At 67.6% G+C, this 57,671-nt stretch carries 46 protein-coding genes and 3 tRNA genes (2 of these 49 cut by a window edge); 28 read left to right on the top strand and 21 right to left on the bottom strand.

All coding sequences use genetic code 11. From position 1 onward, the window contains the following. A protein-coding gene (locus ON23_RS00750) for an esterase-like activity of phytase family protein (RefSeq protein WP_039775229.1) crosses the window boundary here: on the bottom strand, nucleotides 1-1,158 show its 5' portion. Its footprint begins 402 nt before the window's first position; only the first 1,158 of its 1,560 coding nucleotides appear in the window; it begins with the start codon at nucleotides 1,156-1,158; its stop codon lies beyond the left edge, outside the window. Between the two features lie 113 nt (nucleotides 1,159-1,271). On the opposite strand from ON23_RS00750, the gene ON23_RS00745 reads away from it, so the two are divergent. After that, entirely contained in the window at nucleotides 1,272-2,048 is a 777-nt protein-coding gene (locus tag ON23_RS00745; RefSeq protein ID WP_039775228.1) for a maleylpyruvate isomerase family mycothiol-dependent enzyme, read from the top strand. Nucleotides 2,049-2,058: 10 nt separating this feature from the next. Here ON23_RS00745 and ON23_RS00740 read toward each other — a convergent pair whose 3' ends face one another. The 5 genes from ON23_RS00740 to ON23_RS36620 form a co-directional block, all read right to left on the bottom strand. Then, nucleotides 2,059-2,892, bottom strand: a complete 834-nt coding sequence (locus ON23_RS00740) for a dienelactone hydrolase family protein (RefSeq protein ID WP_039775226.1) — start codon at nucleotides 2,890-2,892, stop codon at nucleotides 2,059-2,061. A gap of 25 nt (nucleotides 2,893-2,917) precedes the next feature. Beyond that, nucleotides 2,918-3,769, bottom strand: coding sequence for a helix-turn-helix domain-containing protein (locus tag ON23_RS00735; protein WP_245555886.1), 852 nt, complete (start codon nucleotides 3,767-3,769; stop codon nucleotides 2,918-2,920). A 74-nt stretch (nucleotides 3,770-3,843) separates the two neighbouring features. Further along, nucleotides 3,844-3,916: transfer RNA gene (locus tag ON23_RS00730), tRNA-Arg, on the bottom strand. 36 nt (nucleotides 3,917-3,952) lie between these two features. Then, a tRNA-Ser gene (locus ON23_RS00725) sits at nucleotides 3,953-4,042 on the bottom strand. A gap of 86 nt (nucleotides 4,043-4,128) precedes the next feature. After that, complete coding sequence (locus ON23_RS36620; RefSeq protein WP_039775304.1) at nucleotides 4,129-4,986, bottom strand: dienelactone hydrolase family protein; 858 nt, start codon at nucleotides 4,984-4,986, stop codon at nucleotides 4,129-4,131. A gap of 174 nt (nucleotides 4,987-5,160) precedes the next feature. Here ON23_RS36620 and hisC point away from each other — a divergent pair, with 174 nt between their 5' ends. After that, nucleotides 5,161-6,240 carry a histidinol-phosphate transaminase gene (gene hisC / locus ON23_RS00715; protein ID WP_039775302.1) on the top strand — a complete coding sequence of 360 codons (1,080 nt, stop codon included), beginning with the start codon at nucleotides 5,161-5,163 and terminating at the stop codon, nucleotides 6,238-6,240. 13 nt (nucleotides 6,241-6,253) lie between these two features. Here the strand turns inward: hisC and ON23_RS00710 are convergent, their stop codons facing one another. Continuing rightward, nucleotides 6,254-7,315, bottom strand: coding sequence for an alpha/beta hydrolase (locus ON23_RS00710; protein ID WP_039775224.1), 1,062 nt, complete (start codon nucleotides 7,313-7,315; stop codon nucleotides 6,254-6,256). Between the two features lie 138 nt (nucleotides 7,316-7,453). Here ON23_RS00710 and ON23_RS00705 point away from each other — a divergent pair. Then, nucleotides 7,454-7,538, top strand: a tRNA-Ser gene (locus ON23_RS00705). A 15-nt stretch (nucleotides 7,539-7,553) separates the two neighbouring features. On the opposite strand, the gene ON23_RS00700 is transcribed toward ON23_RS00705, so the two are convergent. Next, the gene (locus ON23_RS00700; RefSeq protein WP_039775222.1) at nucleotides 7,554-8,279 is read right to left on the bottom strand and encodes an SDR family oxidoreductase; all 726 of its coding nucleotides are present in this window, start codon (nucleotides 8,277-8,279) and stop codon (nucleotides 7,554-7,556) included. 105 nt (nucleotides 8,280-8,384) lie between these two features. On the opposite strand from ON23_RS00700, the gene ON23_RS00695 reads away from it, so the two are divergent. Both ON23_RS00695 and ON23_RS00690 read left to right on the top strand, forming a co-directional pair. Beyond that, complete coding sequence (locus ON23_RS00695) at nucleotides 8,385-9,224, top strand: LysR family transcriptional regulator (RefSeq protein WP_039775300.1); 840 nt, start codon at nucleotides 8,385-8,387, stop codon at nucleotides 9,222-9,224. A gap of 34 nt (nucleotides 9,225-9,258) precedes the next feature. After that, a complete protein-coding gene (locus tag ON23_RS00690) occupies nucleotides 9,259-9,564 on the top strand; it encodes a hypothetical protein (RefSeq protein WP_157170127.1) in 306 nt (101 codons plus the stop codon). 78 nt (nucleotides 9,565-9,642) lie between these two features. Here ON23_RS00690 and ON23_RS00685 read toward each other — a convergent pair whose 3' ends face one another. Further along, nucleotides 9,643-10,131, bottom strand: coding sequence for a MarR family winged helix-turn-helix transcriptional regulator (locus ON23_RS00685; protein ID WP_039775219.1), 489 nt, complete (start codon nucleotides 10,129-10,131; stop codon nucleotides 9,643-9,645). A 123-nt stretch (nucleotides 10,132-10,254) separates the two neighbouring features. Between ON23_RS00685 and ON23_RS00680 the strand changes: the two genes are divergently transcribed. Beyond that, nucleotides 10,255-11,244: an NAD(P)H-quinone oxidoreductase gene (locus ON23_RS00680; RefSeq protein ID WP_039775217.1), complete on the top strand. Its 990-nt coding sequence runs from the start codon at nucleotides 10,255-10,257 to the stop codon at nucleotides 11,242-11,244. A gap of 19 nt (nucleotides 11,245-11,263) precedes the next feature. Here the strand turns inward: ON23_RS00680 and ON23_RS00675 are convergent, their stop codons facing one another. After that, nucleotides 11,264-12,469 (bottom strand): cysteine desulfurase-like protein, encoded by a 1,206-nt coding sequence (locus ON23_RS00675; protein WP_036497057.1) that lies wholly within the window; start codon nucleotides 12,467-12,469, stop codon nucleotides 11,264-11,266. 235 nt (nucleotides 12,470-12,704) lie between these two features. On the opposite strand from ON23_RS00675, the gene ON23_RS00670 reads away from it, so the two are divergent. From ON23_RS00670 to ON23_RS00640, 7 genes are all read left to right on the top strand, one after another. Continuing rightward, the gene (locus ON23_RS00670) at nucleotides 12,705-13,301 is read left to right on the top strand and encodes a bacterial proteasome activator family protein (protein WP_039775299.1); all 597 of its coding nucleotides are present in this window, start codon (nucleotides 12,705-12,707) and stop codon (nucleotides 13,299-13,301) included. A gap of 136 nt (nucleotides 13,302-13,437) precedes the next feature. Next, entirely contained in the window at nucleotides 13,438-14,262 is an 825-nt protein-coding gene (wzm, locus tag ON23_RS00665) for a galactan export ABC transporter permease subunit Wzm/RfbD (protein WP_051041761.1), read from the top strand. A gap of 8 nt (nucleotides 14,263-14,270) precedes the next feature. Then, complete coding sequence (gene wzt, locus ON23_RS00660) at nucleotides 14,271-15,077, top strand: galactan export ABC transporter ATP-binding subunit Wzt/RfbE (RefSeq protein ID WP_039775216.1); 807 nt, start codon at nucleotides 14,271-14,273, stop codon at nucleotides 15,075-15,077. A 104-nt stretch (nucleotides 15,078-15,181) separates the two neighbouring features. Further along, nucleotides 15,182-16,105, top strand: coding sequence for a galactofuranosyltransferase GlfT1 (glfT1, locus tag ON23_RS00655; protein ID WP_051041752.1), 924 nt, complete (start codon nucleotides 15,182-15,184; stop codon nucleotides 16,103-16,105). Between the two features lie 31 nt (nucleotides 16,106-16,136). Next, complete coding sequence (locus ON23_RS39045; protein WP_223273306.1) at nucleotides 16,137-16,946, top strand: hypothetical protein; 810 nt, start codon at nucleotides 16,137-16,139, stop codon at nucleotides 16,944-16,946. 274 nt (nucleotides 16,947-17,220) lie between these two features. After that, a complete protein-coding gene (rsgA, locus tag ON23_RS00645) occupies nucleotides 17,221-18,297 on the top strand; it encodes a ribosome small subunit-dependent GTPase A (RefSeq protein ID WP_051041751.1) in 1,077 nt (358 codons plus the stop codon). A 126-nt stretch (nucleotides 18,298-18,423) separates the two neighbouring features. Next, the gene (locus ON23_RS00640; protein ID WP_039775211.1) at nucleotides 18,424-19,272 is read left to right on the top strand and encodes an SDR family oxidoreductase; all 849 of its coding nucleotides are present in this window, start codon (nucleotides 18,424-18,426) and stop codon (nucleotides 19,270-19,272) included. A 159-nt stretch (nucleotides 19,273-19,431) separates the two neighbouring features. On the opposite strand, the gene ON23_RS00635 is transcribed toward ON23_RS00640, so the two are convergent. Both ON23_RS00635 and ON23_RS00630 read right to left on the bottom strand, forming a co-directional pair. Next, nucleotides 19,432-21,327 carry a glycosyltransferase gene (locus ON23_RS00635; protein WP_083903596.1) on the bottom strand — a complete coding sequence of 632 codons (1,896 nt, stop codon included), beginning with the start codon at nucleotides 21,325-21,327 and terminating at the stop codon, nucleotides 19,432-19,434. A 96-nt stretch (nucleotides 21,328-21,423) separates the two neighbouring features. Continuing rightward, on the bottom strand, nucleotides 21,424-21,933 hold the full coding sequence (locus ON23_RS00630) for a GtrA family protein (RefSeq protein ID WP_051041760.1): 510 nt from the start codon (nucleotides 21,931-21,933) through the stop codon (nucleotides 21,424-21,426). Between the two features lie 228 nt (nucleotides 21,934-22,161). Between ON23_RS00630 and ON23_RS00625 the strand changes: the two genes are divergently transcribed. Next, complete coding sequence (locus tag ON23_RS00625) at nucleotides 22,162-23,130, top strand: glycosyltransferase (RefSeq protein ID WP_039775209.1); 969 nt, start codon at nucleotides 22,162-22,164, stop codon at nucleotides 23,128-23,130. Further along, on the top strand, nucleotides 23,127-24,731 hold the full coding sequence (locus ON23_RS00620) for a DUF2142 domain-containing protein (protein WP_083903595.1): 1,605 nt from the start codon (nucleotides 23,127-23,129) through the stop codon (nucleotides 24,729-24,731). Before ON23_RS00625 ends, ON23_RS00620 begins: the two co-directional genes overlap by 4 nt. On the opposite strand, the gene rfbB is transcribed toward ON23_RS00620, so the two are convergent. Continuing rightward, nucleotides 24,728-25,729: a dTDP-glucose 4,6-dehydratase gene (rfbB, locus tag ON23_RS00615; RefSeq protein ID WP_039775207.1), complete on the bottom strand. Its 1,002-nt coding sequence runs from the start codon at nucleotides 25,727-25,729 to the stop codon at nucleotides 24,728-24,730. The two genes, ON23_RS00620 and rfbB, sit on opposite strands and share 4 nt — an antisense overlap. Nucleotides 25,730-26,025: 296 nt before the next feature. Between rfbB and ON23_RS00610 the strand changes: the two genes are divergently transcribed. After that, nucleotides 26,026-26,736, top strand: a complete 711-nt coding sequence (locus tag ON23_RS00610; protein WP_036497045.1) for a DUF8020 domain-containing protein — start codon at nucleotides 26,026-26,028, stop codon at nucleotides 26,734-26,736. Nucleotides 26,737-26,852: 116 nt separating this feature from the next. Here the strand turns inward: ON23_RS00610 and ON23_RS00605 are convergent, their stop codons facing one another. Next, on the bottom strand, nucleotides 26,853-27,884 hold the full coding sequence (locus ON23_RS00605; RefSeq protein WP_083903594.1) for an alpha/beta hydrolase: 1,032 nt from the start codon (nucleotides 27,882-27,884) through the stop codon (nucleotides 26,853-26,855). Between the two features lie 228 nt (nucleotides 27,885-28,112). On the opposite strand from ON23_RS00605, the gene rfbA reads away from it, so the two are divergent. Together rfbA and ON23_RS00595 are read left to right on the top strand one after the other, a co-directional pair. Beyond that, nucleotides 28,113-29,003: a glucose-1-phosphate thymidylyltransferase RfbA gene (gene rfbA / locus ON23_RS00600; protein WP_036497044.1), complete on the top strand. Its 891-nt coding sequence runs from the start codon at nucleotides 28,113-28,115 to the stop codon at nucleotides 29,001-29,003. Between the two features lies 1 nt (nucleotide 29,004). Further along, entirely contained in the window at nucleotides 29,005-29,562 is a 558-nt protein-coding gene (locus ON23_RS00595) for a dTDP-4-dehydrorhamnose 3,5-epimerase family protein (protein ID WP_039775206.1), read from the top strand. 92 nt (nucleotides 29,563-29,654) lie between these two features. On the opposite strand, the gene ON23_RS00590 is transcribed toward ON23_RS00595, so the two are convergent. Then, on the bottom strand, nucleotides 29,655-31,121 hold the full coding sequence (locus tag ON23_RS00590) for an MFS transporter (RefSeq protein ID WP_039775285.1): 1,467 nt from the start codon (nucleotides 31,119-31,121) through the stop codon (nucleotides 29,655-29,657). Nucleotides 31,122-31,324: 203 nt separating this feature from the next. Here ON23_RS00590 and ON23_RS00585 point away from each other — a divergent pair, with 203 nt between their 5' ends. Then, nucleotides 31,325-31,711: a MarR family winged helix-turn-helix transcriptional regulator gene (locus ON23_RS00585; RefSeq protein WP_039775205.1), complete on the top strand. Its 387-nt coding sequence runs from the start codon at nucleotides 31,325-31,327 to the stop codon at nucleotides 31,709-31,711. Between the two features lie 29 nt (nucleotides 31,712-31,740). On the opposite strand, the gene ON23_RS00580 is transcribed toward ON23_RS00585, so the two are convergent. Both ON23_RS00580 and ON23_RS00575 read right to left on the bottom strand, forming a co-directional pair. Next, entirely contained in the window at nucleotides 31,741-32,613 is an 873-nt protein-coding gene (locus ON23_RS00580) for a helix-turn-helix domain-containing protein (protein WP_039775202.1), read from the bottom strand. A 123-nt stretch (nucleotides 32,614-32,736) separates the two neighbouring features. Beyond that, nucleotides 32,737-33,423 carry a DUF4282 domain-containing protein gene (locus ON23_RS00575; protein ID WP_039775200.1) on the bottom strand — a complete coding sequence of 229 codons (687 nt, stop codon included), beginning with the start codon at nucleotides 33,421-33,423 and terminating at the stop codon, nucleotides 32,737-32,739. 367 nt (nucleotides 33,424-33,790) lie between these two features. Between ON23_RS00575 and ON23_RS00570 the strand changes: the two genes are divergently transcribed. From ON23_RS00570 to ON23_RS00560, 3 genes are all read left to right on the top strand, one after another. After that, complete coding sequence (locus tag ON23_RS00570) at nucleotides 33,791-34,273, top strand: hypothetical protein (protein WP_036497109.1); 483 nt, start codon at nucleotides 33,791-33,793, stop codon at nucleotides 34,271-34,273. Nucleotides 34,274-34,383: 110 nt separating this feature from the next. Then, nucleotides 34,384-36,597 carry a molybdopterin-dependent oxidoreductase gene (locus ON23_RS00565; RefSeq protein ID WP_039775199.1) on the top strand — a complete coding sequence of 738 codons (2,214 nt, stop codon included), beginning with the start codon at nucleotides 34,384-34,386 and terminating at the stop codon, nucleotides 36,595-36,597. 163 nt (nucleotides 36,598-36,760) lie between these two features. Then, nucleotides 36,761-37,378 carry a pyridoxamine 5'-phosphate oxidase family protein gene (locus ON23_RS00560; protein WP_039775197.1) on the top strand — a complete coding sequence of 206 codons (618 nt, stop codon included), beginning with the start codon at nucleotides 36,761-36,763 and terminating at the stop codon, nucleotides 37,376-37,378. Here the strand turns inward: ON23_RS00560 and ON23_RS00555 are convergent. Further along, complete coding sequence (locus ON23_RS00555; protein WP_083903592.1) at nucleotides 37,365-37,847, bottom strand: GtrA family protein; 483 nt, start codon at nucleotides 37,845-37,847, stop codon at nucleotides 37,365-37,367. The genes ON23_RS00560 and ON23_RS00555 overlap by 14 nt on opposite strands. 167 nt (nucleotides 37,848-38,014) lie before the next feature. Between ON23_RS00555 and dprE1 the strand changes: the two genes are divergently transcribed. The 6 genes from dprE1 (at nucleotide 38,015) to ON23_RS00525 (ending at nucleotide 51,185) form a co-directional block, all read left to right on the top strand. Further along, entirely contained in the window at nucleotides 38,015-39,505 is a 1,491-nt protein-coding gene (gene dprE1, locus ON23_RS00550) for a decaprenylphosphoryl-beta-D-ribose oxidase (protein WP_167331833.1), read from the top strand. Continuing rightward, the gene (gene dprE2, locus ON23_RS00545) at nucleotides 39,502-40,263 is read left to right on the top strand and encodes a decaprenylphospho-beta-D-erythro-pentofuranosid-2-ulose 2-reductase (protein ID WP_039775195.1); all 762 of its coding nucleotides are present in this window, start codon (nucleotides 39,502-39,504) and stop codon (nucleotides 40,261-40,263) included. Before dprE1 ends, dprE2 begins: the two co-directional genes overlap by 4 nt. Nucleotides 40,264-40,438: 175 nt before the next feature. Then, a complete protein-coding gene (locus ON23_RS00540; protein WP_051041750.1) occupies nucleotides 40,439-42,403 on the top strand; it encodes a galactan 5-O-arabinofuranosyltransferase in 1,965 nt (654 codons plus the stop codon). A gap of 170 nt (nucleotides 42,404-42,573) precedes the next feature. Next, nucleotides 42,574-44,424, top strand: a complete 1,851-nt coding sequence (locus ON23_RS00535) for a DUF6541 family protein (protein WP_086006812.1) — start codon at nucleotides 42,574-42,576, stop codon at nucleotides 44,422-44,424. Between the two features lie 82 nt (nucleotides 44,425-44,506). Next, nucleotides 44,507-47,758: an arabinosyltransferase domain-containing protein gene (locus ON23_RS00530; RefSeq protein WP_039775194.1), complete on the top strand. Its 3,252-nt coding sequence runs from the start codon at nucleotides 44,507-44,509 to the stop codon at nucleotides 47,756-47,758. A gap of 55 nt (nucleotides 47,759-47,813) precedes the next feature. After that, the gene (locus ON23_RS00525) at nucleotides 47,814-51,185 is read left to right on the top strand and encodes an arabinosyltransferase domain-containing protein (RefSeq protein ID WP_039775191.1); all 3,372 of its coding nucleotides are present in this window, start codon (nucleotides 47,814-47,816) and stop codon (nucleotides 51,183-51,185) included. A gap of 86 nt (nucleotides 51,186-51,271) precedes the next feature. Here the strand turns inward: ON23_RS00525 and ON23_RS00520 are convergent, their stop codons facing one another. The 3 genes from ON23_RS00520 to pks13 form a co-directional block, all read right to left on the bottom strand. Beyond that, nucleotides 51,272-51,472, bottom strand: coding sequence for a DUF5988 family protein (locus ON23_RS00520; protein WP_036497026.1), 201 nt, complete (start codon nucleotides 51,470-51,472; stop codon nucleotides 51,272-51,274). A gap of 202 nt (nucleotides 51,473-51,674) precedes the next feature. Beyond that, a complete protein-coding gene (locus ON23_RS00515; protein ID WP_039775188.1) occupies nucleotides 51,675-53,219 on the bottom strand; it encodes an acyl-CoA carboxylase subunit beta in 1,545 nt (514 codons plus the stop codon). Further along, nucleotides 53,216-57,671, bottom strand: partial view of a polyketide synthase Pks13 gene (pks13, locus tag ON23_RS00510; RefSeq protein ID WP_083903588.1) — the 3' portion only. It continues 938 nt past the right edge of the window; the window shows 4,456 of its 5,394 coding nt (coding positions 939-5,394); the start codon falls outside the window, past its right edge; the stop codon is at nucleotides 53,216-53,218. Before pks13 ends, ON23_RS00515 begins: the two co-directional genes overlap by 4 nt.

Below are 57,671 nucleotides of genomic sequence, written 5' to 3'. Positions count from 1 at the left end.
CGGGTCGTATCGAGTGCCGGGCACATTCGCTCGGGGTCCGATATCGGTGGCGCCGTTCAGATCGATCGTCCACAGTTTCTTGTTCGCCTTCGGCGCGAGTTCACCGTCACGTTCGTCCACGAGAAAGGTGTGGTCGTCGAGCCCGGTGATTTCGGAGACGGCGAGTTTCCGTTTCGGATCCTCGAGCGGATAGACGAATTCGGCGACGGCGCGGGTCTGCAGATCCACGGTGACGATCCGGGTCATCGGCACTTCCCGTGCGGATTCCGAACCCGGTGTCTGCAAACCACTTTGAATCACACCGACCAATCGCCGGCCGTCCGGTGTGACGGTCAGGCCTTCCATTCCCTGATTCGGCGTTCGCATCGTCAGTTCCCCGGGCAGGCCGGAACCCGGTGCGAGACGCTCGATTTCGGTGCCGGACGCGTCGAAGTGCACGAGGAACGGACCGTATTCGTCCGAGACCCAGAAGGTGCCGTCGGGGAGGGCGACCAGACCCTCCGGATCCAGGCCGTGGTCGATGGGCGGCAAGGTGTGACCGTCCAGATCACGCATGGTCTCCCCGGTCGACGCGGCGGTGTCGACCAGTCCGTTGAAGCCGACGCCCGCACGGTTCTTCAGGTCGATGGTGGATTCCAGTACCGCGCGCGTTCCGGTCAGCCGGAATTTGCCGATCTTCGGCACGAAATTCGGTATGGGAACGAGCTTTTCGTTCTTGCCGGGCCCGTCGACGTTCGGGCCGCGGTCGGTGAGCCCGTAGAACTCGCCGGCCGAACCCGGCACCGGTGTCCACGCGGACCCGAATCCGCTGCCCTGCACCGTCGTGCCGCCGAAGTCGCCGAGCGGCGCGATATCGGTGGTGTAGAGGTGCACCGCATCGGAGGTGGTCACCGTGAAGGTGTCGTCGCCCTGGTATCCGGGCTCCGGCGTGTAGCGCACGGAACCGTCGGCGGTGCGGTCGAGGCGGCCGTGCGCCGGTGTGCCGAAGGCGACGGCCGCGCCGCCGCCCGTGCGGGCGGACAGGTCGTCGAGCGATACGACGAGCGGCCGGTCCCGGTCGGTGTGCCATTGCGGTTCGCCACCGCCGGACGAACAGGCGGCGGCCGCGCAGAGCACGGCGCCGGCGAGGGCGAATCGGAGCAGATGACTGGTTCCCACCGGTGATACCTATCCTGCCGAGTCGACGATCAGCTGTCGGGAACCTGAACAGTTATCCGACGGCAATCGAGTTCGCCCAGCGGGCGTTCCCAGCGCTGGGTAGGGTCACCCGGGTGACCAGCGAAGCGCCGGAATCATCCGTTCCCGTCGACCTGCTCGAAGCCGTGCACGCGGCGACCGAGTCCCTGGTCGGCGCGGTGGAAGCGTTGCACGACAGCGATATCGCCGAACCGTCACTGCTGCCGGGCTGGACTCGTGGCCATCTGCTGGCCCACCTGGCCCGCAATGCCGACGGACTGGTGAATCTGCTGCTGTGGGCCCGCACCGGCATCGAAACCCCGCAGTACGCAAGCCAATTGCTGCGCGACTCCGATATCGAGGCCGGTGCGCCGCGCCCGCTCGCCGAGCAGCTGAGCGACCTGCGCGCGTCCGCGGATCGCTTTCTCGGCCTGGCCCGGGCCATGCCGCCGGAACGCTGGCAGTACCGGGTGCGGGCGCGCACGGGTAAGGAACTGGCCGCCGCGGTGGTGCCGTGGTTGCGCCTGCGCGAGATCGAGATTCACCGCGTCGACCTGAACATCGGCTACCGGCCCGCGGACTGGCCGGCCGCCTTCGTGGCCCGGATGCTGCCGGAGGTGTCCGCCGGATTCGACCACGCGGTCTCCGCCCACCGCCCCGCCGACGCCAAGCCGATGACCTCCGACCCGGATCGGCCACCGCCGCCGAGCTTCACCCTCGTCGCCACCGACACCGATTTCTCCGCCAAGGTGGGCCCCGACCCTTCCGACACCATTTCCGGGCCCGCAGCGGAGTTGCTGGCATGGTTGATCGGCCGCAGCGACGGCGTAGGGCTCACCGGATATCTGCCGAATCTGCCCGCGTGGTTGTGAGGCACCGGATTCACCGGTTCACGCGCCCTGGAACCTCGAGCCGCTCGGCGAGGAAATCCAGCACGCGGTGCAACGCGGCCTGAGTCGGTTCGCCCGGTTCGTCGATGAGATGTTCGGTGAGCACCGAATGCGCGCTCAGCACACCGTCCGGGTTGGCCGCGGCGTCGTCGAGTTCGATGGCGATGAACGCGTCGCCGAGCTGCGCGCGCAGGAAGTCGAAACGCTCGGCCGGGGAACGACGGTCACCGCGGAAGCGCAGGCCCATCACGGAAAGCCCTGCGGCACACCGCTGTTTGACGCGGTCGAGATCGTCGGGCGAGACATCGATCGAGCTCTTCTGCCGCGCGGTGAAACCCAGCGGCAGACCCGGCTGCGAGAGCACCGGTGCGACCAGCCGATCGTCCACAGCCATCCCCAGCGCGAATCCCCCGGTGAAGCACATCCCGACGGCGCCGACTCCGGGACCGCCGCACCGCCGATGCTCGGCCTCGGCCAGCGCCCGCAACCACTGCACCACCGGTGAGGTGCGCCCCGTCGCCAGCACCACGAACTCCCGGCTGACACAGATCGGCCCGAACTGACCGGCGATATTCGCCACCGCGGCGAGCGTGCCGTGCGCGGCGGGATCCGGGTCGCGCCCCGGGTTCCCGTACAGATGCGGCACCACCGCGGTGCAACCGATGCGCGCCACCCGCCGGGCGAAGTCGAAGACATCCGGCGAGATGCCGGGAAATTCCGCCATGACGATCACGGCGGGCCCGTTGCCCTGCCGAAAGATCGTGCGGGACTTGCCCTCATGGGTGAAGGTCGCGTGTTCGAAGTCGTGAAGATCGTCGTCCGCCATGGCCGGCCCTTTCTCGTTCGGGCCCTCACTCTCGGCCGGCCACCCCCGCCGGGTCTTGAAAAAATGTTCCCCAGGCTCGGTAGCGGTGCTGCCCGATCGGGGTGTGCGTCTCGCGTGCCAACGCGCCCGGCGTGCGACCGGCGAAACTCGCGATCTCCCGGGACATGTGCGCCTGATCGCTGTACCCGCAGGACACCGCGACATCGGCGGCCCGCCGGCCCGCCACCAGCCCCTCGACCGCATGCCGGAACCGCACCAGCATCGCGGCCCGCTTGGGAGTGAGCCCGATCTGCGATTCGAACCTCGTCCACAACCGTTTGCGACTCCAGCCGCACGATTCGGCCACATCGGCGATCCTGACATGACCGCGGCTCGTCACGATGTGATTCCACCCGGCCACCACTTCCGGATCCGGCGTGCGATCGGGCCGGAACCGTTGCGCCAGAAACGCTCTCATGAGCACAAAGCGCTCCTCCCACTCCACCGCCTCCGCCAGCCGTCCCCGCAACCGCTCCGCCGCCGCCCCCCACACCTCGTCCAACCCCACAGCAGCCCCCAACTCCCCCGGCCCCACCCCCAGCACCGAATACGCCCGCAGCGGCGACATCCGCACCTCCACACACGCCGCCCGCTCAGCCCGAATCCCCGTCAGCCCCCCGGCAAACCCCGCCACCATCCCCCCACTCGCCCGACTGGCCTCGGTCGTCTCCACAACCAGCCCACCCCCACCGAAATCAACCGCCACGGTCACCGCCGGAATCACCGCCACCCGAAGCTCCAACCCAGCATCGGCCCGATCGCGATACCCGAGCATCGAAAGCCCGTCCGCGAGCCGGCGCGGGCGCACGATCTCCCACCCGGCCGCCCGATCCTCCACCCGGCCAGGTTAACCGGCTCCCCCGATGGAACACGAAGAAGGCCCCGCCGCAATGCGACGGGGCCTTCTTTCTGCGCGCCCGGAGAGACTCGAACTCCCAACCTTCTGATCCGTAGTCAGATGCTCTATCCGTTGAGCTACGGGCGCAGGTCCTGTTCAGTTGTGTGCCCGGTTTCCCGGGCGTGGCGGAGGCGAGAGGATTTGAACCTCCGGTCCCCGTGAAGGGACAACTCATTAGCAGTGAGTCCCATTCGGCCGCTCTGGCACGCCTCCTGGAGCCTTCTTTCGAGGGCGCCGGTCCTTTCGAACCGCCGAGAGGCAAGAGTACAGAGCAACCGGTCAGGACGCAAAACGGCTGGTCAACGTAGGTGACTGTCGAACCAATCGAAGATTCTGGTCTGTGCGTCGATCAGCAGGCGCTTCTCGTCCTCGGGCAGTTGCTCGAAGTCGGCCATGTCGAATCCGGGATGGTCCGGGCGGTGATGCAGGCCGGGATAGCTCACGACGAGCGTGGCCACCGAAGCCCGGGCCGCCGCATCACGCAGGCGCTCCACATGGGCGGCCGGATTGACCGGATCGTCGTTGCCGTAGAGGCCGAGCCAGGGGGCCTGCAGCTGCGGTGCTGCGTCGACCAGCGCAGGCGCCTCCGCGGTCAGCGGCTCCACGATGCCGGGTGCCGCGACGCTCACCGCCGCACCGATGGGCCGGTCGGTGGCGACCAGCAGTGCGGCGGTGCCGGCGTTGTCGAAGCCCAGCACGCCCACGGTGTCGGGGAAGACTCCCCGGCCGACCAGCCAGTCGAAGCAGGCGTCGAAGTCGGCGAACAGATCCGCGCCGAACACCTGCTCGACCTCGCCGCCGCCCGCTACCGCCGTGGCGACCGCACCCGGCCCGTCGGAAACCCGCGCGCCGACGGCGGCGAGATCGCGATCATTGACCGACCCGGCGCCTTCACCGCGCCCCTCCGGCCGGGGGAAACGGTGGAACAGATTGGGCGCCACCATGATCCAGCCCTCACCGGCCAGCGATTTCATCATTTCCAGCAATACATCGGCAAACTGACGGGACTCGTGGAGTACGACGATGCCGCCGCGCGCGTAGCCCTCCGGCTCGATCACCGTGATGGGCACCCGACCTCCGGCCGCCGGGGCCGGAGCGCCGTCGACCACCTGCCCGCTGTCGCGCAATGGTGCTTCATCTCGATAGATGCCCGACATGAAACCAGGGTAGTTCGCATCCGTCACATTCGGGAGAAGTTGCACGGAAGTACCCATTCCTCGAAAAAATTTCCGACATACCGCCCAGCCGGTTCGGGCTTGCCGGCGGACCGGCGGGACCTCCGAGACAACCGCGCCGAGCCGCCGCGACGTGCGAGGAATTAAGGTGTGGGGGTGAGTGCTCGTATTCGTCCGGACCTGGAGTCCATTCCGGCTTACGCTCCGGGTCGCAGCCATCCGGGCGCCGTGAAACTGGCCAGCAACGAAACCACCCAGGGCCCGCTGCCGAGTGTCGCCAAGGTGATCGCCGAGGCGGCCGAACTCATCAACCGGTATCCGGACAACTCCTCGGGCGAACTTCGAGCAGCCCTCGCCGAGTTCCACGACGTCGCGGTCGAGAACGTCGCGATCGGCTGCGGCAGTGTCGCCCTGTGCCAGGAACTGGTGCAGATCACGTGCGCCTCCCCCGCCGACGAGGTGGTGTTCGCCTGGCGCTCGTTCGAGGCGTATCCGATCGTCACGCAGGTCGGCAACGCGACGGCCGTGCCGGTGCCGCTGAACGACGCATTCGCACACGATCTGGATGCGATGGCGGCCGCGGTCACCGAGCGCACCCGGCTCGTCTTCGTCTGCAATCCGAACAACCCCACCGGAACGGCGTACGGCCGCGCCGAACTGACCCGTTTCCTCGACGCGATCCCCGAGGACGTGCTGGTGGTGCTCGACGAGGCGTACTTCGAGTATCTGCGCCTGCCCGCCGACGACCGGGCCGACGGTGTGGAGATCGGCCGCGGCCGCTCGAATGTCGTTGTGCTGCGGACCTTTTCGAAGGCATACGGGCTCGCGGGCCTGCGTGTCGGTTACGCCGTGGGCGACCCGGAACTGATCACCGCACTGATGAAGGTGCACATCCCGTTCAGCGTGAATCGGCTCGCACAGGCCGCGGCCATGGCGTGTCTGCAGGCGCGGCACGAACTGCTCGACCGCACCGATCAGGTGGTGGCCGAACGGGAACGCATGCGCGACGCACTGCTGGCGGCCGGATACCGGGTGCCGCCCTCCCAGGCCAACTTCGTCTGGCTGCCGCTGGGCGAGCACAGCACGGAGTTCGGCGCGGCCAGTGCCGAAGCCGGAGTCCTGGTGCGGCCCTACGGTACCGACGGCGTGCGGATCACCGCGGGCGATCCGCACGAGAACGATCGGTTCCTGGAATTCGCCACCGCACCGGACACCGTCGCGCGCTTCGCCGGCTGATTCCGCGCGGCGGTCAGTGCACGCCGAGGGCTGCCGCCAGCGTCGGCCAGGCCCGCGGCAGCTCGTCCTTCCAGTACGGCCAGGAATGCGTCCCCACCGGGCGCAGATCGACCTCGGCTGGGATCTGCATGCGCTCCAGCCGATCCGCGAGAGCCATGGTGCAGGCGTTGGAGCCCGCCTCGAGCGGGCCGCCGAATCCGATCGATGACACCGCTTCCGGATTACCCGGAACGTCGTAGGGCCCCGGCACACCGGAACCGGCGGACAGGAAGATCGCCTTACCGCGCAGGGTGTCGGCGTGCATCATCACGTCGTGGGCGAGCCAATCGGGATCCTCCTGTTTGCCGAACATGTTGTCCGGCTCGCCGCCGTAGGTGCGGACCACCGCCCGCGCCTGCGCCTGCCCGAAATCGGAACCCATTGCGTAGCAACCACTGTGGGCGGCGACCGCCACATACGCCTGCGGTTCGCGCATCGCCAGCATCATCGCCGCCTCCGCGCCCATCGAGACGCCTTCCACCGCATCGCGGCCGTTGCCCTCGAATGTCGCATCGATCAACGGCGGAAGTTCGCGGGTGAGGAAGGTCTCCCACTTGTTGGTGCCGAGCACGGGATCCGGATGCTGCCAATCCGTGTAGTACCCCGCCGGACCGCCGATCGTGAGGACGACGTTGACGTTCTTGTCGGCGAAGAACTGCACCGCACCACCGCGCTCGGTCCAGTTGTTGTACTCGTTGCTCGCGCTGCGCCCGTCGAGCAGATACAGGGTCGGGCGCGGATGGCTGCGGTCCGCCGGCAGCAGCACCTGCACCTGCACCGTGCGCCCCATCGCCGGGGAGTCCACGAACACCCGCAGCCAGCGATCGTTGATCGGTTCGATGCGGTCGATCGACGCGGTGGCCGGACGGGGATCGTCCAGCGCCGGAGGCGGCCCCTCGGCGGAACCGGAATCGGCCGGGGGCGCGGGCGCGGCGGCAATCGACGGCGCTCCCCAGATCGCCCCACTCATCAGGAGTGCGGCGATGGCAGCGCCGGACAGCCGACGCCGTATCCGGCGACGAACCATGGCCGTCATCCTGCCAGAGGTCGCGCGAGGCGTCGAAACACACGACAGTCCGATCTCCGGCGAGTCGTCCACAGCCCGCCGGACCGATTCGGCATCCCCGCACCCACGCCAGTAGGCTGAGACACCGTTCCGGCCCGCCCGGAACGAGGTGGGTTGCCCGAGCGGCCTAAGGGAACGGTCTTGAAAACCGTCGTGGTTCACGCCACCGTGGGTTCAAATCCCACACCCACCGCAGGTGAAGGGTGCGTCACCAGGGGACTGGTCCGGCGTCGGAGAAGAATCCGCCGGTCGGTCCGTCGTCGGGCAGGGTGGCGAGGTGGATCGCGATCGCCGCGCCCTGTTGGGGGGTTCGGACGCCGCGGAAGCCGTTCAGGTCCGTGGCGGTGAAGCCGGGGCAGCCGGCGTTGATCAGGATGTCGGTGTCGGCCAGTTCCTTGACGTACTGGATGGTGACCGCGTTCAGGAAGGTCTTCGAGGCCGCGTACGCGGCGGAAATCGGGCCGGTGTCGGTGCCGGGGGTGGTCTGCAGCGTGAGAGAGCCGACGCTGCTGGACATGTTCACGATTCTCGGTGCCGCCGAAGCGCGCAGCATCGGCAGCATCGCGTTGGTGACGCGGATGACTCCGATCACGTTGGTTTCCACGGCTTCTCGCACGGTCGCGGGATCGACCGTGGTGGGTGTCTGCGGCAGGCCGCCGGTGATCGCGGCGTTGTTGACCAGGACGTCGAGCCCTCCGGCATGGTCGGCGATCAACTCGGCCGCGGCGGCCACGCTCGCGTCGTCGGTCACGTCGAGCGGAACGCCGAAGGCGTCGATCCCGGCCGCGCGCAATTTCTCCACCGCGGTGTCGCGGCGTAGCTCATCGCGCGCGCCCACGCCGATTCGCCAGCCGAGGGCACCCAGGCCCGCCGCGATCTCGTATCCGATTCCCTTGTTCGCGCCGGTCACCAGCGCGATCGTCCGTTCACTCATACCGTCGATCCTGGTTCGGTCCCGGGTGATGCGTCCAACACCGGCTGGGTGGCCATTCATACCGCACGGGTATTGGTAGCGGTCAGCGCCGGATACGATGGCACGGTGGAGACGCGGGAGTTGCGGTACTTCGTCGCCGTCGCCGAGGAATTGCATTTCGGGCGGGCGGCAGAGCGACTCGCGATGGCGCAACCACCGCTTTCACGGGCGATCCGACAGCTCGAACGGCGGCTCGGTGTAGTTCTGCTGCACCGCACCACTCGCTCGATCGCCCTGACCGAGGCCGGGTCGGTACTGCTGCGGGAGGCCCACGCCGCGCTTGCCGCGGTCGAAGCCGCGGAGCGTCGCACCCGCCGCGCCGCGGCCCATCGGCCCGGGATGGTGCTTGCCACGAAGGCGGGAGCGTCCAGCGAACTGCTGTCGAAACTGCTGGACGCCTATGCTGCCGAACCGGGCGCTGTCCCCGTCGAGGTGATCCTGTGCGGGCCCGGCGAACAGGAGGGACTGCTGCGCGACGGGCGTGCCGACGTCGCCCTGCTCCACCGGCCCTTCGACACGACCGCCGGATTCGACACCGAGGATCTGCACACCGAACAGCAGGTTCTGGTCCTGCCCGCGGGCCACCCCCTCGCCTCCCGGGCCCACATATCGTCGGCCGAGGTCTCCGCCCTGACGGATCTGCCCCTGCCGCGCTGGCCCCGATCGGACGGGAGCTATCCCGACGGCCCCGGTCCGCAGGTTCGCGACCACACCCAACTGGCCCAGCTGATCGCGCTCGGGCGAACCTGCGCGGTCATGCCCGAGTCGGTTCGAACCCACCTACGCTGCGGTCACGCGATCGTGCCCGTGCCGGACGCACCGGCGGTCACGACCGTCATCGCCTGGCCACCACACAGCAAATCCAGAGCCGTCGCCGACCTCGTCCGCACCGCGGTGCGTCTCTAGCCGACACCGCTTCACGGCCACCGCAACCATGACGATGACGCCGACCGGCGGATCGGTCGGCGCCACCATCGTTTCCGTCTCGATTCGCACGGCCGGGGCCGAGGTTCAGAAGCACCACACCCAATCCGCGGACCCCGGCAGCGGGATGGTGATGCAGATGGCGATCGGTTTCGCCGTGGTATCGGAAGCGCTGTCGGCGGAGGCGATGGGCGCCGCCACGGCGCCGAGCGACAAGATGATCGCGGTGGTTGCGAGAGCTTTCGCTGACTTCCTGTGCATGGTTCGAACCTTTCGACGTGCCCCTTCGAAGGAGAACCGGAAAGCCCGGTCCCGGACCTAGCGCCCTAATGGTCGCGCCCGCGAACAGTCAGCAACAAGGGACCAACGTCCCTGATCGAGCCGAGTGCCGAGCTTCGGATCAGGTTCGGCGGGGGTCGGTTTTGGCGTTGACTCGGTCGAAGGCGTCGCCGATGGCGGTGAGTTCTTCGGGACTGAGGAGGTCGACGAAGGTGCGGCGGACTGCGGCTACATGGCCGGGGGCGGCGGCGCGGAGGCGGCGCATACCTTCCTCGGTGAGGTGGGCGCGGACGCCGCGGCCGTCCTCTTCGCAGCTGGTGCGGCGCACCATGCCCTCGTCCTCCATGCGGCGGATCTGATGGGTGAGGCGGCTGCGGGAGGACAGCACACCGTCGGCGAGATCGCTCATCCGCAACGAACCGCCCGGGGCCTCGGAGAGCATCACGAGGATGCGGTATTCGGGCAGGCTCATATCGCTGTCGGCCTGGAGCTGGCGGTTGAGTTCCACCATCAGCCGCTGATGTCCGTCCATGAACGCACGCCATGCCCGCTGCTGTGCCGAGCTCAACCACGGCGTGGAGGCCGGGGGACCGCTCGGTTCGTAAGCCATGGCGCCATTCTATTGGGCCCGAATGGAAGGAATGTCGGCTGGTCAGAGACCTGCGGACAAGATCACCCGGATCGGTCCCACAGCCGCACCCGTTCCAGCGCGGCGAGCACCTAGAGTCGAGGTATGTACGCGGCGACGTTGGACGGTTTCGGTGGGCCCGAGGTGATCCGCTGGGCGGAGGTGCCGGATCTGCCGCCGCCCGGTCCGGGCGAGGTGGCGATCGACGTGGTGGCGGCCGGGGTCAATCGCGCGGATCTGTTGCAGCGTCAGGGTTTCTATCCGCCACCGCCGGGCGCCAGCGACATTCTGGGCCTCGAGGTGTCGGGGGTCGTGGCCGAGGTCGGCGCGGGCGTGCGGGATCCGCGGCCGGGCGATCGGGTGTGCGCGCTGCTGTCCGGCGGCGGCTATGCCCAGCGCGTGGTCGTCGCCGCGAGTCAGGTGCTGCCGGTGCCCGAGGGGCTGGATCTGGCTGCGGCAGCGGCACTTCCGGAGGTCGCCGCCACCGTCTGGTCGAATCTGGTGATGCGGGCCGGATTGCACGCCGGGCAGTTGCTGCTCGTCCACGGCGGCGGGAGCGGAATCGGCACCCATGCCATTCAGGTCGCGGTGAATCGCGGTGCGCGCGTCGCGGTGACCGCCGGTTCGCAGTACAAATTGGATCGCTGCGCGGAATTGGGCGCGAGCATCGGAATCAATTATCGGGAACAGGATTTCGTCGAAGTACTCGGCGAATCGGGTGGCGCCGACATCATTCTCGACAATATGGGCGCGAAATACCTGCCGCGCAACGTTTCCGCACTCGCCGAGGACGGGCAACTGTGTGTGATCGGCATGCAGGGCGGGGTGACCGGCGAGCTGAATCTGGCGGAGCTGCTCGGTAAGCGCGGCACCATCCATGCCACCAATCTGCGCAAGCGGCCGGCGACCGGGAAGTCGAGTAAGGCCGAGATCATCGCGGAACTGCGGCGGCATCTGTGGCCGCTGATCGCGGAGGGCGCGGTGGTGCCGGTGGTCCATGCCGAAGTCCCGGTCACGGAGGCGGCGCACGCCCACGAACTGCTCGATTCGGCCGAGACCGTCGGCAAGGTGGTACTGCGCATCGACGAGGCGTGAAGGGCACGCCCGCCGTGAGCTACTTCTCCAGCGAGTTCAGCGCCCGGCCCAGCTGTTCGATCTCGAATTTCGTTGTGTAGGGCGCCAATCCGAGGGTGACGGCGCCGCCCTCGTCGTTGACGCCCAGGGCGTCGAGCAGCCGGCTGCCGCCGTGCGCGCCGCTGACGGTGCCGATGCGGTGGTCGGCGAGTTCGGCGGAGATCTTCTCCGCCTGCATTCCCGCGATGGTGAAACTGACCGTCGGGATGCGGGTGGAGGCGCGGCCGATCACGGTCAGATCCGGGACGGCGTCGAGCACCTCCATCAGATTCTCGAACAGCTGGTCGTGATAGTCCTGCAGCGAGGTGATCGACACCTCCAGCCGCTCGCGGCGGCTGCCGGTGGCCTGTTCGTCCAGTCCGGCGAGGTAGTCGATGGAGGTGGTCAGCCCCGCGAGCAGCGCGTACTGGTGTCCGCCGACCTCGAGCCGCTCGGCGCCCTTGGCGTAGGGATTCAGCGACATCGAGGGGATGCGATCCAGGAATGCCGGATCGCGGAACACCAGCGCCCCGATCTGCGGGCCACCCCAGGCCGGAGCGGAGAGCGCGACGACGTCGGCATTGAGTTCGTCGATGTCGATCAGGGCGTAGGGCGCCGCGCCGAAGCAGTCGGCGACCAGCAGTCCGCCCACCTCGTGCACCCGGTCGGCGGCGACCCGGACGGCGGGCGCGGAGCCGACGATCGGCGAGGCGGCGGTGACCGCGACCAGGCGCGCGGTCGGGCCGATCAGTTCCTCGAACTGCCAGGCCGGCATCTCGCAGGTTTCGATCTCCACCTCGGCCCAGCGCACGTGGGCGCCGTAGCGGTTGGCGATGCGCAGCCACGGGGCCACATTCGCCTCGTCGTCCAGGCGGGAGAGCACGATACCGGTGCCGAGGCCCAGCCGGGAACTCAGCGATTCGGCCAGCCAGGCCAGCAGCACCGCCCGATCCGGACCGAGTACGACGCCTGCCGGGTCGCCACCGACGAGATCGGCGACCGCCTCCCGGGCCGCGTCGAGAATCGCGCCGCTGCGGCGTGCGGCGGCATGACGATTGGTGTGCGAAAAAGCAGAGGTCCGGAAACCGGTTGATACGGCGCGCGATACCGAATCCGGGACCAGCATCCCTGCTTGGGGGTCCAGATGGATCCAGCCGTCGCCCAGGGACGGTATCAACCCCCGAACCCTCGCGACGTCGTAAGTCATGCTCGCCACTCTAAGGGCAGCGGGCAAGTCGGCGGAACCGTGCGCCGACCCAATGCGATATCACGCGACATGGCAACCGACTTTCACAAACCGAACCACACACGAGGCGGACAGAACCGCAACAGAATACTTCCGCCCGAAATCGGACCGCGTACCCCGTTCCGGCACCGGGCCCTCACCGGGCGATGCGTCGTTCACTTAGCGCTCGGCGCGGGAAGCAGACATCATGGATGCCATGACGCAATCGGACGGAGCACCGGATTCCATCGTGGTGATCGGACCCGAGGGGCGCCCGCTGGTCATTCCGGCCGGCGCCCAAGGTGAGGCGCCGTTCGCCGGGCAGGTGGTCGGCGAAGGCGACACCGACGCCGAGGGCGCGCAGACCGCCGGCGGCGAGGAGTCGCTCGCCGATATGGTCGAGCAGCCGGCGAAGGTGATGCGGATCGGCACCATGATCAAGCAGCTGCTCGAGGAGGTGCGCGCGGCTCCGCTGGACGAGGCCAGCCGTAACCGGCTCAAGGAGATCCACAAGACCTCGGTGCACGAGCTCGAGCAGGGACTCTCCCCGGAGTTGCGCGACGAACTCGAGCGGCTCGCCCTGCCGTTCGGCGAGGATTCCGTGCCTTCCGACGCGGAACTGCGGATCGCCCAGGCCCAGCTGGTCGGCTGGCTGGAGGGCCTGTTCCACGGTATCCAGACCGCGTTGTTCGCCCAGCAGATGGCGGCCCGCGCGCAGCTCGAGCAGATGCGGCACGCCCTCCCGCCGGGTGCGCACATGCCGCGCGAGGGCGGGCAGGGCGGATCGGTCACCGGCGGCGGTCAGTACCTCTGAACACCGCTGATCATCGGATAGCCTCGAGCCCCCACCGGCGGGGATCGGCTCTGCGCTACAGTCGTGCACTGTGCCAGCAGCTGCCCCTGCCGATTCGGCCACAGCCGAACGTCCGGCCGACGCCACGGTGCCCCTGATGTCGGATGCGCAAACGTTTCCGCGGGCCTTCAAAGACCTCCGCGAGGGGTTCTCTCAGCGTGAGCTGTGGCTACAGCTGGGCTGGCAGGACATCAAGCAGCGCTACCGGCGATCGGTGATCGGCCCGTTCTGGATCACCATCGCCACCGGCGTGCAGGCAGCCGCGATGGGCGTGCTCTACGCGGCGATCCTGAACCAGGATCTGTGGACGTATCTGCCGTATGTGACCGTCGGCCTGATCGTCTGGAACGTGATCAACGCCAGCATCCTCGAGGGTTCGGATGTGTTCATCGCCAACGAGGGGCTGATCAAGCAGCTGCCCTCGGCGCTGAGCGTGCACGTCTACCGGCTGGTGTGGCGGCAGTTCCTGTTCTTCGCGCACAACATCGTGATCTATCTGGTCATGCTGGTGGCCTTCGGCGTCTGGGAACATCTGGACTGGACCGTGCTGCTGGCGATTCCGGCGATCGCGCTGGTGTTCCTGAATTCGGCGTGGGTGTCGATCGTGTTCGGCATCTTCTCCACTCGCTACCGCGATATCGCTCCGATTCTGGGCAGCATGACGCTGATGCTGTTCGTGCTGACGCCGGTCATGTGGACCACGAAGTCGCTGCGTGACCAGGGCGGGGCGGTGAGCGAGCGGGCCAAGCTGGTCGAGTTGGTGCCGACCTACCACTATCTCGAGGTCGTGCGCGCACCCCTGCTCGGCGATCCGGTGCCGGTGCGGTCGTGGCTGGTCGTCGGTGTGATCACCGTGGTCGGCTGGGCGGTGGCGATCCTGGCGTTGAAGCAATACCGTTCCCGCGTGCCGTACTGGGTGTAGAGGACGATATGACCGGAGTAAGCATCGAAACCCACCAGGCGTGGGTGGAGTTTCCCATCTTCGACGCCAAGTCACGGTCGCTGAAGAAGGCTTTCCTGGGCAAGGCCGGCGGTTCCATCGGGCGCAATCAGTCCGATGTGGTCGTGGTCGAGGCTCTGCGCGACATCACGCTGTCGCTGAAGGAGGGTGACCGGGTCGGCTTGGTCGGCCACAACGGCGCCGGAAAGTCGACACTGCTGCGGCTGCTCTCGGGTATCTACGAGCCCACCCGCGGCAGTGCGCGGGTGCGCGGCCGGGTGGCGCCGGTGTTCGACCTCGGCGTCGGCATGGATCCGGAGATCTCCGGCTACGAGAACATCATCATCCGCGGGCTGTTCCTCGGGCAGACCCGCAAGCAGATGCTGGCCAAGGTCGACGAGATCGCCGACTTCACCGAACTCGGCGAATATCTGAACATGCCGCTGCGCACCTATTCGACCGGTATGCGGGTGCGGCTGGCGATGGGCGTGGTGACCTCGATCGATCCGGAGATCCTGCTGCTGGACGAGGGTATCGGCGCGGTCGACGCGGAATTCATGAAGAAGGCCCGCAACCGGCTGCGCGATCTGGTGGCGCGCTCCGGAATCCTGGTGTTCTGCAGCCATTCCAACGAATTCCTGGCCCAATTGTGTGACACCGCAATGTGGATCGACCACGGCACGCTGCGCATGCAGGGTGATATCGAGGATGTGGTGCGCGCCTACGAGGGCCCGGAGGCGGGCGATCACGTGAAGCAGATCCTGCGTGAGCTCGAACTCGAACGCGATCCCGCATGACGACGGCGGCAGAGGACACGGACATGGGCGGTCAAGCGCGGAGGCGGGAGCGTAGCGTAACCACGCAGCGCTCCGCCCATGTCCCAGAGGACAAGGACACGACCATGAGTGATCAGGCGGCCCCGTCCGCGGACAGCGGAGTGGCCCGGATCATCGCGGTGGTCGTGACCCACAAACGCCGGGAACTGCTGAGCGAATCGCTGAAGGTGCTCGCCTCGCAGACCCGCCCGATCGACCATCTGATCGTCATCGACAACGGCAACGAGCCCGAGGTCGGCGAGATGGTGGAAGAGCAGCCGATCGAATCGACCTATCTGGGTTCGGAACACAATCTCGGTGGTGCGGGCGGTTTCGCCCTCGGCATGTTGCACGCGCTGACCATGGGCGCGGACTGGGTCTGGCTGGCCGACGACGACGGCCGCCCCGAAGGTCCGGACGTGCTGGCGAAATTGCTCGATTGCGCCGGACGCCACGGTCTTTCGGAAGTTTCGCCGGTGGTGGCCGATATCGACGATCCGGATCGGCTGGCCTTTCCCCTGCGCCGCGGCGTGGTGTGGCGGCGGCTGCGGTCCGAACTCGGTGACGAGGACTTCCTGCCCGGTATCGCGTCGCTGTTCAACGGCGCCCTGATCTCCGCCGAGGCGCTCGAGGTGATCGGCGTTCCCGATCTGCGCCTGTTCGTGCGCGGCGACGAGGTCGAGGTGCACCGGCGGCTGGTGCGTTCGGGCCTGCCGTTCGGAACCTGTTTGCAGACGGCGTATCTGCATCCGAACGGGTCGGCGGAATTCAAGCCGATTCTGGGCGGGCGGATGCACACCCAGTATCCGGACGATCCGGTCAAACGCTATTTCACCTACCGCAACCGTGGCTATTTGATGGCACAGCCCGGTATGCGCAAACTGCTTCCCCAGGAGTGGGCACGGTTCTCCTGGTTCTTCCTCGTACAGCAAAAAGATCCGGCCGGTCTGCGAGAATGGTTGCGGCTGCGGCGTCTGGGGCGACGCGAGCAGTTCCATAAACCCGGTTAGATCAGTGCTTTTGGCATGAGGAGGTACGGCTGTGAGCAACCCCTACGGTGGGCAGCCACCCTATGGGCAACCATTCCCACCGAACGGTGCACAGCCGTATCCGCCGGCGCAGCCGTATCCCGGAGCTCCGCAGCCCAACGGTCCCTACGGCGCGCCACCGCCGCACGGCGGTAGCGGAGCAGTTGCCGCGCCGGGATATCCGCAGCCGCACGCGGGCTCACAGCCGCATATTCCCCAGCCGCACAACGTCTCCCAGCCGCATCACGCGCCGGGTTGGGGCGCGCCCCAGGCTCCGCCGCAGCCCTACGGTCAGCCGCCCGCGAATCCGTATGGGGCGCAGCCCTATCCGGGCCAGCAGCCGTTCAACGGTGGACCGGCGCCCTACGGTGCGCCCAATCCCGGTGCACCGCAGGGCCAGTACGGCGCCTACGGCCCGGCGGTACAGTTCCAGCCGCAACCGGGGCCGCAGGGCATCGTCGTCGACGCCTCGTACTTCCCGCTGGGATTCATGCTCGCGCTGACCGGGCCGAAGATTCTCGTCGACGGCATGGAGGTCCCGATGGCGAAGTGGGGACAGACCCACATTCCGGTCGGTCCCGGCCAGCATCACGTGCGGGTGGCGACCAAGTGGCTGTGGGATATGGGTCCGGCCGAGACCGCCGTGCCGGTCGCGGAGGGCCACAGCACCCACGTCTACTACAAGTCGCCTGCCATCGCCTTCATCAACGGCGCCATCGGGCCGGTACCGCAGGCAGCGCCCGGTGCGATCGTTTCCTACATCAGCCTCGGCGTGGTCGGGGTGCTGATCCTGCTGCAGTTGCTGATCGCCTGCACGATCTGATCGAGCGGCCCGGGACGACGTAGGCCCGGAAAATACGTTGCGGCCCGCGCGGCGGGCTGTCATTGTTTATCCATCCGGTCGCGGAGGCGACCGAACCCGAGTATCGAGACACGAGAGGGTCGAGGAGGTGGAATACGTGAACGTCGGCAGTCGGATTGTCGCGGACGGAGCCCGGTATCAGACCGAAAAGCGCTCCGCCGCACGTATTTCCACTCTCCTCCCCATGCACTGAGCCCTTCGCGGGCTCGGTGCCCGACGAAGGATGTCTCCCCTCATGGTCGATTACGACCGTCTCCTTCCCTACGGCTGGACCGCCGACCTCTCCGCCGCGTACGCAGGGCTGCTCGATACCGGCTGGGTCCCGGCCCGCGTGATCCGGATGGATCGCAGTGAATGCGATGTCGCGACGCCCGACGGGCTCGCCCGCGCTTCCTGTCCGCGGGCGGATACCAACATCAACGGCCTGTGTACCGGTGACTGGGTCGCCGTCGCACCGGCCGACACGTCCGCCGGCCCGGCGTTCACGGTACGAAAGTTGTTGCCGCGCCGCACGATTCTGCAGCGCGCGACGGTATCCGGCCGCTCCGACGCACAGGTGCTGGCCAGCAATGTGGATACCGTCGCGATCTGTGTCGCCGCCGACGGTGAGATAGACCTGGGCCGCATCGAACGGATGCTGGCCCTGGTCTGGGAGTCCGGTGCGCAGCCGGTCGTGGTGCTCACGAAATGCGATCTGGCGCCGGATGTTTCACTGCCCGACGTGCGTGCCGCGGCGCCGGGTGCGGCGGTGGTGCCGGTCTCCGCGACCACCGGCGCCGGGATGGATGTGTTGCGCGCGGTGGCGGCCGGCACGGTCGCACTGATCGGATCGTCCGGCGCCGGCAAGTCGACTCTGGCCAATGCGCTGCTGGGCGAGGAGGTTTTCGAGACGGACCGGGTCCGCGCCTCGGACAAGCGGGGGCGGCACACCACGGTGCATCGCGAGTTGCGGCCGATCCCCGGCGGCGGAACCCTGATCGACACCCCGGGCCTCCGGGCGATCGGGCTCTGGGCTGCCGAACAGGGCCTGGCCCGGACCTTCACCGATATCGAATCGCTCGCGGCGCAGTGCCGATTCTCCGACTGCGAACATCGCACCGAACCCGGATGCGCGATTCTCGCGGCCCTCGACACCGGCGAGTTGCCGCAGCGACGGCTGGACAGCTACCGCAAACTGCAGCGCGAGAACGAACGACTCGCCGCCCGCAGCGACGCGCGGTTGCGCGCCGAACGGGAGCGGGTGTGGCGCGACATCACGAAATCGCACCGGCGGATGCAGAAGGAACGTGATTCTCGTCGCCATCGGCGCTGACCACTATGCAACTGATTGCATAGCCCGGCGCGGTGCCCTACTGTGCGAATCGGGTAGTTCAGCACCCCGGCTCCTTCGGATCGCCGATCATGGAGCCGGGGTGATCGCACAGATGGGAGCAGGGATATGACCGAAGCTGGTAAGCCACTGGCCGGCCGCACCATGATCATGTCGGGCGGCAGCCGCGGCATCGGCCTGGAGATCGCCAAGCGGGCCGCCGCCGACGGTGCGAACATCACGCTGATCGCCAAGACCGATCAGCCGCATCCGAAACTTCCGGGCACGATCCACACCGCCGCCGAGGAACTCGAGGCCGTGGGCGGCCGGGTGCACAAATTCGTCGGCGATGTGCGCGACGACGAGGGCGTCGCCGAAGCCGTGCGCCAGACCGTGGAGCGGTTCGGCGGTATCGATATCGTCGTCAACAACGCCTCGGCCATCGATCTGTCACCGACCGAGACGCTGTCGATGAAGAAGTACGACCTGATGCAGGACATCAACTGCCGCGGCAGTTTCCTGCTGTCCAAGACGAGCATCCCGGCACTGAAGGAATCGGCCGAGGCCGGGCGCAACCCGCACATCCTCACCCTGTCGCCGCCGCTGAACCTCGACCCGAAATGGGCGGGCAGCTCGCTGGGCTACACCATCGCCAAGTACGGAATGTCGCTCACCACTCTGGGTTTGGCCGAAGAACTGCGCAAGTACGGCATCGGCGTGAACTCGCTGTGGCCGCGCACCACCATCGCCACCGCCGCGGTCCGCAACCTGCTCGGCGGTGAGGAAATGGTCCAGACCTCCCGCACCCCCGACATCTACGCCGACGCCGCCTACCTGGTCCTCACCTCCCCCGCCAAGGACACCACCGGCAACTTCTTCATCGACGACGAGGTGCTGAACTCGCACGGCGTCACCGATCTGGACAAGTACCGCGTGGTCCCCGGTGACGGCCCGCTGACCACGGACCTGTTCCTCTAGGCGGTCCACACTCCCCGCCACAGTGGTGTTGCCACTACCGACAGCCCGATCCGACGCCGATACATCGGCACCCGGGTCGGGCTGTCGACAGGAGTGCGAAGATGGTCAGCGGTGAACCGGACGGTGCCCGCCCGGTGACGTACCGGGCGGGCCCGCGGATCAGATGCCGTAGAGCCGTTCCCAGTTCTCGCGGCTGGTCAATTCCGGCGCCGCGGCCCGGTACTGGCGGCTCAGCTCCGGGAGTTCGCGGCGCAGCCGGCGCAGGACCCGGACGGTACGCAAGAGCAGTGCGCGGGCTTTCTCCTTGTCCCGCTGCCGGATTCGCACGCCGGACTGGGAGGCGTCGGTCACCACGACGTGATCGAACAGGGCCAGATGCCACCAGTGCGCATCCTCGCGGGTGACGCCCACGACACCGTGCTGGGTGCGTCCGGTCCACTGCTGGATCGCACGCTTGACCAGCACCAGCAGCGGGCGGCTCGGTTCGCCGCCGGCCCGACGGAGCTGGATGTCGGACTGCCGGACCGGTGCGGTGGCGGCCGGGTGCTTCTTGGTCTCACCGTAGTCACCGCGGCTGGTGCGGGCGGCCGCCAATGCCTGAATTCCACCGTCGCGCAGGATCTTCGGGCCCTGCAGGAAATCCTCGATGCCCTGCAGTGTGGTGTGCGCGAGACCGTACTGCATACCCACCAGATATTCCGCGATCTCACGGAACAGCTTGCGGGTCACCGCCTTCGCGTCGAGATCGGTGTGCATGGAGCTGACGATGAGCGAATTGCGCATGCTGAAGTAGCGCGCCCAGTCGTCGAAGTCCTTCCAGTAGAAGTCCGCGTGCCAGACCGCCGCATTCGGCAGCGTCACGGTCACGAAACCCGCCTCGCGGGCGCGGACACCGTATTCGACGTCGTCCCACTGGAAGAAGATCGGCAGCGGCAATCCGATCCGGGCCACCACCTCGGCCGGGATCAGGCAGGTCCACCAGGCGTTGTAGCCGGCGTCCACGCGGCGCTCCTGATTGCGCTTGAGCATGCTGGTGTTGCGCAACGCCTTGGGCACCTTCTGACCGTGCCGCAGCTCGTTCAGGTGCACCTCCTCGGCGCCGACGTTGAGATAGTCGGGGTTCAGCAGGAACAGCATCTGCGCGCCGACCAGGGTCGGTTCCACCGTGAGATTGGCAAAAGCGTTGAGCCGCAACACCGTTTCGGGCTCGCAGAGAATGTCGTCGTCCATCAGGATGACGTCGGCGTGCTCGTTCGCCGCCGACACCTCGTACAACCCGCGGGTGAAGCCGCCCGCCCCGCCGAGATTCGGCTGCCGGATGTAGCGCAGCTTGTCACCGAAACGCGGCTGCGTCTGCTGGAACAGCTCCCGGTCCGACACCAGGTCGGTGCCCTGATCGACCACGTACACCGCGTCGATGGCCGCCAGCACCTCCGGATCCGAGGCGAGGGCGGCGACGGTGTGCGCGCAGTCCTCGGCCCGGTTGAAGGTGCAGATCGCGATCGCGACCGGGCGGACGCGATCCGGCGCGGGCGCGGTCCAGGTGAGCTCACCGATCGCGAGTTCGCCTCCGACAGCATCGAACTCGACCCACAGCGCCCCGCCGTCCACGTACTGATCCAGCGGCGCCCGCAGGGTGATCACCCCGTCGGAATCCACATCCGCGGAGTCGATGATGCGCCGGTGCCCGGCGATATCGGAGGCGGCCAGCCGGATCCGGGCCCGGTCGCCGACCGCGACCCGCATCGAGACCTCGACCTCGGTCACCGTCGTCCAGCGCTGCCAGTAACTGGCCGCGAATCGGCCGAAATAGGTGTTGGTATGGGCGTGCGCACCCTTTTCCAGCCGCAGCGACAGCCGTTCGCGATGCGATTTGCCCTTGACCACCGCATAGAGTTCATCGCTGATCTTGGGCGCCGGGCCGGTGAAGATGCCCCGGGCCAGAACCAGGCGGTCGGGGGCGCGGTGCTCGGTCCGCAGGGCGCCGGGCGCGGGCTCGGCGATCCGCGGGTCGTTCTCGGTGGCGGTCACGGCCTGGCCAGCCGACTGATCCATGGTGGAATCCCTCGTAAACAGTGTCCGATGGCGCCGAATCCGGCGCGGGCGCGGTCAAGTGCGGGCTCGGTGCGAGCGATACCCATTATGTCCGTCTCATGTCGCGGCGTCCGACCGACCCGAGCGCGACTCGGCGAAGACGAAAGTGTCGTAGGCCCAGTAGCGGAAAACCACCGCCACGATCTGGCCGATCAGGGTGCCGGAGATGTTGTCCGCCAGCGGCGAGGACAGGTGCAGGACATATCGGGAGAATGCCAGGCACCCCAGCTGCAATCCGATGGCAACCACATTGAAAACGGTGTACAGCAGATATTCGCGGGCGGGACTGCCCCCCTGCTTGTGCGCGAAAGTCCACCATTTGTTGCCGAAATACGTGACCACCGTGGCCACCAGAATCGAGATGATCTTCGCGACCAGCGGCGCGCGATTCAGAACTCCGTCGCCGCCCCAGAAGACCAGCAGATTGTAGGTGCCGGCGTCGACGAGAAATCCGATCGCGCCGACCACCAGAAAGGCCGATCCCTGCCGCAGGGCGGTGACGACCTTGTGTCGCAAGGTATCGCCGGTTCGATCGACCGGTTCGGTCGCCGTCTCACTGCTGGCCACCCGGCGACGGTACCGCACCCCGGTTCCCCACCGCGCGATCCCGGTGGCGAGCGGGCTCGCCGCGGGTGCGACCGAGCGGCTCACAGCGCACGCAAAGGGCGCGAGGTCGCGGCGGGTGCACCGCCCCGCACCGGACACAGTGAGGGTTAGCGGGCGCGACTGCGGCCCCGGCCTGTACCCTCCCGGTGTTCCGTATTTCATCGGCCGATCAAATGAGGGATTGACGGGGTGAACCCCACCGAGCTTCGCATCGCCGCAGTCGTGCCCTGCCACAACGAGGAGGCTGCGGTCGCCAAGGTCGTCACGGACCTCAAGGCTGCCGTGCCGGGCATCGACGTCTACGTCTACGACAACCGCAGCACGGACGCCACCGCCGAACGTGCCCGGGAGGCGGGCGCGATCGTGCGCACCGAGACCGTCAAGGGCAAAGGCAACGTCGTCCGGCGCGCATTCGCCGATATCGAGGCCGACGTCTACCTGATGATCGACGGCGACGACACCTACGACGCCTTCGCCGCCCCGAAGATGATCGAGGCGCTGCTGTCGGGCCCCTACGACCATGTCCTCGGCGTGCGGAAAGAGGACGAAGGCACGCAGGCCTACCGCGCGGGCCACGAAGCCGGAAACCGCGTCCTCAACGGCGTGGTCGGCAAGGTATTCGGCGAGAACGTCGAAGATATGCTCTCCGGATATCGGGTGTTCTCCCGCCGCTTCGTGAAGAGCTTCCCCGCGGTGTCGCGCGAATTCGAGATCGAAACCGAATTGACCGTGCATTCGCTGCATCTGCGGGTACCGCAGACCTCGGTGCGGGTGGGATTCCGCGACCGGCCGGAGGGCAGTGAATCCAAACTGCGCACCTACCACGACGGATTCAAGATTCTGGGCCTGATCTTCGGTCTGGCCCGGCACGAACGTCCGGTCGCGTTCTACGGACTGTTCGGCACGCTGGCCTGGCTGATCTCGATCATTCTGATCGTGCCGATAGTGATCCAGTTCTACGAAATCCACCAGGTTCCGCGCTTCCCGACGTTGTTCCTCGGTTTCACCCTGCTGCTGCTGGGCAGCCTGGCGTGGACCGCCGGTCTGATCCTCGACGGCATCCGCCGATCCCGGCACGAGGCCGCCCGCCTGATGTACCTGCGGTATTCGGCCGTCGGCGCCGAAACGCCCGAGCAGGTCCGGCAGGCACACGGATGACGACCCAGGCCGACAAGGAGGCCGCCGATAGGCCGGCCTCCGACCGCGAGGCCGTGACCGGCGAAGCCGACACCGAGCAGCCGAACCGCGACGAGACGAACCGCGAAAGCGGCACCGCGGGTGCCGAACAGCGAGAGCACTCGGGCCTGCTCCGGCGCGCCCGATCCGGCATCGCGCACCACCTGGGCCCGGCCGCGGCGGTCTTCGTCCTGGTGGCCGGCGTCTTCGGCATCGTGTTCGCGACCATCACCCCGCCGTTCTGGGGCCATGACGAGATCACCCAGTTCGGCCGCGCGTACCAGGTGGCGCACGGCGGATTCACCCCTCAGCGGATCACCGACGACCGCGGCGTCTCCTACGGCGGGCAGATCCCGTTGAGTGTCGACGGTCTGATGGGTTACGCCTTCACCGACTACAACCGCCACCCGACCGAGCCGGCCCCGCTGGCCGCCGACGAGACCGCCTACGACCGGCTGGGTTCCGCGCCGGTGACCACCACCGCGACCAAGCAGATGTGGTTCACCAATACCGCCGCCTACTCGCCGGTGCCGTATGTCCCCGCGGCCGTGGGCATCCGGCTGGCGCAGGCGATCGGCCTCGACGTCGGCGATACGGTGCTGCTCACCCGGCTCGCCGGACTACTCGCCTACCTGGTGATCGTGGCGTTCGCGCTGCGGGCGCTGCGGACGTTCCGGATCCAGTGGCTGGTGTTCACGATCGCGGTGCTGCCCATCGCGCTGTTCCAGGCCGGCACGGTCACCGCCGACACCGTGACCAACGCCCTCGCCGTCCTGGTGTCGTGCCTGGTGGTGAAGGGCGTCTTCCTCGACACCCGGCTGACCAAGCCGGAGGTCGTGGCCGCCCTGGCGGCGACGCTGGCGCTGCCGCTGAGCAAGCCGACCTACGTCATCCTCGCCATGCTGGTGGTGCTGATTCCCGCCCGGCAGTACGGCTTCGGGAAGGCGCTGCGCTGGCTGCCGTGGTGTTTCGCGGCACTGGGCGCGATCCTGTTCGCGGTGTGGATGAAGATCGCGGCACCGACGGGCGACGGTATGGGCCTGATGCGCAAGCCGTCGGAATGGCGTTCGGTGCGCCCCGGCGACCAGCTGCACGGAATTCTCTCCGATCCGGCGCATTTCGCCACTACCTTCGGCGACAGCATCTGGTATCGGGACGAGAAATGGTTCATCCAATTCTTCGGCGAGCTGGGATTCGCCTATGTGGACGTTCCCGCGCTGTCGATTCTGGCCTGCCTGCTGGCGCTGGCGGTGAGCGCCGGAATCGCGGATCGGCTGACCGGTAACCGGTGGCGCACCTGGATCGTCGCGCTCACCGTGCTGGCCAGCGTCGCGATGATCTACGTGACGCTCTACATGTCGTTCACACCGGTGGACTACTGGATGATCGACGGCGTGCAGGGGCGCTATTTCGTGCCGCTCGCGATCGCCGGGTTCGCGGTGCTGCTGCGGTGGATGCCGTTGCGGCTGAGCGATTCCCGCGGCGTGACGCCGGTACGCGGGCCCGCGATCACGGTGGTGGTCGCGACCGCGGTGGCCCTGGCCGCGGCCGCGATCAAATACAACGTCCTGATCTGGGGTTAGAGCACCTTTTCGCCGGCCGCCGCGTAGGCGCGTTCGGTGTGGTCCTTCTGCGGGCGCCACCACGCCTCGTTGTCGCGGTACCAGGCGACCGTCGCGGCCAGTCCGGCGCGGAAATCGCCGTACCGGGGGCGCCAGCCGAGTTCGGCGCGCAACAGGGTGGCGTCGATGGCGTAGCGCTGATCGTGCCCGGGCCGATCGGTGACGTGATCGAAATCGCCGGGGTCGCGGCCGAATTCGGCGAGCAGCAGCTCCACCACGGTCCGGTTGTCCAGTTCACCGTCGGCGCCGATCAGATATGTCTGCCCGATGCGCCCGCGGTCGAGAATGTCCCACACCGCGCGATTGTGATCGGCGACGTGAATCCAGTCCCGGATCTGATGTCCGGCGCCGTAGAGGCGCGGTCGCACCCCGTCGATCAGATTGGTGATCTGGCGCGGGATGAATTTCTCTACATGCTGATACGGACCGTAATTGTTACTGCAGTTGGAGATCGTCGCCCGCACCCCGAACGACCGCACCCAGGCACGGACCAGCAGATCGCTGGAGGCCTTGGTCGCCGAGTACGGGCTGGACGGTTGATAAGGGGTGTTCTCGGTGAATGCCGGATCGTCGGCCTCGAGGTCGCCGTAGACCTCGTCGGTCGAGATGTGGTGGTAGCGCACATCATATTTGCGGACGGCCTCGAGCAGAGTGAACGTGCCGACGATATTGGTCTGCACGAACGCCCGGGGGCGGGCCAGCGAATTGTCGTTATGGGATTCGGCCGCGAAATGCACCACTGCGTCGGCTCCGGAGACCAAGCGGTCCACCAGACCGGAATCGGCGATATCGCCGTGTACGAACTCGATCCGATCGGCGATCGGCGCCAGTGAGGCGCGATTTCCGGCATAGGTCAATGCGTCGAGCACCGTGACGCGGACGTCGGGTCGATCCGCCACGGTCTGATGGACGAAGTTCGCGCCGATGAATCCGGCTCCGCCGGTTACGAGCAATCGCACCGTGCCACCCTAACGTGGGCGCGAATACGGACTTTGAATCACCTTCGAGTCACACCGGCTCCACAGCAGAGTGTGACCTTCGTCACACCACGCTCTCGATGTCCTTTTTGTTCGAATTGTTGGTGGTGTCCGAAAACCGCACGCATACTGCATGTTTCCGCAACCTGACAATCGGCAAGAACCCGATGGTGAACAGAATTTGAATGAACGGACACAACAGGTTCACCGCTCGTTAGCTGACGTCGATTTCTATTTCTCATGTCCCAGAACCACTCTGTATCGAGGTTCCGCAGAAAATGATGATGAGGAAATTCGTCGCGACCGCCGCCATGCTGGTCGCCGCCGTCGGCGTCGCAGCCGGAACTGCCACGGCCGACCCCGCCGCCCCCGCGGCGCCCGAAAGCGTCTACTACAAGGCCGAAGTCGTCGACAACGACAAAGCCGTGATCAAGACCGACGGCGGCTCGATCGTCAACGAAGACGGCATGCTGAAGATCAAGGCCGCCAACGGCACCGTGCTCGCCGGCACCCCGCTGAACTTCCGGGTCGACGACTTCGAGTTCCCGATCGCCGCCGACATCTCCGGCAACACCGCCACCCTGACCCCGCAGTTCGACGAGCAGCACGCGGTGTACAAGCCGGTCGCGCTGCCGTTCGAGGAGTCGGCTCCGTGGAAGACCCCCTACGACCGTGAGGTCGCGGCGTTCACCCGTCTGAAGGACACCATCTCCACCGGCGCCACCATCGGCACCCTGGTCGGTGGTATCGGTGGCGCGGCCATCGGCTGCATCGCGGGCGCTGCCCTCGGTGTCGTCGCCACCGGTGCGCTGGCCACTCTGTTCGGCCTCGGCCCGCTGGGCGGCTGCATCGCAGGTGCCGCCGCTGTCGGCTTCCTGGGCGTGCTCGCCGGCCAGATCTTCGTGACCGCCCCGGTCGCGATCGGCGCCGCGATCCAGTACTGGGCCACCACCACCGCGCCGTTCAACCCGCCGGCGCCGGCCAAGTAATTCCGCAGGCTGCCCGTCCTCCCCTGAGCGGGCGGAATCCTCGGATCAGAGACAGTGCCCCGCCCACCGCACGGTGGGCGGGGCACTGTCGTCTCAGGCGGTGTTCGATGCGCCTGTCAGGCGGTCCGCGCGGCCTCTTCCGGCTCGACCCGCGCCCGCACGAATCGCGCCACCCGGGCCAGCGCGGCGCGGCTCTCCGGCATATTCGGCAGGATGCTCATGAAGGCGTGGACCTGCCCGCGCCACAGCTCCAGCGAATTCGGCACGCCGGCCGCGGTGAGCCGACGGGCCATCAATTCGCTGTCGCAGCGCAGCAATTCGTCCTCACCGACGATCAGCAGCGCCGGCGGCAGGCCCGTGAGCGATCCGTTCACCGGTGACAAGGCCGGGTCCAGCGGCCGCTCCGCCTCGGCCCCGTAGCGCACCATCTGCCGCACCGCCGCCATCGGGATGTAGGCGTCGCGACCGACGTTCATGTACTCGCCCTTGAGCCGGTAATCGAGATCCAGCAGCGGCGACAACCCGACCAGGCCCGCGGGCCCGGGAAGGCCGGCCTGCGCCGCCCGCAACGCGGTGGCGAAGGTGAGGAAACCGCCCGCCGAATCGCCGGCGAAGACGATGCGTGCCGGATCGGCGCCGTGCCGCAGCAGCCAGCGATAGGCCGTGAGGCAGTCCTCGACCGATCCGGCGATATTCGTCCCGGGCAGCTGCCGATAGTCCACGTTCACCACCGGCAGCCCCGTACGGCGGGCCAGGCTGGCCGCCACCGGCCGGTGCGAGTCCAGTCCGCACAGGAAGAACCCGCCGCCGTGCATGTACATCACAGCGCCGTCGCGCAGGGATCGCCGGGCGCCGGCCGGGCGGATGATCTCCATCCGGAAGCCGCTCATCCGCACCTGTTCGCGTTCCACGCCACGCACCTGCGGCCGCAGCGCCGCCAGCCGGTCGATCAGGACCCGCGCGACGGGCATGGTCATCGGAGTGATCGGATAGCGCCGGATGACGGGGCCGACCACGTTCCGGCAGGTCAGCAGCACCGCCTGCGAATGCAGACTCGATCGGTCCGGGTTCACCACCACCGGATCCACGACAACACCGGGTTCGAACCCCGGCCCGTATTCGGCCTCGCCGATGGGAATCGCCGTCATCGCGCACCTACCTGCCACTCGGCGCCGAGTGACCGGCTACCGGCAGATTCGGTAGCTGAGGTGTCGGCGCTGACATCTCACACACTGGTGTTTCAGAACACCACGGATGTGTGACCTACGCAATACTGATCGCCCGACCAGGGTCCGGCGAAACCATCGTGACCATTTCGCGGTCTACTCGGAACCTCATCGAGCCCCAGCGGGCGAGAGCTGGCAGACTTGCGTGACATGCGCGGAATCATTCTGGCCGGGGGCACCGGGTCCCGGCTGCACCCGATCACGCGCGGGGTCAGCAAGCAACTGGTCCCGGTGTACGACAAGCCGATGGTCTACTACCCGCTGTCCACGCTGATGCTGGCGGGCATTCGCGACATCCTGGTGATCACCACCCCGGAGGATGCCGGGGCCTTCCGCCGGCTGCTCGGCGACGGCACCCAGTTCGGTCTGGCGATCGACTACGTGGTGCAACCCGAACCCGACGGCCTGGCCCGGGCCTTCGTGCTCGGCGCCGACCACATCGGCGGCGAATGCGCGGCGCTGGTGCTCGGCGACAACATTTTTCACGGTCCAGGTCTCGGCACCCGGTTGCGGCGCTTCGACGGCCTCGACGGCGGCGCGGTCTTCGCCTATCGGGTATCCGATCCCTCGGCCTACGGCGTGATCGAATTCGACCGGGGTAGAGCCGTTTCCATCGAGGAGAAGCCGAAACTCCCGCGGTCCAACTACGCCATTCCCGGCCTGTACTTCTACGACAACGACGTCGTCGAGATCGCCCGGGGACTGCGGCCGTCCGCGCGCGGCGAATACGAGATCACCGATATCAACCGCACCTATCTGGAACAGGGGCGGTTGCAGGTCGAAACCCTCGCACGCGGTACCGCCTGGCTCGATACCGGAACCTTCGATTCGCTGCTGGACGCCGCCAACTACGTGCGCACCATCGAGGAACGACAGGGCCTCAAGATCGGCGTGCCCGAGGAGGTGGCCTGGCGGATGGGCTTCATCGACGACGAACAGTTGTGCCGGCTGGCCGAACCGCTGGTGCGCTCCGGGTACGGGACCTACCTGCTGGACCTGCTGAATCGCGGGCGCGACGATCGCTACGGACAGGACGGTTGACATGCGGATTCGAGAACTGGCGGTCCCCGGTGCGTGGGAGTTCACGCCGGTGCTGCGCGGCGACGAGCGCGGCGTCTTCGCCGAGACGTTCAAGGCCTCGGAATTCGAGAAGGCGACCGGACGGCCCCTGGACCTGCTGCAGATGAACACCTCCACCTCGGCGGCCGGTGTCCTGCGCGGCATCCACTACACCGAGAATCCGCCCGGCCAGGCGAAATACGTCACCTGTATGCGCGGCGCCTTCCTGGATGTCGTGGTGGATCTGCGCCGTGACTCCCCCACCTTCGGCCGCTGGGACAGCGTGGTGATCGATGACGTCACGCGCCGCTCGGTCTTCGTCTCCGAGGGTCTCGGTCACGCCCTGCTGTCGCTGGCCGACGATTCCACCGTCACCTATCTCTGCTCCCTCGAATACTCCCCCGAATTCGACCGGGACCTCGACGCCTTCGATCCGGATCTCGGAATCGACTGGCCCACGGCCGGTTCCGACGGCAGTCCGCTGACCTTCATCCGCTCCCCGAAGGATGCGGCCGCGCCGCGCCTGCGCGAACTTCGCTGAAGTCCCCGGGTTCCCCCTCCCGGCCCGGATCGCGCGGACGCCACGTCCGGCTCGAACGGGTATGAGCCGGACGTGGCGTTCGGGAAGGGATCTCAGGCTGCCGCGAGTTCCGGTGCCTGTTCGGTGTCCTCGACCTCCTGCTGCTTCCTGCGGGTGGGAAGGAAGTGGGTGAAGGCGATGAGGGCGCCGATGATCGCCGCGATACCCGCGAAGATCAGACCGGGACGGTAGCTGTCGAGTACCGCCTGCGGTGAATTACCGTGCGGGCCCGAGGAAATCAGCGCGGTGGTGATGGCGAGAACGATCGCCGCGCCGACCTGCATCGAGGTCTGCAGCACACCGGCCGCCAGGCCCTGTTCCTCGTCCTCGATGCCGTTGGTGGCCTGAATGTTGATGGCCGGGAAGCCGATCCATCCGATACCGATCAGCAGCACCGCGGGCAGGATCACCGCGACGTAGGAGGGTGCGGTGTCGATCCGCAGGAACAGCAGGTAACCGATCGCCATGACGGTGGTGGTGACCGCGATGATCGGGCCAGTGCCGAAGCGGTCCACCAACTTGTCGGAGAACACCGAGGACAGCGCGACCAGCACACCCACCGGCAGCAGCGCCATCGCCAGGGTCAGCGGCGACCAGCCCAGACTGTCCTGCAGGTACAGGGTGACGATGAACTGCCAGCTGAAGTAGGAACCCGCCACCGCGACGATCACCAGACTGGCCCGCACCAGTGTGGCCTTGCGGAGGATGCCGAGCCGGATCAGCGGATGCCGCACCCGCTTCTCCACCGCGACGAACGCGACGAACAGGACGAGGACGGCCGCGAACGAGCCCACGGTGCGCGCCGAACCCCAGCCGGCCTGCGGTGCGGACACCACGGTGTAGACGAGCAGCAGCATGGCGGCGGTGGAGAACAACGCACCCAGCAGATCGTGTCCACCTTCGGCGGTGTCGCCCTTGTCCTTCGGCACCAGGATCGCCGCGGAAATCAGGGCGGCCAGCGCGATCGGCACCGGCAGCAGGAAGGTCCAGCGCCAGCCGAAACCGGTCATCAGGCCACCGAAGACCAGGCCCATCGAGTAGCCACCGGCACCGAAGACGGTGTAGATGGACAGCGCCTTGTTGCGCGCCGGCCCCTCGGCGAAATTCGTGGTGATGATCGACAGCCCGGTCGGCGCGGTGAAAGCGGCCGCCAGACCCTTGACGAAGCGGGTCGCGATCAGCAGCGGCCCGGAGCTGACCAGCCCGCCCGCCAGCGAGGCGACCGCGAAGACGGCCAGTGCGATGAGGAAGACCTTGCGCCGCCCCAGCAGATCGGCGGTGCGGCCGCCGAGCAGCAGCAGTCCGCCGTAGCCGAGGACGTATCCGCTGACCAGCCACTGCAGGGTCGAGGTTTCGAGGTGGAGTTCGGTGCCGATGGACGGCAGCGCGACGCCGACCATCGAGACGTCGAGGCCGTCCAGGAACAGCACGATGCACAGCGTGATGAGCATGCCCCAGAGCCGGATCGGCCACCGAGTGTCGGCCGCCGAGGCGGCCGGAAGTGTTGCTGTGGAAGTCATGTCGCGGAACATTACATGCGCGTGCATCTAATGCACAAGCATTTAATGTAGTTGCATGAAACCGGCCCACGCACTAGGATGACGACATGACAAAGGCGTCGACAGCGTTTCCGGCGCATTCGACGGACGCGGTAACACCGGACACGGCGTTATCCGCAGGTCTGCCGTCCGTAGCGCCGAGTGATACCGACACCGGTTGCCCCGTGCCGACCGCCCGGAACGACGGGCCGGGCGGCTTGGTCGGCGAATGGCGCGATCTACTCGCTCGCCATGCCGCGGTGTCCTGTGCGCTGGAGAAGGATCTGCAGCGTGAACACCACATCGGCCTCAGCGAGTTCGAGACGCTGGACCGTCTGGTCGACGCCTCGTGCGACAGCTATCGGATGAGCGATCTGGCGCACGACATCCACCTGAGCCAGAGCGCACTGTCCCGAACGGTGGCACGACTGGAGCGCGACGGACTGGTCGATCGCACCCTGTGCACCGAGGACCGCCGCGCGATCTACGTCTGCCTCACCGACAAGGGCCGCGCGGTTCACACCGCCGCCGTCCCGACGCACCGCGACGTCCTGGAACGCACCCTGCACTGAATCCGGCCCGCACCGAATCCGGCCGGGCGTCACGCAGCGGCGATGGCCTCGTCGAGGACCGCTCGTCCGTCCACCGAGGCGGCGCGGATATTCGCGAATGCGCCCCGATACCGGTCGATATCGGAATTTTTGTCGAAATAGGTGGAGCCGGCGAAATTTTCGACGTACACCACCGGCGGCTCGGTGGTTTCCGCGTCGGCTTCGCCGAATTCCAGCAGGACGAATCGTCCGGAATCGAGACCCTCGTGGTAGCCGGAATCGTTGGGCACCAGGCGAATGTCGATATGCGGGAACTCGCACATCCGGCGCAGATGATCCAGTTGGCCCGCGATCACGGCCGGATCACCGATCCGCCGCCACAGCAGCGATTCGGCGATGATCGCCACCAACCGCACCGGATCCGGGGTGCGGGTGAGCAGACGCTGCCGCTGCCTGCGCACCTCGATCCGGCGCTCGACCTCGGCCGGGCTCAGATTCGGCCGGGCCGCGGTCAGCAGTGCGCGGGTGTACTCCTCGGTTTGCAGCAGGCCCGGCACGAATTCGTTCTCGAAGGTCGAGATGTGGGTCGCGGCCTCTTCCAGGCCGATGTACACGTCGAAACCCTCGGCGATCACATCACCGTAGGGAGCCCACCACCCCCGGGCCTTGGTTTCCCGGGCGAGCGCGGTGAGAGGTTCCAGCTCGGCCTCGGGCGCGCCGTAGATCTTGCACATGGCTTCCACGTCGAGGCTGCGCAGGGAGGTCTGACCGGTCTCGATCCGCCAGATCTTGGCCTCCGACCATTCCAGCCGGCGGGCGGCCACCCGGGTCGTCATCCGTGCGCGATTACGCAGGTCACGCAGCCGCCGGCCCAATTGCCGCCGCGGCATGGTCGAACCGGTGATCCCCTGCGGTGAAGCCATTTTCCCCCCTCGGCAGAAACCTTCGCGGGCATCGGAACTCGCTCCGGACACCCCCGAACGGATTGTCGCACAACAGAACAGCCCCCGACAGCCGCGCCGATCGAGCGGGCCGCGCAGACGCCGCTACCTGCGCGGCGGACGTTTGCGGAACCGCCAGAATTGCACGGCGCGAACATCTTCCGAGAGCTGGTTCACCGGCTCGGCGACATCGGACAGCGCGCGGAAGAGATCGTCGGCGAGGGTGTTGATGTGCTCCACCCGGGTCGCCAGCCGCGAGGCGTTGACCAGGAATTCCAGCACCAATCGCACCGATGCCGCGATGGTCAGGCCGAGGGGTACGGCCACCACGATCGCGAAGATCACTCCCAGCAGTGCGGACACCTGCCACAGCACCACGACCAGGACCAGCGGGATGCCGATCGCGAAGGCCAGTCCCAGGAGATAGGCCAGGGGCAGCAGCGTGCGCGTGGCCGAGGTGCGGAACTGCACATCCAGCAGCGCGCGGGCGGCCGCACCACACCAGGCGCGGAAGGCGCCGGGACTGCGGAACGGTTCGGGCCGCTCGTCCTCCGCGGTCTCGTCCTCCGCGGTCTCGTCCGGCGACCAGCGGCGTCGGGCGGAGTCCTTCCACGCGAGCCAGCGGGACTCCACGGCGTAGTCGGCGTCGCCGTCTTCGCCGGAACCCTCGTCGACGTCGTCGCGTCCGGACGATTCGGGCGTCTCGTCCCTATCCCGCGGGCCCCCAGCGGAATCGCGCGCGGCCCCGATCTCGGAATCCCGGTTCCTGGGCCGCTGCGGGTCTTCGCTCATGATTCGAATCCTCTCCCGGCACAGCGCAAGCGAGCAATCTCCGGGCGGGCTCGAATCCCATCGGTCACATGCGACTCACATCACACTTTCAGCCCATTTCTTCCCAGCGAGCTGCCAGGGAATCAACAGCGGCAACGCATTCGATTCACAGTGACGCGCACAAAGGTGGTAGTCGTAGCAGTTCACAACGGCGGGGTACGGCGGTCCGAAAGGCTCATAGCCACCGGCGATCACCGCTCGCCCGTGTGACGTATCCGACCATCACGAAGAAATTTCCACCAAGTTGTAACACCGCCGGTAGCGCGGCCCGATACGTCCCATGAACACCGACGCAGGACCCAGATCTACCCGGGGAATGGAGAACACAGTGCGTACAGCGTTTCCGACTTCCGTCCACGCGGCGACGTTGGCCGCTACCGCGCAGGACTACATCCAGCGCGGGTGGACGGTCGCTGAAACGGCCAACGGCATCTGCCTGATCACCGATGCGAATGTTTCGGGTATCGAGGTCGCCGGCGAACTGGCCGCGAACGTGCGCCGATTCCTGCGGGCCAACAACCTGTCCGGACCGGTGATCGAGATCCCGGGCGCCGAGCGCCGCGAGATCCACCTGGTGACCGGACTCGCCAAGGCCGCGATGGCGCTCGAGGCGCTGCGCGCGGCCGGCGCGATCGTCTACACCGACGGTGCGGGCATCCCGCTGCCGCCCACCCAGCTCTCGGCCGGCGAGGCCTGCTGGGGTGTAGCACCGACCGAGGCCCGCTGGCTGCCGCCGGTCGTCGCGATCGCCGCGGCCGTGCGTTCGGCGAACTCCGGCCGCAAGCCGCAGGTCGCTCGCATCGCCAGCTGAATCGACCATCCGCGAAACCGCGAGAACGTCAGCGTTCTCGCGGTTTCGCGGTTTTCGTGCATTTCGGATGAATCGCGGCGCGACGACCGACCGCCGACGATGATGGATCCATGTCGCGCGTCACCGCAGAAGCCCGGACCACCTACCGCACCTGCCCGCTGTGCGAGGCCGTCTGCGGACTCGAGATCACCCTGGACGCTGAGGATCGGGTGACGCGCGTGCGCGGCGACCGCGACGATCCGTTCAGCCGCGGCTTCATCTGCCCGAAGGGCGCGAGCCTCGGGGCGCTGGACGCCGACCCCGATCGGCTGGCCGAACCGATCATCCGGGATCGCGCCACCGATACCTGGCGGCAGGCCACCTGGGCCGAGGCCTTCGATCTCATCGCCGAGCGAGCGCCCGCGGTCCTCGACGAATACGGACGCCAGGCCGCCGCGCTGTATCTGGGTAATCCGAATGCGCACACGATCGCCGGCGCGCTGTACGTGCCGGCGCTGATCCGGGCGCTGAGTACCCGCAATCTGTACTCGGCCAGCACCGCCGATCAGATGCCGAAGCAGGTGTCGAGCGGGCTCATGTTCGGCGATCCACTCACGGTCGCCGTGCCCGATCTGGACCGCACCGACTATCTGCTGATGCTCGGCGCCAACCCGCTGGAATCCAACGGCTCGCTGTGTACCGCCCCGGACTATCCGGGCCGGTTGAAGGCGCTGCGCAAGCGCGGCGGGCGGTTGGTCGTGGTCGATCCGCGGCGCACCCGCACCGCGGACCTCGCCGACGAGCATCTGTTCATCCGGCCCGGCAGCGACGCCTACCTGCTGTTCGGCATCGTGCACACCCTCTTCACCGAGGACCTGACCGATATCCGCGTCGAGGTGGCGGGCCTCGAGCAGATCCGTTCGGCCGCAATTCCGTTCACTCCCGAGGCGGTGCAGGCACGCACCGGCATCCCGGCCGAGACCGTCGGGCGGCTGGCGCGGGAGCTGGCGGCGGCGCCGACGGCCGCGGTCTATGCGCGCATCGGCACCTGCACCGCCGAATTCGGCACCCTCACGCAGTGGCTGGTGGACGTGATCAACGTGCTCACCGGCAATCTGGACCGGCCGGGCGGCGCGATGTTCGCCACCGCCGCCGCCCTGGGCATCGTGCGGACACGGCCGTTCCGGCTCGGACGCTGGGCCAGCCGCGTGCGCGAATTGCCCGAAGCCATGGGCGAATTCCCCGTCGCGACGCTGGCCGACGAAATCCTCACCCCCGGAGAGGGGCAGGTCCGGATGCTGGTGACGGTGGCCGGCAATCCGGTGCTCTCGGCTCCCGCGGGCGCACGGCTCGGCGAAGCGCTGGCCGGACTGGACTTCATGGTCAGTGTGGATCGCTACCTCAACGAGACCACCCGTCATGCCGATGTGATCCTGCCGCCGCCGCGCACCCTGCAGGCGCCGCACTACGATTTCGCGCTGCTGCAGTTCGCGGTGCGCAACTACGCCCGCTATTCCCCGCCGGTGGTCGCCCTGCCCGGCGACCGGCCCTCGGAACCGGAAATACTTGCCCGCCTGGCACTTTCCCTGGCGGGGCAGCAGCCGGAGGCGGGAACCGATTGCGTCGCCGCGGTGGACGAGCTGATCATCGCCGGCACCCCGCACAAGGCCGGACTCGGCGCGCGGCGCGGCGAACTGATCGGTGCGAACAGCACCGAACAGCGCATCGACCTGATGCTGCGCCTGGGCCCGTACGGCGAATGGAATCCCGATCGCCGATCCGTCGACATCGCGCCCGAGGGGCTGAACCTGCAGGTCCTGCTGGACAATCCGCACGGCGTCGACCTGGGCGCGCTGCAACCGCGGCTGCCCGGCGTGCTGCGCACGGCCTCCCGGAAGGTGGAGCTGGCGCCGCAGCAGCTGCTCGACGACACGACTCGGCTGCTGGCCGAAATGTCTGCTGCCCGACCGGATGTGGTGTTGATCGGCCGGCGGCACCTACGGTCGAACAACAGTTGGATGCACAACGTGCCGGCCCTGGTCGGTGGTTCGAATACCTGCACGCTGCATATTCATCCCGACGACGTGGCGCGCCTCGGGCTGGGCGAGCTGGCCGCGATCGAGTCGGCGTCCGGCAAGCTGACCGTGCCGGTGGAACCGAACGACCGGATCATGCCCGGTGTGGTGAGCCTGCCGCACGGCTGGGGACATGCGGGCAGTACCCAGACCGTCGCGCGCGAGCACGCCGGCGTGAATGCCAATGCCCTGACCGATGATTCGCGGATCGACGCCGTATCCGGAAATGCGGTGTTCAACGGAGTTCCGGTGACCATCACGCCGGTGTGATTCTCCGATACGTCCGAATCGATCGGCATCCACGGGGCAAACGACTCTTCGGCTTGCCGGATTCGCCATCCGAAATACGTTCGTTCCTATAGTATTTCGACATATTCCAGGTTCGGCGCCGAACCATCCACGTGCGGATCTCAGCTACCCGGAGGGGTGTGGCATGTCCGGTTTCACAGGCGGCAGTGACGGCGAGCGGGAACTGCAACAGCGATTCGGTACCGAGGAGCGTGCGGGGCGTTTCTACGACGAACAGGTGCTCGACCGACTCAACAGCCGTATGCGCGAGTTCGTCGGCCGGATGGATATGGCCTTCATCGCCACCGCCGACCGGCACGGGGAATGCGATACCAGCTTCCGGGCCGGCAAACCCGGATTCGTGCACGTCATCGACGACCGTACGATCGCCTATCCGGAATACCGGGGCAACGGGGTGATGGCCTCGCTCGGCAACATCCTGGAGAATCCGCACGTCGGCATCCTGATGATCGACTTCGTGCACGATCTGGTCGGACTGCACATCAACGGATCGGCACGCATCGTCGACGATCAGGCATTGCGGGCCCGCGTGCCCGGCCTGCCCGCGGCCGAACGCGGGCGGATCGCCGAGCGGTGGGTGGTCGTGGATGTCGAGGAGGCCTACATCCATTGCCGCAAGCACATCCCGCATCTGGTGCCGGCCGCCCGTGAGGAGCGGGAATGGGGTACCGACAGTGCGCGGGCCAAGGGTGGGGACTACTTCGGCGCCAAGGCGCAGGCGCGGGCCCTCAGCGGATCTTGAAGATCACCGCACGCTGCACGACGAAGTTGATCACGGTGGCCACGCCCTGCGCGATGACGAAGGCGATGAGCACCGCACCCTTCACCGAATGGCCGGCGATATCCACCGACATCGCCGGCAGGGTGTCGTTGAGCAGGGCGTTGATGCCCACCTGCGCCGCGAAGGTCACCGCGTAGAGGATCACCACCGCCACGAAACGGCTGCGACTCGGCGGCGCCTTGAACGTCCAGCGCCGGTTGATCAGATACGCCGTGGTGGTGCCGACGATGAAACTGCAGGCCTTGGCGAAATCGCGCGGGACTCCGAACAGGGTCATGAGCAGCACGTACAGCCCGAAATCGACCACCGCCGACAATCCACCGGTGAGGACGAACCGGACAATCTGCGTCTTCAGATCGACATCCGTACCGCCTGGCTCGTCTACCAGGGGCAACTCGGCCGGAAGAGGGAGATGGGGTTCCGCACTCACGGCACGAGAGTAGCGGGTCACGCTGGCGCCGCGGCGACAGCCGCACCCCCACGCCGCCGCGACAGTGGCGCTCCCGCCCCGGTCGCCGCTGTGAAATCCGCCTCGAGCGGGCCGCGGACCCGCGACACCCGACCCCTTCCCCGGTCATACCTGTAGCCTCTATGCCGATGTCCACGAAAGCTCAGACCTCCACCGCCGCGGGTCCTGCGAACTCCGCGGGCGACGGCGAGGCGTCACAGGCAAGCAGCAACGGCTCCGCCGACAGCTTTTCGCTGCCGACGCGCACCCGTCGACTGACCGGTTGGGGTCGTACCGCGCCCTCCACCTCCGAAGTGCTCTCGACCGGCGATCCGGAACTGATCGCCAAGGCTGTGGCCATGGTCGCGGAGGACAACGAGTCCAAGCCGGCGTACCTGCGGCGCGGTGTGATCGCGCGCGGGCTCGGCCGGTCCTACGGTGACCATGCGCAGAACGGTGGCGGCCTCGTCATCGACATGTCCGCGCTGAACAACATCCACCGGATCGACCGCGACACCCACCTCGTCGACGTGGATGCCGGCGTCAGCCTCGATCAGCTGATGAAGGCCGCGCTCCCCTTCGGCCTGTGGGTTCCGGTCCTGCCGGGCACCCGTCAGGTGACCGTCGGTGGCGCCATCGCCTCCGATATCCACGGCAAGAACCATCACAGCGCGGGCAGCTTCGGCAATCACGTGCGTTCGATCGATCTGCTGACCGCCGACGGCAAGATTCAGCACATCGGTCCCAAGAAGAACGCCAAGCTGTTCTGGGCGACCGTCGGCGGCAACGGCCTGACCGGCATCATCCTGCGTGCCACGATCGAGATGACGCCGACCGAGACGGCCTACTTCATCGCCGACGGCATCAAGACCGCCACGCTGGACGAGACCATCGCCGTACACAAGGACGGCTCCGAGGAGAACTACACGTACTCCTCGACCTGGTTCGACGTGATCAGCGCACCGCCGAAACTGGGGCGCGCCAACGTATCTCGCGGTCGTCTGGCCAAGCTGGACGAACTGCCGAAGAAACTGCGCGGCAACCCGCTGAAGTTCGACGCGCCGAATCTGCTGACGGTGCCGAACGTCTTCCCGAGTTTCGCGGCGAACAAGCTCACCCTCGGTATGGTCGGCGAGGCGTACTACGCGCTCGGCGGCAACTACACCGGCAAGATCATGAACTTGACGCAGTTCTATCACATGCTGGACGTCGTCTCGGAGTGGAATCGGGCCTACGGATCGGCCGGTTTCATCCAGTACCAGTTCGTGTTGCCGCCCGAGGCGCTGGACGAATTCACCAAGATCATCGTCGACATCCAGCGTTCCGGTCACTACTCGGCGCTCAATGTGCTGAAGTTCTTCGGCCCGGGCAACCAGGCGCCGCTGAGTTTCCCCATGGAGGGCTGGAACATCTGCGTCGACTTCCCCGTGCGGCCCGGCCTCAACGAGCTGGTCACCGAATTGGACCGGCGCGTACTGGAATTCGGCGGTCGTCTCTACACCGCGAAGGACTCCCGGACCACCGCGGAGACCTTCCACAAGATGTATCCCAAGATCGACGAGTGGATCAAAGTCCGCCGAAGTGTCGATCCCACAGGCGTTTTCATGTCCGATATGGCGAGAAGGCTGGAGCTGCAGTGATCAACGCGGTAGGTAACCCGCAGAACATTCTGCTTTTGGGCGGTACCTCGGAGATCGGCCTCGCGATCGTCGAGGAGTACCTGAAGAAGGGCCCGGCACGGGTGGTGCTCGCGGCGCTGCCGAACGATCCGTTGCGGGCGCGGTCGGTGGCTCAGCTGGAGGCCGCGGGCGCGTCGAAGGTCGAGATCGTCGACTTCGACGCGCTGGACACCGGCAGCCACCCCAAGGTGATCGAACAGGCCTGGGCCGACGGCGATATCGATGTCGCGGTCGTCGCCTTCGCGCTCGACGGTGATGCCGAGGAGCTGTGGCAGAACCAGCTCAAGGCCGTGCGCGTAGCCGAGGTCAACTACACCGCGGGCGTGTCGGTCGGCGTGCTGGTCGGCGAGAAGATGAAGGCCCAGGGTTTCGGGCGGATCATCGTGATGTCCTCGGTGGCCGGTGAGCGCGTCAAGCGCGCCAACTTCGTCTACGGCTCCACCAAGGCCGGTCTGGACGGTTTCTACCTCGGACTGGGTGAAGCGCTGCGCCCGCACGGCCCGCGCGTCACCGTCGTGCGGCCGGGCCAGGTGCGCACGCAGTTCTCCGCGCACGTCGCCGAGGCGCCGCTCACGGTCAACAAGGAAGACGTTGCGGCGCTTGCGGTTTCGGCGTCCGAGAAGGGTAAGGAACTGGTCTGGGCGCCCGGCACGTTCCGCTGGGTCATGATGATCCTGCGCCACGTTCCGCGCCCGATCTTCCGCAAACTTCCCATCTAGTTCGGCTCGGTCTCGAGCCGCGAAGGAGAGTCGCCGCTACCGAGCGCCGGCTCTCCTTCGTCGTTTTCCGAGGACGGCCGCCGGCGCGGCGCGAGCGTCGCACCGACGCGAACCGGTTCCACCCGGCTTGTAGGCTCGCGGGCAGATCGGCGGCGAGAGAGGATCCGGAGGCACTGTGCGCGTACTAGTCCGGCAGATCGGGGGCGGGCTCGGGGAGGCTGCCGTCGGGGCGGTGGTCGCCGCGCTGGTGGCGGCGATCGGGCTGACGGCGATGTCGGCGGTGCAGTGGCCGGCGTTCAACTCCTCCAATGTGACTCGGGCGCTGACCACCGTCGGCCAGGCGGGGGCGGCGGTGCTGCTGGTGCTCGCCATCGTGCTGATCCGGTTGCGCCGGTGGCCGTGGGTGGCGAAAGTGCTGTCCTGGGCGGGTATTTCCGCCTTCGTCACGGTGACGCTGGGAATGCCGCTCGCGGCGACCAAGCTGTATCTGTTCGGCATTTCGGTGGATCAGGAATTCCGCACCGAATACCTGACGCGACTCACCGATACCGTCGCGCTGCACGATATGACCTACGCCGACATTCCGGCGTACTACCCGGCCGGGTGGTTCTGGATCGGCGGACGCGTCGCGAATCTGCTCGGCCTGGCCGGGTGGGAGACGTTCAAACCGTATGCGATCGTGTCGCTGGCGGTGGCGTCGGTGCTGGCACTCGTGTTGTGGTCCAAGCTGATTCGGTGGGATTGGGCGGTCGCTGTCGCGGCGACGACCACCGCGGTGATGGTGGCGTTCGCCTCCCCCGAGGCCTACAGCGCCGTGCTGGTGATCCTGTTCGCACCGGCGATGGTGCTCGCCTGGGGTGCGCTGTACCGGCCCGCCGAGTTCGGGGCGGGAGCGAGTCCGGCCGGCGAACCGCGCACCGCGGGCGGCTGGGGCGCGGCGATCGGAGCCGGCGCGTTCCTCGGACTCTCGGCGATGTTCTACACACTGTTCTTCGTGGTCGCCGTCTTCACCGTGGCCCTGATGGGCCTGGTCGCGTGGGCGACCCTGTGGTGGCAGCAGCGCGAGATCGCGGTGCATCAGCCGCGTGCTCCGCGGCTCGGTGTCTTCCGCCTGCTGTGGCCGATTCTGCTGCGCTTGATCGTCATGGGGGCGATCGCCGCGATCCTGGCCCTGATCGTCTGGGGTCCGTACCTGGCGAAGGTGCTGACCGGGCATCTGCCGGAATCCAATACCGCCCTGCACTACCTGCCGGAGTCCGGTTCGCGGCTGGCCTTCCCGATGTTCGACTTCTCCGAACCGCTGCTCGGCGCGCTCTGCCTGCTCGGCACCATCTGGCTGGTGGTGCGGGCGGCGAGTTCGCGCCGAGCCCAGGCGCTGGCCATCTCGGTGGTCGCGATCTATCTGTGGTCGCTGGCCTCCATGCTGGTCACGGCGGCCGGTACGACGGGGCTGGCCTTCCGGTTGGAACCCATCCTGCAGGTGCTGCTCGCCGCGGCGGGCGCGTTCGGATTCGTCGAAGGGGCACGGGCGATCTACCAGGCCGTCGACGAACCGCGGCGGTTCCGGGCGGCGACCGGGGTGGTCGCGGTCCTGGGGGCGCTGGCCTTCACCCAGAGCATCCCCGGCATCCTGAACGCCGAGATCACCACCGCATACACCGACACCGACGGCCACGGGGCGCGTGCGGACAAGCGCAGTCCCTCGGCGGTGTCGTATTACGGGCGCATCGATCAGACCCTCACCGAGCAGACCGGGCGACCGCGCGACGAGACGGTGGTCCTCACCGCCGACACCAGCTTCCTGTCCTACTACCCGTACTTCGGTTTCCAGGCACTGACGTCCCACTACGCCAATCCGCTCGCCGATTTCCCGGCCCGGGCCGCCGAGATCAAGCGGTGGAGCGAACTGAAATCACCGGCCGAGTTGATCGACGCGCTGAACCACTCCCCCTGGCGCGCGCCGGACGCCTTCCTGTTCCGCCGCAGCGGCGAGAACTACACCCTGCGCCTGGCCGAGGACGTCTATCCGAACGATCCGAACGTGCGCCGCTACACGGTCGAGTTCCCGGGGACCCTCTTCGCCGATCCACACTTCCGGATCACCGATATCGGGCCGTTCACGCTGGTCGTACGCCGCTGACTCCCCCTGTGCATAACGCTGTGGAATTTCTCCATTCCTGTGGATAACCAACGCTCATCCGGCGCTGCCTCGCTCCGGATGGGTACGGTGGGTGGCTGATTGTCGGCCGAAGGAGTGTTTTACCAGTGGTGCAGGGCGGGCCAGCGGTTCCGGACGAGCAGCGTCCGGGGGTGAGCGCGGCCGTCCTGTCCGAGGGGCACCAGCTGCGCCCCCTGGATCCGGCACTCGGGGACAGACCCTCCCGGGGCGCGCGCCTGCGCGACCGTCTGCTCGCCTCCCGCGCGGATCTGGTGGTCGCGGCCGTGTACCTGACCGCCGCCGTCTACGTCCTGTCCGGGCAGTGGCGCGACACCGCGCACGGATATCTGGTCGCGAGCGGCCAGGATCAGTCGATGTGGGAGTGGTTCTTCGCCGAAACCGCGCATGCGGTGATCCATCTGCACAATCCGCTGGGCACGAATCTGCAGAACTATCCCGACGGCGTGAACATGATGGCCAATACCGCCATGTTCGGCGTCGGTATCCCGTTGACTCCGGTGACGCTGCTGTTCGGCCCGACCGTCACCTTCGCCCTGGTCCTGACCCTGGGCCTGGCCGGAACCGGTTTCGCCTGGTACTGGCTGTTCTCCCGGGAGTTGGTGTCGTCCCGTTTCGCCGCCGCGCTGGGCGGCGCGTTCTGCGGCTTCGCACCCGCGATGGTCTCGCACGCCAACGCCCATCCCAATTTCGTCGGTCTGGCGATTCTGCCGGTGCTCGCGGTCCTGGTGATCCGGATGGCGCGCCGGGCCGTGCGCGGCGAACCGGTGACGCGGGCGCGGCGGGTGCGGGAGGCCGGGGTGCTCGCGGTCCTGGTCGCGCTCCAGATCGCGCTCGGCGAGGAACCGCTGCTGATCTTCGCCCTCGGCTTCGGCCTGTTCGCCCTCGTCTACTACCTGCACCGGCCTCGGACCGGGCTGCGGGTGGCGCGTGCCGTGACGCCGACCCTGGCGCTGGCCGCGGTGATCACGGTGGCCGCCGCGGCTGTTCCGCTGTGGTGGCAATTCTTCGGACCGCAGAGTTACCGGTCCATCGATCACGGGCCGATGGGCAACGATCTCACGGCGCTGGTCGAATTTCCCTCTCGATCGCTCGGCGGCGTCTTCGCCCCGGCTGAGACCCCCGCGATCAATCCGACCGAGGAGAACGCCTTCTTCGGCTGGCCGCTGCTGGTGTTGACCGCGGTGACCGCGGTCTGGCTGTGGCGCTCGCGCAACCGCGAATATCGGGTGATTCGCGCGGCCACGACCGTGATCGCGGTCTACAGCATCCTGTCGCTGGGAGTTTCGCTGCGGATCGGCAGGTCCGATACCGGGATCACGCTGCCGTGGCACTGGCTCGACCAGGTGCCGCTGCTGAACACCGTGCTGGAGACGCGTTTCACCATGGCCGCGATTCCGGCGCTCGCGGCGATCCTGGCGCTGGGTACGCAGCGCATCCTCTACTACGCGCGCAGCGGCACGAACGATCTGCGGCCGGTGATCTGGTTCACCGCCGTGGCGCTGGCGCTGATCCCGCTGGTACCGACCGTACTGCCGGTGACCCATCGCGATCCGACGCCGCGATTCTTCACCGACGGCACCGTCGACCGCTATGTCGGCGACGGGTCGGTCGTGATCGCGCCGCCCCCGACCCGGCTCGACGCCCAGCCACTGAACTGGCAGGTCGATTCCCATTTCGGCTTCCCGCTCGCGGGCGGCTACTTCGTCGGGCCGACGGCCGGCAAGAAGGGCCGCTACGGACCCGACGACCGGCCGACCGCGACGCTGTTGATGCGGGCACAGAAAACGGATCGGATCCAGCCGGTCGATGTCCGGGCACGGACTCGGGCGCTGGCCGACCTCGCCTACTGGCACGCCGATGTGGTGGTGCTGCCGCCGACCGAACACGGCGGGGCGATCCGCGCGACCCTCGACCAGTTGCTCGGCATCCCGGGGCAGGTGGTAGACGATGTCGTCGTCTGGGATGTGCGCGGCCTGCGCTGATTCCACGGCGACCTACCCGGGGCCTCCGCGGTTGCGCGCTGCCACCTCCGGGCCCGTCGCTGCGGTCGCTTAGCATCGCTGGGTGCGCGCAGACTCTCCAGCGTTTCCCCGCATCCGCGTGATCGCCCTCCTGTCGGGACTGATCGCCGTCGCCCTCGCGGTGCTCACACCGCTGCTGCCGGTGCGGGAGGACCGAGCGAGCCTGGATTGGCCGCAGCCGCAATCGGTCCCGGTGAACGCGCCGCTGGTGTCGTATGTGCCGCTCACCGTCGACGCGTCGCTGCCGTGCAGCGCGCTGCGCGAACTCCCCAGCGGCACGGTCTTGTCCACCGTGCCCGCCGACGCGCCCAATGCCTCCGCGAAGGGCCTGATCGCAAAGGTCGCCGACGAGCCGGGTGGGCGCACGCTCTCGGTCCGGCTGCGCGATATTCCGCTGCTGTCGGCGCCGCTGGCCGAGGTGGGTGGCTGCGCACGCTTCGCCGTCACCTCCACCGCACAGGCCACGACGGCCGAATTCACCGGTGTCACCCGCCAGGACGGCACACCGTTCACCAATACCGTGGGCGGCGATGTGCGGCCCCAGATCGTCGGCGTCTTCACCGATCTGACGCGCGAGCAGCTCGGCGACGCCCATCTGCACGCCGCCATCGACTCACGCTTCTCGTCGACGCCGAGCCCGCTGAAACTGGCCGCGATCATCGGAGCGGTCGTCTTCACCCTCATCGCGCTGATCTGCCTGCATCTGATCGATACCGCCGACGGCCGACGGCCGCGACGCTTCCTGCCGGCGCACTGGTGGCGGGTCACCGTCGCGGACGTGGTGGTGCTGGGCACGCTGGTGGTCTGGCATGTGATCGGCGCCAACACCTCCGACGACGGCTACATCCTCACTATGGCCCGGGCGTCGAAACATTCGGGCTATATGGCCAACTACTACCGCTGGTTCGGAGTGGCCGAGGCGCCCTTCGGCTGGCCGTACGAGGTGCTGGCCTGGATGACCCGGGTCAGCGACGCCGGCTGGTGGATGCGGTTGCCGGCGCTGCTGGCCGGTGTGCTGTGCTGGCTGGTGATCAGCCGGGAAGTGCTGCCGCGCTTGGGTTCTCGCGTCCGTCGCGACACCGTCGCGCTGTGGACGGCGGGGCTGGTGTTCCTGGTCGCCTGGCTGCCCTACGACAACGGCCTGCGCCCGGAACCGCTGATCGCCCTGGGTGCGCTGCTGACCTGGTGCTCGATCGAACGCTCGATCGCGACCCGGCGACTGCTGCCCGCCGCGGTCGCGGTATTGATCGCCGCGTTCTCCCTCGCCGCCGGGCCGACCGGCCTGATCTGCGTCGCCGCTCTGGTCGCCGGCTCGCGACCGGTCCTGCAGCACATCATTTCCCGCGCCCGCGGCGGCGGTTCGCCCGGCGCGTCGATACTGCGGTACGGCGCTCTGCTCGCGCCGGGCGCGGCCGCCGGAGCGCTGGTCCTGGTGGTGGTCTTCGCCGATCAGACGCTGGCATCGGTGATGGAGGCGACCCGGGTCCGCAAGATCATCGGCCCGAATGTGGCCTGGTTCGACGAACGAACCCGCTGGGATTCGCTGCTGATGCTGGCGCCGGACGGCTCACTGGCCCGCCGGTTCGGCATACTCGGCATGCTGCTGTGCCTGCTGGTGTGCGTTCTGGTCATGTTGCGCAAGAACGGCCGGATTCCGGGCACCTCGAAGGGCCCCTCGGCCCGCATCCTCGGCATCGTGTTCATGTCGCTGTTGCTGATGATGTTCACTCCGACCAAGTGGACCCACCACTTCGGCGTCTATGCCGGATTGGCCGGTTCGCTCGCGGCGCTGACCGCGGTCGCGGTGGGTATCAACGGAATTCGGGCCCGCTACAACCGCTCGCTGTTCGCGGCCGCGGTGTTCTTCCTGCTGGCGATCACGTTCACCGGATCCAACGGCTGGTGGTACGTCTCCAGTTACGGTGTGCCGTGGTACGACAAGGCGCCGCTGATCGCGGGTAAGGGACTCTCGACGCTGTTCCTCGGACTCGCGGTGCTGAGCCTGCTGCTGGCGGCCTATCAGTACTACAGAGAGCCGTATCGGAAAGCGAACGGCCGCAGGCGGTTCGACACGTGGGCCGTCCAACCGCTGACGATCGCGGCCGCGGTCATGGTGCTGTTCGAGGTCGCCTCCCTCGGCAAGGGTGCCGTCACGCAGTATCCGGCCTATTCCGTCGCGAAGTCGAATATCCGTGCGCTGGGCGGACATCCGTGTTCCCTGGCCGACGCGGTCCTCACCGAAACCGACACCGCCGATTCCCTGCTGCAGCCCTACTCCGGTTCCGTGGCCGACGCGCTCGGCGCCGACAGTACGGGCTTCGACCCGAATGGGGTGGCCAAGGATCTGACCGCCGACGCCGAGGAGACGACCACCGGCGGCGCCAACTCGGTCAACACCGATTCCGCGAACAAGACCACGCACACCACCACCGCGGGCACCGGCGGCGGTACCACCCAGCAGGTGGGCGTCAACGGCAGCACCGTGGCCCTGCCGTTCGGGCTGGACCCGGCCCGCACCCCGGTGCTGGGCAGTTACACCACCGGCACCAAACAGCAGGCGCATCTGACCTCGGGCTGGTACCGGATGGATCTGTCCGGCGCCCGCCAGGACCCGGACCGAAAGGTGCTGGTGGTCACCGCGGCCGGGCGGATCAAATCGGTGAATGCCGACGGCGTGGTCACCTACGGCCAGGATCTGCGCGTCGAATTCGGCGACCGCGCCGCCGACGGCACCGTGCGACCGCTGGGCTCGTTCGTACCGCTGGACATCGGCGGCGCGCCGTCGTGGCGGAATATGCGCGTGCCGCTGGACCGCGTACCGGACGGCACCAACGCGGTGCGGATCGTGGCGGTCGCCAACGACCTGACGCCGCGGCAGTGGCTGGCGGTCACGCCGCCCCGGCTGCCGAAGCTCGCCACCCTCGATTCGGTGGTCGGACACACCGATCCGGTCCTCGAGGATTGGCACGTCGGCCTGGCCTTCCCCTGCCAGCGCCCGTTCGACCACAAGGACGGCGTGGCCGAGGTGCCGAAGTGGCGCATCCTGCCGGACCGGGTCGGTTCCGACGCCTCCAACGCCTGGCAGGACGATATCGGCGGCGGTCCACTGGGCTGGACAGGTTTGTTGCTGTCGGCGCAGACCATCCCCGCCTATCTGAACGACGACTGGGGCCGGGACTGGGGTTCGCTGGAACGATTCACCCCCTACGTGCCGCAGGCGCGCCAGGCCGACGTCGGTGTGACGGTGCAGACGCGCTGGGGCTGGGTCAAGGATGTGCCCATCAAGGCGAAGTGACATAGCGGGGCGTGAACAGCGTCACTCTCAGTGTGGGCAGATAACATCACCATCCGTGCCCGACGCCGCAACAGCTGTCTTGACCAAACCGACGGTCGCCGAACAACCGGTGACGTCGCGCGATTTCCGCACCGCCCGGTTGATCGCCGTGATCGCCGGCCTGCTCGGCGCGATCTTCGCGCTCGCCACCCCGTTTCTGCCGGTCCAGCAGACCACCGCCGAGGTGAACTGGCCGCAGGGCGGGACCATCGGCAATGTCGAGGCGCCGCTGATGTCGCAGGTCCCGGTGGATCTGCGGGCCTCCATCCCGTGTTCGACGGTGGCGCAACTGCCCCAGGGCGGCATGCTGCTCAACACCGCGCCGCCGCAGGGCGACCGGGCCGCGCTCGAGGGCATGTTCGTGCGTGTCACCAGCGATTCGGTCGACGTGGTGGACCGCAACGCGATCGTCGCCTCGGCGAAGCGCACCGAACTCGACGGCTGCACCGCGATCAGCATCACCTCCGATATCGACCGCACCTACGCCCACTTCGAGGGCCTGACCAAACAGGTCGAGCGGCCCGCCGCCGACGGTGGCACCGAAACGGTGACCGTGCCGGTGGACGGCGCCCTGCAGGGTGATCTGCGTCCGCAGGTGGTCGGCGTGTTCTCGGATCTGAAGGGTGCGGCGCCGGCCGGGCTGTCGTTCCATATGACCGTCGACTCCCGCTTCTCGTCGTCGCCGACCGTGATCAAACTGGTCGCGATGCTCGCCGCGGTGCTGTGCACACTCATCGCGCTGGCCGCGCTCGGCCGCCTCGATACCAGCGACGGCCGCGGTCACCGCCGCTTCTTCCCCGCGCACTGGCTGAAGCCGACCTGGGCCGACGGCGCGGTGCTGAGCATCCTGCTGGTGTGGCACTTCATCGGCGCCAACACCTCCGACGACGGCTACATCCTGACGATGGTGCGCGTGGCGCCGCACGCGGGTTATCTGGCCAACTACTTCCGCTGGTACGGCGTGCCGGAGGCGCCGTTCGGCTGGTATTACGACGTCATCCAGGTCTTCGCGCAGATCTCCACGGCCAGCCCGTGGGTGCGCATCCCCGCGCTGCTGTGCGGAATTCTGTGCTGGATGGTGATCAGCCGCGAGGTGGTGCCGCGGCTGGGCCGCAGCGTGCGGACCTCGAAGGTCGCGCTGTGGACCGGCGGGCTGGTATTCCTCGCCTTCTGGCTGCCCTACGACAACGGCCTGCGCTCGGAGCCGATCGTCGCGCTGGGCGCGCTGCTGACCTGGGTGTCCATCGAACGCGCGATCGCGACCGGACGCCTGTTGCCCGCCGCCGGCGCGGTATTGGTCGCGGCGTTCACGCTCGCCGCGGCGCCGACCGGCCTGATGTGTGTGGCCGCACTGCTCGCCGGTATCCGCCCGCTGGTGCGCATCGTGGTGCGCCGCAAGCGCGATCTGCAGGCGCGTGCCGGAAGCGGCTGGCGCGCTTCGGGGTTCGTCTCCTCACTACCGTTGCTGGCGCCGATCGCGGCGGCCGGTTTCCTGGTACTCACCGTCGTCTACAGCGACCAGACCTTCGCCGGTATCCAGGAGGCCAACCGGGTGCGGCGCCTCACCGGCCCGAACCTGGCCTGGTACGAGGACTACCTGCGCTACTACTACCTGTTCGTCCAGACCGTCGACGGTTCGGTCTCGCGCCGGTTCGCGTTCATCGTGATGATCCTGTGCCTGATCACGACCGCTCTGGTGTTGTTGCGGCGCAAGCAGATTCCGGGCATCTCGAGCGGTCCGACCTGGCGGTTGATCGGGGTGGTCTGCGGAACCATTTTCTTCATGATGTTCAACCCGACCAAGTGGACCCACCACTTCGGTGCCTATGCGGGCATCGCGGGTGCGCTCGCGGCGGTGACCGCGGTGGCGGTGTCGGCGACGGCGCTGCGGTCGCGCAAGAATCGCTCGATCTTCCTGGCCGCCTTGCTGTTCGCGCTGGCGCTGTCGTTCTCCGGCACCAACGGCTACTGGTACGTCTCGAGTTACGGCGTGCCGTGGTTCGACAAGACGGTGTCGCTGCACGGACTCCAGTCCAACACGATCATGCTGGTGCTGTTCGGGCTCGCGCTCGCGGTGGTGGCCTGGCAGGCGCTGCGCGAGGGTTACGCCAAACCGCCGGAGAGTTCGAAATCCACGCGCGGCAAGCGTATTCGCCGCTTCGCGGCCATTCCGCTGACGCTGGTCGCCGCGGCGATGGTGTTGTTCGAGGTGCTCTCGCTGGCCAAGGGCGCGGTGACCCAGTACCCGGCCTATTCGCTGGCCCGCGGCAACGTCGACGCGGTCGACGGCAACCGCTGCGGAATCGCCGACGACGTTCTGGTCGAGTCGAATTCGAACCAGGGCCGGTTGAATCCGATCATCGATCCCGCGCATCCGCCCAAGGACAACGATCCGCTGGCCGGTGCCGACCCGACCGGCTTCGATCCCAACGGTGTGCCGACCGATCTGAAAGCCGATGCGGTGGAGGTGAAGCCGGGCACCGGTAACACCTCCAACCAGTCGGTGGGCGCGAACTTCGCCGAGGGCCAGAACGCGGGCACCGGCGGCGGCACCACCAAGGAAGCCGGTGTCAACGGCTCGACCGTCGCACTGCCCTTCGGCCTCGACCCGAAGACGACACCGGTGATGGGCAGCTATCAGCAGGGCCTGCAGCAGCCCGCGCATCTGACCTCGAGCTGGTACGAACTGCCCGCTCGGTCGGCGGATTCGCCGCTGGTGGTCATCTCGGCGGCCGGCCGCATCCTGTCCTTCGATCAGACGGGTGCGTTGCAGTACGGCCAGGACCTGAAGCTGGAGTACGGCAAGCGCCAGCCCGACGGTTCGGTGAAGTTCGAGGGCAGCTACGTCCCGCGCGATATCGGCCCGGCGCCGTCGTGGCGCAACCTGCGCGTTCCGCTGTCGGAGATCGCCGCGGACGCCGATGCGGTGCGGATCTCGGCCAATCGCAATGTGCTGATCGGTGACCAGTGGCTGGCCTTCACACCGCCGCGGGTGCCGAAGATGGTCACGCTGAACACCTTCCTCGGCTCCGAACAGCCGGTGCTCGAGGACTGGGCGGTGGGCCTGCAGTTCCCGTGCCAGAACCCCTTCCCGCACCGCTACGGTGTGGCGACCATGCCGAACTATCGCATCCTGCCCGACCGCCCGCTCGCGGTGAGCTCGACCGATACCTGGCAGGCCGAGGAATTCGGCGGCCCGCTCGGCTTCACCCAGATGCTGGCGGGTTCCACCACGATCCCGACCTACCTGAAGGACAACTGGGCTCGGGACTGGGGCACTCTGGAGCGCTACAACCGGTACTACACCGACGCCACCCCGGCGAAGATCGACACCGGTACCGCGACGCGCTCCGGATTCTGGAGTCCGGGACAGCTGCGCGTGTTCTGACCGGTAGTCCCGGCGAACGACGGCGGGCGGCGCACATATCGTGCGCCGCCCGCCGTCGTCATCTGCGGAGATGTGGGTTGGCTGCCCTACACGTCGACGTGTTCGATCCATTCGTAGACGGGAAGATTGCCTTCCGGGGTGTCCTGGCGGCGTGGTGTGGATTTGAAACGTTCGTAGCCACCGGCGTTCTGCACGCGTAATTCGATGCCGGGTGGGGTGATGGGAACGATGCGGTGCGGCAGGTCGGCCGGCCCGCCTTCGAGTACAGCCTTCGGTGAGCTACCCATAGCTGAAGGCTCTCATATGGCGGCCCGCCGACCGGGCGATTCCACGAAAGACACGCGCTACCCGGCGTTCAACCAGGCGTAACCGCAGCAACGCGCAGGCACGACGCCGCGGTCCGGCAGTCGCGGTGCGACGCTGTACCGACACGAACGCCGGCCTCGATCGACAATGATGCGGAGGCCGGCGTCGGTGGCGATGGCGCGGTTACAGCGGCAGCAAGTGGTGCTTGCGCGGGTTGCGCTGCAGGCGCTTGTCGCGCAGCAGCGTGAGCGCCTTGCGGATCTCCAAGCGGGTCGCCGAGGGTTCGATGACCGCATCGATATAGCCGCGTTCGGCCGCGGGCCACGGGGTGGCGGCGGTCGCGTTGTAGAAGTCGATCATCTGTTTGCGGATGGCCTCGCGCTGATCCTCCGGCGCCGCCTCGAGCTGACGACGGCCGACCAGGCCGACCGCCTGCTCCGCACCCATCACGGCGATCCGGGCCGTCGGCCAGGCGAAGTACACATCCGCGCCGAGGGCCTTGGACCCCATGACCGCCCAGCCGCCGCCGTAGGCCTTGCGCACCACGACGGTGACCTTCGGCACCGACGCCTCCACGAAGGAGAACAGGAAGCGACCGCCGCGTTTGATGACGCCGGCCCGCTCCTGCTCCAGACCGGGCATGAAGCCGGGCGTATCCACGACCAGCACCAGGGGAATCTCGAACGCGTCGCACATCCGGACGAAGTGCGAGGCCTTGTCGGACGCCTTGGCGTCGAGCGCACCCGCCAGATACATCGGCTGGTTGGCGACCACGCCGACCGACCGGCCGTCCACCCGGGCGAATCCGGTGATGATGTTGCGGGCCATATCCGACCCGACCTCGTGGAATCCGCCGTCGTCGAAGATCCGCAGCAACACCTCGTGCATGTCGTAGCTGGCGTTGTCGGAGTCCGGAACGAAGGTGTTCAGTTCCAGATCGGTCTCGGTGATCTCGGGCTCGAGGCCCGGATTGACGATCGGCGGTTCCTCCTGGCAGCTGGAGGGCAGGAAGCTCAGATATTCACGCGCCCACTCGAACGCCGCCTTCTCGTCCTTGGCGACGTGGTGGATATTGCCCCAGTCGGCCTGCCGGTAGGCGCCGCCCAGTTCGTCGGCGGTCACGTCCTCACCGGTGGCCTCGCGCGTGATCTGCGGGCCGGTGACGAACATGTGCGCGGATTCGGTCGCGATGACGACATCGGTGCAGATCGGCTGATACACCGCACCCGCGGCACAGTTGCCGAGGATCAGCGACACCATCGGCACCGCACCCGAGAGTGCTTCCATGGCGATCGCCATCTCGCCGTACCAGCGCAGCGAGGTCACGGCCTCCTGCACACGCGCGCCACCGGAGTCGTTGATGCCGACCAGCGGGCAGCCCATCTTGGCGGCGAAGCGCATGAGCGAGGCGACCTTCTGGCCGAACATCTCGCCGACCGTGCCGCCGTACACGGTCTGGTCATGGGAGAACACCGCCACCGGGCGGCCCTCCACCAACCCGTGGCCGGTGACCACACCGTCGCTGTAGAGGGAGTTCTTGTCCGCCGGATTGCGTACCAGCGCACCGATTTCCACGAAGGTTCCCGGGTCCAGCAGCATGTTGATCCGCTCGCGCGGCGAGGGAATACCCTTCTTGGCCCGCTTGGCCACCCCCGCTTCGCCGGCCGGCTCCTGCGCGAGTTCCAGCTTCTTCCGCAGGTCGGCAAGCCTCTCGGCGGTCGTACTCACTGCTCTCCCTTCCCGGGTGCATCGTCGGAGATCGCGGCCAGTTTCCGGGTGAGGTCGGCACCGATCTGCGCGACGCGCGGTTCATCGATGATCTGGAGGTGGTCACCCGGGATGTGGATGACTTCCAGGTTGGGGATGTAACCATCCCATCCGCCGTTCGGTTGCCGATCGGCGAAACGAGGCTCGAGTTCGATGATGCCGTCGTGATAGCGGTCGGCGAGATAGAGCGTCACATCGCCCTCGTAGTGCGACGGCTGCGCCTTCTGCAGATCGCGGCCATCGAGCCATGAGGTGCGCTGATGCTCCAGCACACCGCCGGGGATCTTGACGTCCGCGAACTTGAGCAGGCTCATGATGATCTCGTACTGCTCTTCGTCGGAGGCGTCCGCGAGTTCCTGCAACATCTCGTCGTCGAGCTGACCCTCGATGCCGTAGGTCTTCTGCGCGAACGCCTGGAACCGCTCGATCCGGGCGCGACGGCCCTCCGGCGAGGAATCCTCGTCCTCCACCGGGATCGCCAGGTCGATCAGACCGACGAGCCGGACGTCGTCGCCCTCGGCACGCATGATCTGGGCGACCTGCAGCGCGAACACCGCACCCAGCGACCACCCGTAGAGGACGTACGGACCGGAGGGGAAGATCTTGCGGATTTCGGCGGCGTATTCGCGGGCCCGCTCGGGAATCGAACCCTCGATCCGCTCGAAGCCGTACATCGGAGTGCCCTCCGGCAGCCGCTTGAGCAACGGCTCGTACACCAGCGTATTACCGCCCGAGGGGTGGAAGACGAAGATCGGGATCGCGGTCGAGCCCTCGGGCCGCGGCCGCAGCGGGCGGATGAAGCCCTCGACCTCCGTGGCCGAATCCTGGTGTCGCCGAACGATATCCGACAGCTGTTCGATCGTCTCGCAGTCGAGCACATCGTCGACGTCGACGGTGCTGCCGACCCGGTCCGACAGCCGCGCGGCCAATTTCTCCGCGGTGTCCTCGTCGAGGATCGGCAGCGTGTTGAAGATGCCACCGGCCGACTTACCGGTCACCATCGCCCACGCGGCGAAGGTCAACCGCTCGGCCGCATCACGCGGAGGCACATCCGATTCCGGCTCCTTGGTGCCCGCGCCTTGGCCGCCACCGAACACGGCCGCCGCCTGCGCGGTAGCAGCCCCGTCCTTCGCGTCGGCACCCCCACCTGCCGGCTCGGCGACCTCGCTCGCCGAATCTGCCGTGGCGCTTGCCTTCTGATCCGCATCGGCCACGTCCGCCACCGCACCGGCGGTTCCGGCGGGGGCGGCAGCCACCTGCTGCTGCACAACCGCGGCCGGATCTTCACCGGCCTCCATCGCGGCCCGCGCGGCCGCGACGAAGTTGTCGTCCACGGTGAGCGAACCACCCTCGGCGGCTTGCTTTTCCGCCATCGCGGCAACCTCGTCGCGGTGCTCGATGGCGTAGCGCAGCACCTTGCCCACCTCGTTGAGGCTGGCATCGCGGACCGCGGAGACCTGCAGCGACGGGATGTCGAATTCGTATTCGACGCGGTTCTTGATCCGCATCGCCATCAGTGAGTCGAGACCCAGCTCCATCAGCGGGATCTCCATCGGCAGGTCCTCCACGGCATAACCCATGGATTCCGCGGCGATGGTCGCCAGTCGCTCCTCGACGGTCTGCGTACCGTTCGGATCCCAGCGGTCGCCGAAACTCTCCGCGACGACGAGATCGGCTGTGCCGCTGCCGGTTTCGGCGGGGGCGGGAGCGGGCTGGACGGCGGGTGCCGGGGTTCCGTTGGTGGACGGCGCGCTCGCGGTCACCACCGCATCGAACAGCAGCCGGAACGCAGTGCCCTCGCGGACGTGAACCTGGACCGATGCTCCGCCCGGATGCGGGGTCAGTGTCGTGGTGAGGGTGCCGGATGCCGGCAGCGGGGAATGCGCGACGGTCGCCCCCAGCGCCACCTCCGACAACACCTGCGCCGCAGCGGCGTTCACCAGGCCGGCCAGATCGGTGACGGCCGCGGCCGACACCTCCCAGGCGTGGCGGCCGTCGGGCAACGCCACGTGCGCACCGGGCGCGCGGCCACTGCCCGAACCCGTCGCGATGCTGACCTTGGGCCAGTATTCCTTGCGCAGGAAGGCGGTTCGCGGCACGTCGGCGTAGTCACCGGCGGGCAGCAGCGAGACCAGGTCGACCGGATGACCCTGCACATACAGCTGGGCCAGCGCGGAGATGACGCCCGCGGCCTCGTCCTCCTTGCGCTTGAGCGTGGGGATCAGAGCCGCGTTGTGCACACCGGCGGCGAAGGTCGTGCCCATCACCTGCATGAGCGCAACGGAATTCGGCGCCAGTTCCAGGTAGGTGGTGATGCCGGCGTCGACCGCGCGGCGGATCGCGTTGGTGAAATACACCGAGCCGCGCATATTGGTCACCCAGTAGTCGACATCGTGCACCGGGTCCGACCCGGCCTTGTACACGGTCGCCTTGTGCACGGTCGAGTAGAGATCCGTGGTCACCTTGGTCGGCTCGATGCCGGCCAGCTCCGCGGCGAGCTCGCCCAGCAGTGGATCCATCTGCGAGGTGTGCCCGGCGCCGCGGGTCTGCAGCACTCGCGCGAATTTGCCCTCGGCTTCGGCGCGCGCCACGATCGCGTGCACCTGATCGGGCGGGCCGCCGATCACGGTGTTGGTCGGCGCGGCGTATACCGCGACCTCGAGATCCGGGTACTCCGGCAGCACCTTCTCGATATCTTCGGCGCTGTATTCGACCAGGGCCATATTGCGCACCTGGTCGTCGGTGATCATCTGCTCGCCCTCGCCCATCAGCCGCGACCGCGCGCAGATCACGCGCACCGCGTCCTCGAGCGGCAGACCACCGGAGATGTACGCACCGGCTGCCTCACCCTGCGAATGCCCCACCACGCCATGCGGTTCGGCTCCGTGCGCACGCAGCAGCGCGGCCAGACCGAGCTGGATGGTGAACACGCCGACCTGCGAGGTGCCCACATCCCAGTCCTGGGCGTCGTCGAGGATCATCTCCTTGACCGAATATCCGGCCTCGTCGACAACCAGCTCGTCGACCTCGTCCACGGTCCGGGCGAAGATCGAATTCTCCAGGTAGAGCTGCTTACCCATCTTCCGGTGGTGCGAGCCGAATCCGGCCAGCACCCACATCGGGCCCTGGGCGGCCGGGGAATCGGCGGTGAATACGCCCGCGCCCGGCTTACCGGCGGCGATGGCCCGCAATCCGGCCACGGCCTCCTCATGGGTCTTGGCCAGCACCACGCCGCGCGAACGCCCGTGGTTGCGCTTGGCCAGCGACCGCGCCACATCTTCGAGCGGAGTCGCCTGTCCCGCTTCGGATTCCAGCCAGTCGGCCAGATCGCTCGCGGCCCGGCGACGGCGCGAGGGCAGATAGGCCGACACCGGCAGGATCACCGGCAGCGGCTCGGTGCGTTCCTGCGTCCACTCGGCCACCTCGGCGACGGGCTCCGGGGCGGCCAGCGGATCGCTGCCCTCGACGATGGCCTCGGCGCCGGCGAGCACATCGGTCGCCTCGTTGTCGAGTTCGGCGTCGAGCGTCTCGGCGTCGGCCGAAGCGCCCTGCGCGGCAGCATCTTTCGCCTCGGCGGCAGCGGCCGGGACGTACTCCTGGATGACCACGTGCGCGTTGGTCCCACCGAATCCGAATCCGGAGACGCCGATGGTGGCGGTACCGCTGTAGCGCGGGAATTCGGTGGGCTCGTCGACGACCTTCAGGTGCGCCTGATCGAACGGGATGAAGGGGCTCGGACCCGCGTAGCCGATATTCGGCGGAATGACGTTGTGCTGCAACGCCAGAATCACCTTGGCCAGGGCGGCGGCTCCGGCGCCGGATTCGAGATGTCCGAAGTTGGTCTTCGCCGAACCCAGCAGCACCGGCTTGTCGTCTTCGCGCCCACGGCCGATCACCCGGCCGAGCGCGTCGGCCTCGATCGGATCACCGATCGGGGTACCGGTGCCGTGCGCCTCGATGTAGTCGACCGTCGAGGGCGCGATACCCGCATCCCGGTAGGCGCGGCGCAGCACATCGACCTGGGCGTCCGGATTCGGGGCGACGATACCGTTGGACCGACCGTCGGAGTTGACGGCAGTCCCCTTCACCACCGCGAGAATGCGGTCCCCATCGCGTTCGGCGTCGGCCAGGCGCTTGAGCACCACCATGCCGGCGCCTTCACTGCGGACCATGCCGTCGGCGTCGGATGAGAACGCTTTGATGTGGCCGTCTTTCGCGACCGCGCCGATGGAATCGAATCCGAGCGTGATCGCGGGGGCCAGCAGCATGTTGACACCACCGGCCAGCGCCACGTCGGCGTCGCCGTTGCGCAGGGCGCGCACCGCGTCGTGCACCGCCACCAGGGTGGACGAGCACGCGGTGTCCACGGCTACCGAAGGACCGCGGAAGTCGTAGAAGTACGACACCCGGTTG

The sequence above is a fragment of the Nocardia cerradoensis NBRC 101014 genome, from assembly GCF_000308535.1.
GTDB lineage: Bacteria > Actinomycetota > Actinomycetes > Mycobacteriales > Mycobacteriaceae > Nocardia > Nocardia cerradoensis.
This window is presented reverse-complemented; position numbering and strand designations above follow the sequence as displayed.

Bases quoted from the DNA above. Each gene is read 5' to 3' on its own strand.
- ON23_RS36620 (WP_039775304.1), bottom strand. From the start codon at position 4,986: ATGTCGGGCATCTATCGAGATGAAGCACCATTGCGCGACAGCGGGCAG.
- ON23_RS00690 (WP_157170127.1), top strand. From the start codon at position 9,259: ATGACGCCGACCGGCGGATCGGTCGGCGCCACCATCGTTTCCGTCTCG.
- ON23_RS00740 (WP_039775226.1), bottom strand. From the start codon at position 2,892: ATGGCGGACGACGATCTTCACGACTTCGAACACGCGACCTTCACCCAT.
- ON23_RS00605 (WP_083903594.1), bottom strand. From the start codon at position 27,884: ATGACGGCGATTCCCATCGGCGAGGCCGAATACGGGCCGGGGTTCGAA.
- ON23_RS00700 (WP_039775222.1), bottom strand. From the start codon at position 8,279: ATGAGTGAACGGACGATCGCGCTGGTGACCGGCGCGAACAAGGGAATC.
- ON23_RS00710 (WP_039775224.1), bottom strand. From the start codon at position 7,315: ATGACGGCCATGGTTCGTCGCCGGATACGGCGTCGGCTGTCCGGCGCT.
- rfbA (WP_036497044.1), top strand. From the start codon at position 28,113: ATGCGCGGAATCATTCTGGCCGGGGGCACCGGGTCCCGGCTGCACCCG.
- ON23_RS00520 (WP_036497026.1), bottom strand. From the start codon at position 51,472: ATGGGTAGCTCACCGAAGGCTGTACTCGAAGGCGGGCCGGCCGACCTG.
- ON23_RS00610 (WP_036497045.1), top strand. From the start codon at position 26,026: ATGATGATGAGGAAATTCGTCGCGACCGCCGCCATGCTGGTCGCCGCC.
- ON23_RS00640 (WP_039775211.1), top strand. From the start codon at position 18,424: ATGACCGAAGCTGGTAAGCCACTGGCCGGCCGCACCATGATCATGTCG.
- ON23_RS00620 (WP_083903595.1), top strand. From the start codon at position 23,127: ATGACGACCCAGGCCGACAAGGAGGCCGCCGATAGGCCGGCCTCCGAC.
- ON23_RS00670 (WP_039775299.1), top strand. From the start codon at position 12,705: ATGACGCAATCGGACGGAGCACCGGATTCCATCGTGGTGATCGGACCC.
- ON23_RS00560 (WP_039775197.1), top strand. From the start codon at position 36,761: ATGTCCGGTTTCACAGGCGGCAGTGACGGCGAGCGGGAACTGCAACAG.
- ON23_RS00595 (WP_039775206.1), top strand. From the start codon at position 29,005: ATGCGGATTCGAGAACTGGCGGTCCCCGGTGCGTGGGAGTTCACGCCG.
- ON23_RS00680 (WP_039775217.1), top strand. From the start codon at position 10,255: ATGTACGCGGCGACGTTGGACGGTTTCGGTGGGCCCGAGGTGATCCGC.
- ON23_RS00635 (WP_083903596.1), bottom strand. From the start codon at position 21,327: ATGGATCAGTCGGCTGGCCAGGCCGTGACCGCCACCGAGAACGACCCG.
- wzt (WP_039775216.1), top strand. From the start codon at position 14,271: ATGACCGGAGTAAGCATCGAAACCCACCAGGCGTGGGTGGAGTTTCCC.
- wzm (WP_051041761.1), top strand. From the start codon at position 13,438: ATGTCGGATGCGCAAACGTTTCCGCGGGCCTTCAAAGACCTCCGCGAG.
- dprE1 (WP_167331833.1), top strand. From the start codon at position 38,015: ATGTCCACGAAAGCTCAGACCTCCACCGCCGCGGGTCCTGCGAACTCC.
- ON23_RS00580 (WP_039775202.1), bottom strand. From the start codon at position 32,613: ATGGCTTCACCGCAGGGGATCACCGGTTCGACCATGCCGCGGCGGCAA.
- glfT1 (WP_051041752.1), top strand. From the start codon at position 15,182: ATGAGTGATCAGGCGGCCCCGTCCGCGGACAGCGGAGTGGCCCGGATC.
- ON23_RS00675 (WP_036497057.1), bottom strand. From the start codon at position 12,469: ATGACTTACGACGTCGCGAGGGTTCGGGGGTTGATACCGTCCCTGGGC.
- ON23_RS00565 (WP_039775199.1), top strand. From the start codon at position 34,384: ATGTCGCGCGTCACCGCAGAAGCCCGGACCACCTACCGCACCTGCCCG.
- rsgA (WP_051041751.1), top strand. From the start codon at position 17,221: ATGGTCGATTACGACCGTCTCCTTCCCTACGGCTGGACCGCCGACCTC.
- ON23_RS00590 (WP_039775285.1), bottom strand. From the start codon at position 31,121: ATGACTTCCACAGCAACACTTCCGGCCGCCTCGGCGGCCGACACTCGG.
- ON23_RS00685 (WP_039775219.1), bottom strand. From the start codon at position 10,131: ATGGCTTACGAACCGAGCGGTCCCCCGGCCTCCACGCCGTGGTTGAGC.
- ON23_RS00575 (WP_039775200.1), bottom strand. From the start codon at position 33,423: ATGAGCGAAGACCCGCAGCGGCCCAGGAACCGGGATTCCGAGATCGGG.